Source organism: Acetivibrio cellulolyticus CD2, from assembly GCF_000179595.2.
Classification (GTDB): Bacteria; Bacillota; Clostridia; order Acetivibrionales; family Acetivibrionaceae; genus Acetivibrio; species Acetivibrio cellulolyticus.
The window spans coordinates 272,470-330,140 of sequence record NZ_JH556659.1; the positions used below are offsets into that span (position 1 = coordinate 272,470).

Annotated in this window: 45 protein-coding genes, 1 tRNA gene and 1 riboswitch (1 of these 47 running past the window's edge); of the genes, 32 read left to right on the plus strand and 14 right to left on the minus strand. The window is 35.3% G+C overall.

All coding sequences use genetic code 11. The features are described 5' to 3' along the window. The 6 genes from ACECE_RS29740 to ACECE_RS28470 all read left to right on the plus strand — a co-directional run. Window positions 1–810, plus strand: partial view of an AMP-binding protein gene (locus ACECE_RS29740; protein WP_010250906.1) — the 3' end only. The gene continues 2,073 nt to the left of window position 1, outside the view; 810 of the gene's 2,883 nt are visible here — the last part of the coding sequence; the start codon falls outside the window, past its left edge; it ends in the stop codon at window positions 808–810. Between the two features lie 37 nt (window positions 811–847). Beyond that, entirely contained in the window at window positions 848–1,945 is a 1,098-nt protein-coding gene (locus ACECE_RS0221250) for a 3-dehydroquinate synthase II (RefSeq protein ID WP_010250907.1), read from the plus strand. 1 nt (window position 1,946) lies between these two features. Further along, entirely contained in the window at window positions 1,947–2,714 is a 768-nt protein-coding gene (locus tag ACECE_RS0221255) for an arylamine N-acetyltransferase family protein (protein WP_010250908.1), read from the plus strand. 106 nt (window positions 2,715–2,820) lie between these two features. Further along, window positions 2,821–4,026: a macrolide family glycosyltransferase gene (locus tag ACECE_RS0221260; protein WP_010250909.1), complete on the plus strand. Its 1,206-nt coding sequence runs from the start codon at window positions 2,821–2,823 to the stop codon at window positions 4,024–4,026. Between the two features lie 18 nt (window positions 4,027–4,044). Further along, complete coding sequence (locus tag ACECE_RS0221265; RefSeq protein WP_010250910.1) at window positions 4,045–6,702, plus strand: pdpb; 2,658 nt, start codon at window positions 4,045–4,047, stop codon at window positions 6,700–6,702. 112 nt (window positions 6,703–6,814) lie between these two features. After that, window positions 6,815–10,576 (plus strand): non-ribosomal peptide synthetase, encoded by a 3,762-nt coding sequence (locus tag ACECE_RS28470; RefSeq protein ID WP_162862614.1) that lies wholly within the window; start codon window positions 6,815–6,817, stop codon window positions 10,574–10,576. A 126-nt stretch (window positions 10,577–10,702) separates the two neighbouring features. Here ACECE_RS28470 and ACECE_RS0221275 read toward each other — a convergent pair whose 3' ends face one another. The 3 genes from ACECE_RS0221275 to ACECE_RS0221285 all read right to left on the minus strand — a co-directional run bounded on the left by ACECE_RS0221275 (window position 10,703) and on the right by ACECE_RS0221285 (window position 16,053). Next, window positions 10,703–13,495, minus strand: coding sequence for a stalk domain-containing protein (locus ACECE_RS0221275; protein ID WP_010250912.1), 2,793 nt, complete (start codon window positions 13,493–13,495; stop codon window positions 10,703–10,705). Window positions 13,496–13,568: 73 nt separating this feature from the next. Beyond that, window positions 13,569–15,125 carry a stalk domain-containing protein gene (locus ACECE_RS28475; RefSeq protein ID WP_162862615.1) on the minus strand — a complete coding sequence of 519 codons (1,557 nt, stop codon included), beginning with the start codon at window positions 15,123–15,125 and terminating at the stop codon, window positions 13,569–13,571. A 22-nt stretch (window positions 15,126–15,147) separates the two neighbouring features. Continuing rightward, window positions 15,148–16,053, minus strand: a complete 906-nt coding sequence (locus ACECE_RS0221285; RefSeq protein ID WP_205410212.1) for a hypothetical protein — start codon at window positions 16,051–16,053, stop codon at window positions 15,148–15,150. Between the two features lie 607 nt (window positions 16,054–16,660). Here ACECE_RS0221285 and ACECE_RS0221290 point away from each other — a divergent pair. After that, a complete protein-coding gene (locus ACECE_RS0221290; protein WP_010250916.1) occupies window positions 16,661–17,485 on the plus strand; it encodes a LuxR family transcriptional regulator in 825 nt (274 codons plus the stop codon). A gap of 101 nt (window positions 17,486–17,586) precedes the next feature. On the opposite strand, the gene ACECE_RS29745 is transcribed toward ACECE_RS0221290, so the two are convergent. Next, window positions 17,587–18,696 (minus strand): cellulose binding domain-containing protein, encoded by a 1,110-nt coding sequence (locus tag ACECE_RS29745; protein ID WP_010250918.1) that lies wholly within the window; start codon window positions 18,694–18,696, stop codon window positions 17,587–17,589. Window positions 18,697–18,973: 277 nt separating this feature from the next. Between ACECE_RS29745 and ACECE_RS0221300 the strand changes: the two genes are divergently transcribed. The 3 genes from ACECE_RS0221300 to ACECE_RS0221310 all read left to right on the plus strand — a co-directional run bounded on the left by ACECE_RS0221300 (window position 18,974) and on the right by ACECE_RS0221310 (window position 26,063). Beyond that, a complete protein-coding gene (locus ACECE_RS0221300; RefSeq protein ID WP_010250920.1) occupies window positions 18,974–24,151 on the plus strand; it encodes a protein kinase domain-containing protein in 5,178 nt (1,725 codons plus the stop codon). A gap of 67 nt (window positions 24,152–24,218) precedes the next feature. Then, on the plus strand, window positions 24,219–24,866 hold the full coding sequence (locus ACECE_RS0221305; protein WP_010250922.1) for a response regulator: 648 nt from the start codon (window positions 24,219–24,221) through the stop codon (window positions 24,864–24,866). Between the two features lie 585 nt (window positions 24,867–25,451). Then, complete coding sequence (locus tag ACECE_RS0221310) at window positions 25,452–26,063, plus strand: ANTAR domain-containing response regulator (RefSeq protein WP_010250923.1); 612 nt, start codon at window positions 25,452–25,454, stop codon at window positions 26,061–26,063. Between the two features lie 59 nt (window positions 26,064–26,122). Here ACECE_RS0221310 and ACECE_RS0221315 read toward each other — a convergent pair whose 3' ends face one another. Beyond that, a complete protein-coding gene (locus ACECE_RS0221315; protein ID WP_205410213.1) occupies window positions 26,123–27,376 on the minus strand; it encodes an ammonium transporter in 1,254 nt (417 codons plus the stop codon). A 524-nt stretch (window positions 27,377–27,900) separates the two neighbouring features. On the opposite strand from ACECE_RS0221315, the gene ACECE_RS0221320 reads away from it, so the two are divergent. Genes ACECE_RS0221320 through ACECE_RS0221330 form a run of 3 tightly spaced genes read left to right on the plus strand, consistent with a single transcriptional unit; the run spans window position 27,901 to window position 32,034 of the window. After that, window positions 27,901–28,416: a MarR family winged helix-turn-helix transcriptional regulator gene (locus ACECE_RS0221320; RefSeq protein WP_010250926.1), complete on the plus strand. Its 516-nt coding sequence runs from the start codon at window positions 27,901–27,903 to the stop codon at window positions 28,414–28,416. Next, the gene (locus ACECE_RS0221325; RefSeq protein ID WP_010250928.1) at window positions 28,406–30,139 is read left to right on the plus strand and encodes an ABC transporter ATP-binding protein; all 1,734 of its coding nucleotides are present in this window, start codon (window positions 28,406–28,408) and stop codon (window positions 30,137–30,139) included. The genes ACECE_RS0221320 and ACECE_RS0221325 overlap by 11 nt, the downstream gene beginning before the upstream one ends. Beyond that, window positions 30,139–32,034, plus strand: coding sequence for an ABC transporter ATP-binding protein (locus tag ACECE_RS0221330; RefSeq protein WP_010250930.1), 1,896 nt, complete (start codon window positions 30,139–30,141; stop codon window positions 32,032–32,034). Before ACECE_RS0221325 ends, ACECE_RS0221330 begins: the two co-directional genes overlap by 1 nt. A 64-nt stretch (window positions 32,035–32,098) precedes the next feature. On the opposite strand, the gene gltX is transcribed toward ACECE_RS0221330, so the two are convergent. Beyond that, window positions 32,099–33,739, minus strand: a complete 1,641-nt coding sequence (gene gltX / locus ACECE_RS0221335; RefSeq protein ID WP_010250932.1) for a glutamate--tRNA ligase — start codon at window positions 33,737–33,739, stop codon at window positions 32,099–32,101. Window positions 33,740–33,819: 80 nt separating this feature from the next. Further along, window positions 33,820–33,894: transfer RNA gene (locus ACECE_RS0221340), tRNA-Glu, on the minus strand. Between the two features lie 230 nt (window positions 33,895–34,124). On the opposite strand from ACECE_RS0221340, the gene ACECE_RS0221345 reads away from it, so the two are divergent. The 8 genes from ACECE_RS0221345 to ACECE_RS0221380 all read left to right on the plus strand — a co-directional run bounded on the left by ACECE_RS0221345 (window position 34,125) and on the right by ACECE_RS0221380 (window position 42,365). Then, window positions 34,125–34,832, plus strand: a complete 708-nt coding sequence (locus ACECE_RS0221345; protein WP_010250934.1) for an MBL fold metallo-hydrolase — start codon at window positions 34,125–34,127, stop codon at window positions 34,830–34,832. A 32-nt stretch (window positions 34,833–34,864) separates the two neighbouring features. Further along, window positions 34,865–35,065: a hypothetical protein gene (locus tag ACECE_RS0221350; protein ID WP_010250936.1), complete on the plus strand. Its 201-nt coding sequence runs from the start codon at window positions 34,865–34,867 to the stop codon at window positions 35,063–35,065. 427 nt (window positions 35,066–35,492) lie between these two features. Beyond that, window positions 35,493–36,275, plus strand: a complete 783-nt coding sequence (locus tag ACECE_RS0221355; RefSeq protein WP_010250938.1) for a DUF975 family protein — start codon at window positions 35,493–35,495, stop codon at window positions 36,273–36,275. A 508-nt stretch (window positions 36,276–36,783) separates the two neighbouring features. Beyond that, window positions 36,784–37,839 (plus strand): ribosome small subunit-dependent GTPase A, encoded by a 1,056-nt coding sequence (gene rsgA, locus ACECE_RS0221360; protein WP_040428907.1) that lies wholly within the window; start codon window positions 36,784–36,786, stop codon window positions 37,837–37,839. Window positions 37,840–38,060: 221 nt separating this feature from the next. Then, window positions 38,061–39,215 (plus strand): GNAT family N-acetyltransferase, encoded by a 1,155-nt coding sequence (locus ACECE_RS29750; protein ID WP_010250943.1) that lies wholly within the window; start codon window positions 38,061–38,063, stop codon window positions 39,213–39,215. 119 nt (window positions 39,216–39,334) lie between these two features. Beyond that, complete coding sequence (locus tag ACECE_RS0221370) at window positions 39,335–40,543, plus strand: aspartate aminotransferase family protein (protein WP_010250944.1); 1,209 nt, start codon at window positions 39,335–39,337, stop codon at window positions 40,541–40,543. Between the two features lie 23 nt (window positions 40,544–40,566). Further along, window positions 40,567–41,445, plus strand: a complete 879-nt coding sequence (dapA, locus tag ACECE_RS0221375; protein WP_010250947.1) for a 4-hydroxy-tetrahydrodipicolinate synthase — start codon at window positions 40,567–40,569, stop codon at window positions 41,443–41,445. 89 nt (window positions 41,446–41,534) lie between these two features. Next, window positions 41,535–42,365 (plus strand): aminotransferase class IV, encoded by an 831-nt coding sequence (locus tag ACECE_RS0221380; protein ID WP_010250950.1) that lies wholly within the window; start codon window positions 41,535–41,537, stop codon window positions 42,363–42,365. Window positions 42,366–42,493: 128 nt separating this feature from the next. On the opposite strand, the gene ACECE_RS29755 is transcribed toward ACECE_RS0221380, so the two are convergent. Beyond that, window positions 42,494–43,963 (minus strand): metallophosphoesterase family protein, encoded by a 1,470-nt coding sequence (locus ACECE_RS29755; protein ID WP_010250952.1) that lies wholly within the window; start codon window positions 43,961–43,963, stop codon window positions 42,494–42,496. A gap of 242 nt (window positions 43,964–44,205) precedes the next feature. Between ACECE_RS29755 and ACECE_RS0221390 the strand changes: the two genes are divergently transcribed. The 4 genes from ACECE_RS0221390 (at window position 44,206) to ACECE_RS0221405 (ending at window position 48,290) form a co-directional block, all read left to right on the plus strand. Beyond that, complete coding sequence (locus tag ACECE_RS0221390) at window positions 44,206–45,333, plus strand: AI-2E family transporter (RefSeq protein WP_010250953.1); 1,128 nt, start codon at window positions 44,206–44,208, stop codon at window positions 45,331–45,333. Window positions 45,334–45,765: 432 nt separating this feature from the next. Then, on the plus strand, window positions 45,766–46,725 hold the full coding sequence (locus ACECE_RS0221395; protein ID WP_010250955.1) for a hypothetical protein: 960 nt from the start codon (window positions 45,766–45,768) through the stop codon (window positions 46,723–46,725). 59 nt (window positions 46,726–46,784) lie between these two features. Further along, entirely contained in the window at window positions 46,785–47,360 is a 576-nt protein-coding gene (locus ACECE_RS0221400; protein ID WP_010250957.1) for a hypothetical protein, read from the plus strand. Between the two features lie 36 nt (window positions 47,361–47,396). Then, window positions 47,397–48,290: a DUF350 domain-containing protein gene (locus tag ACECE_RS0221405; RefSeq protein WP_010250959.1), complete on the plus strand. Its 894-nt coding sequence runs from the start codon at window positions 47,397–47,399 to the stop codon at window positions 48,288–48,290. 218 nt (window positions 48,291–48,508) lie between these two features. On the opposite strand, the gene ACECE_RS0221410 is transcribed toward ACECE_RS0221405, so the two are convergent. From ACECE_RS0221410 to ACECE_RS0221435, 5 genes are all read right to left on the minus strand, one after another. Then, window positions 48,509–48,925 carry a hypothetical protein gene (locus tag ACECE_RS0221410; protein ID WP_010250961.1) on the minus strand — a complete coding sequence of 139 codons (417 nt, stop codon included), beginning with the start codon at window positions 48,923–48,925 and terminating at the stop codon, window positions 48,509–48,511. Between the two features lie 93 nt (window positions 48,926–49,018). Beyond that, the gene (locus ACECE_RS0221420; RefSeq protein WP_010250963.1) at window positions 49,019–49,579 is read right to left on the minus strand and encodes a GNAT family N-acetyltransferase; all 561 of its coding nucleotides are present in this window, start codon (window positions 49,577–49,579) and stop codon (window positions 49,019–49,021) included. A gap of 107 nt (window positions 49,580–49,686) precedes the next feature. Beyond that, window positions 49,687–49,995, minus strand: a complete 309-nt coding sequence (locus tag ACECE_RS0221425) for an NIPSNAP family protein (RefSeq protein WP_235715992.1) — start codon at window positions 49,993–49,995, stop codon at window positions 49,687–49,689. Window positions 49,996–50,031: 36 nt separating this feature from the next. Beyond that, a complete protein-coding gene (locus ACECE_RS0221430) occupies window positions 50,032–50,268 on the minus strand; it encodes a hypothetical protein (protein WP_010250968.1) in 237 nt (78 codons plus the stop codon). 143 nt (window positions 50,269–50,411) lie between these two features. Continuing rightward, entirely contained in the window at window positions 50,412–50,963 is a 552-nt protein-coding gene (locus ACECE_RS0221435; RefSeq protein WP_010250970.1) for a hypothetical protein, read from the minus strand. A 245-nt stretch (window positions 50,964–51,208) separates the two neighbouring features. On the opposite strand from ACECE_RS0221435, the gene ACECE_RS0221440 reads away from it, so the two are divergent. From ACECE_RS0221440 to thiD, 4 genes are all read left to right on the plus strand, one after another. After that, window positions 51,209–51,823, plus strand: a complete 615-nt coding sequence (locus ACECE_RS0221440; RefSeq protein WP_010250972.1) for a hypothetical protein — start codon at window positions 51,209–51,211, stop codon at window positions 51,821–51,823. A 64-nt stretch (window positions 51,824–51,887) separates the two neighbouring features. Further along, a riboswitch (TPP riboswitch) is annotated at window positions 51,888–51,994 on the plus strand. A 192-nt stretch (window positions 51,995–52,186) separates the two neighbouring features. Continuing rightward, window positions 52,187–53,011, plus strand: a complete 825-nt coding sequence (gene thiM, locus ACECE_RS0221445) for a hydroxyethylthiazole kinase (RefSeq protein WP_010250974.1) — start codon at window positions 52,187–52,189, stop codon at window positions 53,009–53,011. After that, complete coding sequence (gene thiE, locus ACECE_RS0221450; protein ID WP_010250976.1) at window positions 52,998–53,666, plus strand: thiamine phosphate synthase; 669 nt, start codon at window positions 52,998–53,000, stop codon at window positions 53,664–53,666. The genes thiM and thiE overlap by 14 nt, the downstream gene beginning before the upstream one ends. Window positions 53,667–53,683: 17 nt before the next feature. Continuing rightward, on the plus strand, window positions 53,684–54,466 hold the full coding sequence (thiD, locus tag ACECE_RS0221455; protein WP_010250978.1) for a bifunctional hydroxymethylpyrimidine kinase/phosphomethylpyrimidine kinase: 783 nt from the start codon (window positions 53,684–53,686) through the stop codon (window positions 54,464–54,466). A gap of 210 nt (window positions 54,467–54,676) precedes the next feature. On the opposite strand, the gene ACECE_RS28495 is transcribed toward thiD, so the two are convergent. Then, window positions 54,677–55,441 (minus strand): ParB/RepB/Spo0J family partition protein, encoded by a 765-nt coding sequence (locus tag ACECE_RS28495; RefSeq protein ID WP_010250980.1) that lies wholly within the window; start codon window positions 55,439–55,441, stop codon window positions 54,677–54,679. Between the two features lie 601 nt (window positions 55,442–56,042). On the opposite strand from ACECE_RS28495, the gene ACECE_RS0221465 reads away from it, so the two are divergent. Genes ACECE_RS0221465 through ACECE_RS28500 form a run of 3 tightly spaced genes read left to right on the plus strand, consistent with a single transcriptional unit; the run spans window position 56,043 to window position 57,424 of the window. Beyond that, complete coding sequence (locus ACECE_RS0221465) at window positions 56,043–56,315, plus strand: hypothetical protein (protein ID WP_010250982.1); 273 nt, start codon at window positions 56,043–56,045, stop codon at window positions 56,313–56,315. Window positions 56,316–56,358: 43 nt separating this feature from the next. Continuing rightward, on the plus strand, window positions 56,359–56,883 hold the full coding sequence (locus ACECE_RS0221470) for a hypothetical protein (protein WP_010250984.1): 525 nt from the start codon (window positions 56,359–56,361) through the stop codon (window positions 56,881–56,883). 58 nt (window positions 56,884–56,941) lie between these two features. Continuing rightward, entirely contained in the window at window positions 56,942–57,424 is a 483-nt protein-coding gene (locus ACECE_RS28500; RefSeq protein ID WP_010250985.1) for an NUDIX domain-containing protein, read from the plus strand. Window positions 57,425–57,671: the final 247 nt, after the last annotated feature.

A 57,671-nucleotide genomic window follows, 5' to 3' on the forward strand; every position in this document is an offset into this window, starting at 1 on the left:
GTAGAAAAGATACTTGACAATATCGGTATCAAGAGCCTGTCTTCAAGTGATGACAGTAATCTGTGTGACAGAATAAACACTGCTATTTCAAACGGAAGACCTGTGGTGTTATGGATTGACTGCTTTTACTCGCCGGTTAGAGTCGATGCTTACAACAAGAGTCACTTTGAGCATTGTATCCTTATATACGGCTATGATAATACAAAAAGGGTATATAGTGTAATCGAACACAGGCATAGGGATAACCTTTCATATGAGAAAAAACTCATTCCATATCAGGACATTATAAACTGCTGCAAAGGATATGTTAACGATTTTTACGGAAAAAAGGTGGATATGCCTGTGTATTCTGAGTATTACAGCGTTTGCACCACTCCCGGAAGAATTGAAAATCCGGATGAATTAAAAACATATAAGCATATCTTCAATGCAAATATGATTAACAGGAAAGACGGCATCTTTAAAGGTATTTATAGCATGAAAGACTACTGTAAAGACTTTGAAAACATTACCGGCAGTGAAGAAATGTTGGAAAAACATGCAGAGAGTATTTTCAGCGGTATTAACAATGTAATCAATATTAAGCAGGTGGAAAGATACAGGCTTGATAAGTTGTATGGAGAAACGTTTGAAGGTATCGGGATGCTGGATGAAATCCTTGCCGATTGGAGCGAGGTAAGAAAGATGACCGCAAAGTATGTTTATTCTTCGGTTTATAAAAAAGAAAGTTTTTCATATGCGGTAGAAAAGCTAAAAGAGATATACGAAAAGGAGCATCAATATAATGAGGTGCTTTTTTTATATCTCTAAATTCATCAAAAATTAATTAAAATTCGGAGGAATCGAAATGAGTAAAAAATTAGTATGGTTTGATGCTAGAAATTTGAAAGATGAAGAAAAAGTTTTGCCCCTGGTTTACAATCTCCGTTTTGAGAATTTATTGGTTTCGCACGATATGCTTGAGAGAATTAAGGCGCCTCATAAAATGAAACTTATAGTTGAGGTATATAGCGAGGCGGATATTGAAGAACTTCCAAAGGAAGTTGTTGTTTTATCAAGAAACAAGGGTATTCTTAGGGAAGCTAAGGCAAAAGGGTATAAAACAGCGCTGCACCAGAACATCAATGACGGGGAGGATATGAACACGGCCTGGGTGGATGGAGGCTGCCAGGATTACCTTGTAGTTGAGTTTAAAGATTCCACAAATATTCCTCTGGAATTGCTGATTGCACGTTTGCAGCAAACCGATACGGTAATTTTAAAAGCTGTTAATAGTGTACAGGAAGCTGAGATTGCCTTCGGGGTAATGGAGGTTGGAAGCGACGGTGTTCTGTTTAGAAGCGAAGATCTAGAACAAATTCTGGAGGTAAACAATTTTATGTCAAAAGAGGAAAAAGGTAAACTCGAACTGGTTAAAGGCAAAGTTGTAGATATTCAGCATATAGGAATGGGATATAGATCCTGTATAGATACTACAAATCTCATGAAGGAAAACGAAGGCATGCTGATAGGATCAACATCTGAAGGTGGTATTCTGGTTAGTTCTGAGACACATTTCCTTCCGTATATGGAACTGAGACCTTTCAGGGTTAATGCAGGTGCAGTTCATTCATATGTTTGGGCTCCCGAAGGTATGACTGCTTACCTTACAGAGCTTAAGGCAGGAAGCAGGCTGCTGTGCGTCGATACTGAAGGCAATACCAGGGAAGTATCTGTAGGTAGAGTAAAAACAGAACTGAGACCACTTTTGAAGATTGAAGTTGAAGCTGAAGGTGTAAACATCAATGTTATAGTCCAGGATGACTGGCATATACGCATACTCGGAGGAAACGGTGAGCCGTGCAATGCTTCTACACTCAAGCCTGGTGATGAGTTATTGACATATATTTGTCCTGGTGGACGCCATGTAGGAATTAAAATAGACGAAAGGTTGAAGGAAAAATAATATGGGTGGCAATGAACTAAACCTGGAGGCCTATCTGGATAGGATAAATTACAACGGCAAAACAGATGTTTCATTTGATACGCTTCAAGGACTCCATATCTGCCATGCAATTAACGTACCCTTTGAAAATCTGGATATTATCCGCGGCAAGGAAATATTAATTGATAAAGATTCGATATATAGAAAAATCGTTTTAAATAATCGGGGAGGATGCTGTTCAGAATTAAACATTCTGTTTGAGTTTTTGCTTAAAAGTATTGGATTTAAGGTCCGCCATCTTATGGGAAGGCCTATTACCGATAACAACTCGATTAATGCAAGGATTCACCAGTTGCTTCTTGTTGAAGCTGAGGGGCGTAAATGGTTGGCTGATGTTGGATTTGGAGGCAGTGGGCTTATAGCACCGCTGCCTTTTGAAGAGGGCATAGTTGAAAAACAGTTTACTGAGTGCTTCAGATTAATTAGTGATGAAACACATGGGTATATACTGCAGCATAAGCGTTTGGACGAATACCGCAGCCTATATTCTTTTACACTGGATGAAAGCTATCCTTCAGACCATATGGTGGCAAATTATTTTTGTTCCAAATCTCCATACACGATTTTTACAAGGAAAAAATTCTGTACTAGAGCTACAAAAAGTGGACGTATAACTTTGACGGGCAAGGAACTGAAAATAAGGAACAATGGAGAAAGCACAAGCGCAATAATAGATGATGAGATGGAATACGACAGGGTTCTGAAGGATTATTTCAATTTGGTAATCTAGTGATTTGTGAAATGTTTACATTAGCTAAAGATTTTACGAATCTAAATTCAAACCTTTTATAATGTTAAAAAACTAAATAAGCAGCAAAAAAAGGGGGATATTTGAAATGTCAAAAGTACTTTTTATGAATATGCCGGCTCACGGACATATTAATCCAACATTAGGGTTGGTCGAAGAATTGATTGGAAGAGGTGAGGAGGTTACTTACCTGACTGGAGAGGAATTTAGAGAAAAAATTGAAAAAACCGGGGCTAAGTTTAAAAGCTTTAGGTTTTATCTTGATGATAAAGATGAGGACACAGATACTTCAGCAAGTGAAGTGCCTTATGAAGTTAAAGAAGCGGTAAAAATGCTCGAACGTGTTGTGAAAACCTGTCAGAGTGTATTTGAAGTGGTATTTAGCGGTGAAGAAAAGTATGATTATGTTATTTATGATTCTATGTTCATTATAGGTGCAGAAATTGGAAAAGCTTTAAATGTACCTACAATTTGTTCACATACTACATTGGTAAATGCGTTTGAAGCCCCATCCAATCCGGAGGGGTTGGAATGCTTTATGGGAGAATTCGAGCATGTATTAAACAGCATAAAGGAAATGGAAGAAACTTATGGCATAAGATTCCCGGATGTTATTTCCGGTTATCCTGTAGCTGAAGGTATGCTCAATCTGGTATATACCTCCAGATATTTTCACCCTGTTGTTAAAGGGATTGATGACAGCTACAAATTTATAGGTATATCAGTAGCGGATAGAAAAGAAAAAATGGCCTTTCCTTTTGAAAAAATCGCAGATAAAAAAGTCATTTATATATCGTTAGGAACAATATTCAATGACAGTATAGAGTTTTATGAATCATGCTTTGAAGCCTTTAAGGATATGGATGTGAAGGTTGTTATGTCCATAGGTAACAGGATTGATATCGGCGCTTTTAAATCTATTCCGGATAACTTTATTGTACTTCCCTATGTTCCGCAGCTTGAAGTATTAAAACAGACGGATATTTTTATCACGCATGGAGGACCAAACAGTGTAAATGAAGCCCTCTACAATAATGTTCCGATGATTTTGGTTCCGCAGTATGCTGACCAGTTTGCTGTTGCATACAGGGTAGAGGAACTAGGTGCAGGAATTAATATCGAGAAGGATAAGGTTAATGCTAATTTACTGAAGGAAGCTGTAACCAGAGTTTTGTCGGACAAGAGCTTTAAAGTAAACAGTGAGAAAATTGGTGATTCGCTAAAGGATGCAGGGGGAGTCAGCATAGGTGCCGATGAGATATTGGAGTTTGTAAGCAGTTGCTGTGAAGAATAGCGAAAGGAGTAGGTCATAATGACTGAATTATTTGATTATTTAAGAGATTTAACCGGACGATCTGTCTTACCTGTTGAGTTTTTAGGAGACAAAGCTTGTGTACTAAATAGATGGCTTGTAAAAAGTGAATTGGCAGATGATTTTACAGATGACGCCATTGAACCGCACCTGGTTCCAGAAGGCGATTTGCTTATGCCTCATGAATTCGGAGGAAGTTCCAAGGAAAAACCCGAGAGTAACTGGAGGTATTATATTTCCGGTGAGCTGTATGCTTTTTACAAGTATAATGCCCACCATAAGCTGTTTTCCAATGATAAAAACAAGTATCTGTACTTTGTGAACAGTGTTTACTGCACAAAGGAACAGGATATTGTCGTACACCTTCACACATTGCAGCCAACTCCTATAAGAATATGGATTAATGGTAATCTGGTATTTTCAAGCAATCCTTACTATGTTATAGAGAAAGCCTTTTTTATGTATCATTTCAACGAAGGTCAGAACACAATTCTTGTAGAAAGGTTATCCTGGTCAAAAGATAAAATGCCTCCTATGGGGTTGGATACTTTTGCGATAGATTTGAAACCATATAGTCTTGTGTTGGATGAGGAATTTAATAACGGGTTTTTAGATGATAAGTTTTCTTGGGATATTTATAATACATATCGTATTGTTCCTTATAGAACGGTATTTGATAAAGATCAGGATATAAGTCTTGTAGTATTGCCAAAGTATTTTAAGGAAGGAAATGAAGAAGAAATACAAGTAAGTGTAATCAATTCAAAAGGCGAAGTGGTTTCATCTTGCAATACTTCAACTTCAAAGAAAATAAATTTAAGTCTGGACAGCGATGTCAAAGGTGCTTTGCTAGTTACGGTTCAGGGAATCAACGAAAGCGAAAGCTCTGTGATTTATATTTACCGCGGGAACTTTGAGGAAGAAACCAGCAGGTTGGTGAGGCTTGCAGAAGAGAGAGGCGATTTAAGCGAAGACATTATAAATACATTAAAGGGATTGAGAGCAATACCTGATGTTGGAACCAACCTTATCAAAGGCTATGTTGAGTTTATAAACGACATAATGTTTGAGCAGATATTGCAAAAATATTATGAGTTTGAGAAGTTCCTTTATTTACCTGAAGGTAAGGACAAGAAGCAAATATTTGACGTGTTTGATTCAAGTGTCATGATGTTTAAAGATTTGGGTATTGACGAAACTTTTATACCTTACAGCATTTATTTGCCTAAAGGATATTCCCCAAAAAAGGATTATCCGCTAATGGTATATCTGATGTTTGGTTATGGCGGTTCAACCTATGACGATCCGCCCATATTTATAAACCAGGGCGATTTCAGCGATGCAATAGCACTATGTATTAGTGCAAGGGGTACGCTGAACAATGACTATATTCATGAAGTAAACGTTGTGAAAATTATAAGTGAAGTTGCGGAAAGGTTTAATGTAGGCAGGAAAAATATATTTGTAACAGGAATTTGCAATGGTGCCATCAGAAGCATAAATCTTGCAATGAGATTTCCGGATTTGTTCTCTGCAGTTGGATCCTTTGGAGGTACTGCCAGATTGGAACTTAAAAATCCTGATTATGAGTATATTAAAAACCTTGATAATACCATGCTGTACTCATTCTGCAACGTCGACGACTTCACCTTCAACAGTGCAAGAATTTTATATTCTTTAAAGCATTTTAAGAATTATAAGAACTGGATTTTTCACGATCTGGCGCATAATGAGTATCAGGACTTGCTTAGTTCCGAAAAGCTGATGAAAGAGGTAATTAAAGAAAAGAGAATCAGCTATCCAAAGAGCATACGTTATAAGACTTATGAGCCAATATACAACAAAGCATATTGGGTCAGGATTGAATATATGGAAGACTTAAGCAGGATAGCTTCTATAGAAGCTCAAATTAAGGATGAAAACACAATAGATATTAAAACCGATAACATAAGATCCTTTAGCATTCTGATAGACAGGGAAGCTATGGAACTTGGCAGAGACATTCGATTGCATGTAGACGGTATGGATTTAAAGCTCTGTATAGATAAATTTTCAAAGCATATTATCGTGAAAGAGGATGGAAAACTGAAGTGTGATGCCATTACGCTTTCGGAAGATAGTTTTGCAAAGGAATATGATCATATCGGTGCAGATGAAAATCTAATGGGTATTAAGCAGCTTTACTTTAAAAAGTGTACAATTGTGAAGCCTGATACGTTTAAGGACAGTAAAAATGCTTTAGCCAAGAAGTTGCCGGCAATTTTGCAAAGTCCGATTAAGGAGAAGAACTTGAACTATACATACAATATGGTTTGTGAAAGTGAAGCTGACAGGAATTTGTTAAGTCAGGGAAACTTCATATATGTTGTGGATTTGAACAAGGCATATACAGAATTTGAGGCTCTATGGAGTGACATAGAACTTGAATTCGATAAAAACCATATAAATTATAGGAAGAACAAATTTACAGGAGATTACTTTGCTGTAGTAAAATGTAAAAACCCATATAACAATAGCAATCATGCTTTATTTGTCATTTATAACAGTGACAAGGCAGGGGACGAATTAGTCAGCTTTTTAAATACTTTCGATATCAACTCACTGTTCTATAGTGAAGCAATTGTATATAACAACGGAAATTACTATTCTTACAGATAATGTAGGATAAAAACTATTAAAGTTTGCAGAAAAACTAACGCTTTGAGCCTGTCGTGTGTATCTCTGTTTTAATCTAAGATGCGACAGGCTTGAATTTTAGATGGGGTGTGAAATGATGAAAGAAAAAGAAAAGAAAAGCACTGTCCTGTTAGAAAAAGGGATAGAAGAAGCTAAAAAATACTGGCTTGAAAAACTATCTGCGGAAATGTGCAGCGCAAGCCTTTCGTTTGATTTTATGAGATCTCAGGAATACGAAAAAGCGAAATGCGAAATAAGCTTTGATAGAAGCACCGTGGATAAACTATTGGAAATTATCGGAGATAGTGAACTGGATTTATATATTTCGCTGTTATCGGTATATAAGGTTTTGCTTTTCAAATATACAGGCCAGGAGGATATAACTGTTGCATCACCTGTGTTTGGTGCGGATTGTAAAACTAACCGGGTTATACCTGTAAGGGACGCTATTGATGACGAAATTTCTTTTAAAGAATTGGTCAACAAGGTTGCAAAGTCAGTAACTGAGGCATATGAAAATCAATGCTATCCAATTGCCGAATTAGTTAAGATGCTTGGCATGGCAGAGAATAAAAACTCATTCGCCAATACGGTTTTGATATTTGAGAACATTCACGAAAGAGAACTTTGCATTGAGGAGGAAGCTTTACAGGCTGTTTTTGTTTCATTCAGAAAAGAAGGAAAAAAACTCTCAGGAAACATTACCTATAACTCAAAAGTTTACAGTGAGGACACAATAAAGAGATTATCCAATAGGTATTCCCATGTATTGAGCCAGGTTTTAAAGGACATGAACATAAAAATTGCTGATATCGAGCTGATTACGAAGGATGAGAGAAAACAAATCCTGACGGAATTTAATAAAACAACCACTCAGTTTCCATGGGACAAAACAATATGTGAGTTGTTTGAGGAGCAGGCGGAAAAAGTTCCTGAAAATACTGCCCTGATATTTGGGAATAAAGCTATGACCTATAGGGAACTCAACACAAGGTCTAACCAGCTTGCCAGGTTGTTGCGGGAAAAGATAGGTGGAATTTCATCAAATCCCGTAATAGGGATTATGATGGAACGTTCCATGGAAATGCTTATAGGTATATTGGGCATATTAAAGGCTGGTGGAGCATACTTGCCGATAGATCCCGGACACCCCACGGACAGGATACGACATATGCTTGAGGATAGTAAAGCTGCCTTATTGTTGACAGAAGAGAAGCTTTTTGAAAACTGGAAGAGTTTAGACATCCAGGTGATCAATATTAAAGATGAACTGTTATACAATGGTGACGGTTCAAACCTTCCAAAGCTTAATAAATCTACAGACCTTGCCTACGTAATGTATACGTCAGGTTCAACTGGAAAGCCAAAAGGTAATCTTATTACTCATTACAATATCAGCAGAGTGGTGAGGAATACTAACTATATCGATATTAGCAGCAAGGATACCTTGCTTCAGCTTTCAAACTATGCTTTTGATGGCTCGGTATTTGATATTTACGGCGCGTTGTTAAACGGTGCGAAGTTGGTTCTTGTAAACAAGGAAACCATACTTGATATGCCTTCGCTTTCTGAGCTTATAAAAAATCAGGGGATAACGGTATTCTTTCTAACAACTGCATTGTTTAATACGTTAGTAGATATAAATATAGGCTGTTTTGAGAATATAAGAAAAGTATTGTTTGGCGGAGAAAGAGTTTCAATTCCACATGTGAGAAAAGCTTTAGAATACATGGGTCCGGGCAGGATAATTCATGTCTATGGTCCAACCGAGAGTACAGTTTACGCAACATATCATTTTGTAGACAAAATTGATATAAATGCTGTGACGATACCTATAGGCAAGCCGCTTTCAAATACTCAGGTATATATCGTAGGGAAAAATAACCGTTTACAGCCCATAGGAGTTCCCGGAGAACTGTGTATTTCCGGTCAGGGATTGGCAGGAGGGTATTTGAATAATCCGGAGTTAACAAAAGAGAAGTTTGTATCAAACCCGTTCGAAAAAGAATTGTCGGATTTAAACCCTGATTTTCCATCGGATGTTATGTACAGAACCGGAGATCTTGCTAGATGGCTTCCTGACGGAAATATAGAGTTTTTAGGGAGAATTGACTACCAGGTGAAAATAAGAGGATTTCGAATAGAACTTGAAGAGATTGAAAATCAGCTTATGGCACATGAGGCAGTAAAGGAAACTGTAGTAATTGACAGGATAGCAGAAGATGGCACTAAATATTTATGCGCTTATTTTGCAAGTGACAAAAAACTCGCACCAACACAGCTGATGGAACATCTGTCCCAAACCTTGCCGGACTATATGATACCTTCTTATTTTGTACAAATGGATAATCTCCCTCTTACATTAAACGGAAAGGTAAACAGAAAAGCTTTGCCGGAGCCGGACAGACGTATGAATGAAGATAATGATTACAGTTCTCCTGCTAATGATACTGAAAAGAAGCTGGCAGAGGTGTGGCAGCAGGTTCTTGGAGTTGATAAAGTAAGTACAACAGGCAGATTTCTTGAGATGGGTGGAGACTCCATAAAAGCTATAAAAATAGCAGCAGAAGCTGCTAAATTGGGTATAAACATAAAAGTCAGCGATATATTTAAGTTCAGAACCATATCCAAAATAGCAGATAGCGTTAAAAACACAGGAGTGCATGAAAAGACGCTTAATGATGAAGCAATGGGGAAAACTGACTCATGTAAGCTTTTAGAAGTCAATTCCGGAAAGAAATGTGGAAGTAAAAACCGGGATATAAGGATACTGCCAATAAATCTGCAAACCGACGTTACAACATACCTTCACAGGTCATTGCCGTTATGTGCCGTCTTAAGTGATGAGAAAAACTACCCTTGGTTTTACAGACATTTTATACAGGTCTTTTCAACTACCCATACATACGGCACAATAAGGCTGGAATATCTTGAAAAGATGAACTTTTACTCGGAAATATATGATGAGGTCTGTTATGGATATAAAGACTTGGAAGCTGTAGAAGATATTATAAAGTTCATAGTTGATAAAATAGACTCAGGACACTATATAATCATTAATGTAGATGAGTACTATCTGCGTCAGAAAAACAGATATATGAAGGAACACTTTGTACACCAGCAGCTTGTCTATGGGTATGACAATGTTCAAAGAAAAATTATGGCAGTGGGTTTTGACAGTGAACGGATATTTACGGATATTGAATTTGATTATAATGATTTCGCAGAGTCCTATGAAAAGGGAAAAGTGAATTGCAATGAATTCATTACATGGGTTAATGAAAGAGCAATACAAACACTTACACCAAAGGACATAAGGGGAGAGTACGATTTTGGTCCGGGGTATTTCGGAGAACAGTTGAACAAATATCTAAATTCTTCAAATGCCAATGATGAAACTGTATATGATTTTGCATCTACAGAGGACCTCAAGAAATGTGATCCCGTCAGGTTTGGCATTGATTATCACGATGCCTTGATACAGCACATTCAAAATGTGCTAAACGGAAACTTTACTGTATATTACAACTGTTTCCACCTGCTTTATGAACATAAAAAGGGGATAATTGACAGACTGCAATATATATGCAAAACATGCAACGACACTGAAGAACTTGAAGTACTTATTGAGGAATATTCCAAGATATTAGCCAAGGCAAATGCAATCAGGCTTAAGGCTTTTGAAATGGACTGCGAAGCTGAAAATACCGAAGAGCATGTTAACCCGATGCAAACATTGCCCTACGAATATATCAAGCCCATAATGGAGAATTTTATTGATGAGATACGATTGATAAAAAGTGAGGAGAATTTGGTGCTTAAACGGGCTGTAAGTTTTCTTTCAGCTATGCATTAATAAGTTAAAGCATTCTTATAATTATTTATAGCGGAATTCTTTGTAGTATTTACCAAACGTATAGATCACTATTTAATGTAGTGAAAATATACGTTTGGTGAATTTCATCTTTCTCGTATTACTTCTCTAGCTATCATTTTTCAAGATTTCAATACATTTACTGATTTTCTCTTGTTCTGCTGGATTTACTTCGAACTTTAAGGCTATATTCAAGCATTCTAACGCCTTTTGCTGGTTTTCATTTTTATCCTTTATCTTAGACAAGTCCATATATGAAATTCCCATATAGTGTTGAGTTTGCGCATATTGGAAAGGAAACTCTGTTTCTATTCCTACATTAATAGCCTCCTGAAATGAATTAATAGATTTTAACAGGTTATTTTCTTTATCATATAGATTTGATAACTTATACAACATCAAGCCTAAATTAATCTGAATTGTAGCATAATCTAAAGGATAATCTTCAACAGTTAAAACATTTAAAGCCTCTTCATACATTCTTTCGGATTTTTCGAATGTGTCTTTATTGCTATGTAGCTCAGCAAGGTCGCGTAAACAGCTTCCTTGAGTTACCAGGACTTTGGCATAATCATAGGGATATTCTGATGAATTATAAACCTTTAATGCTTCTTCACAGGATTTAAGAGCTAGTAGAAGATTTTCGTCTTTACTTTGCGAATTTGACAAATAAACATATAATTCTCCTAACGCATATTGAGAATATGCATAGTCTAAAGGGAGATCCTCAAGGGTATATACTTTTAAAGTTTCTTTGTATGAGTTTATTGCCTTTAGCAAGTATTCCTTGTTGTCAGCTTTCACTTCAGCTAATGAATAGTATGTCGAACCTAGATTAAAATATACCATAGCATAACCCGTAGGGTATTCTTTCAGAGTATATACTTTGAGAGCTAGCTCAAAACATTGGAAGGCTTTTTCGAGAATTTTCTCATCACCTGTATAATTTCCAAGATCCATATAATCCAGTCCAAGATTGTTTTGAATAATTGCATAATTATAGGGTTGATCTTCAAAGGAAGCGACTTTTAATGCTTCATTAAAGTGATAAATAGATTTAGAGATGTCTTCCTGCTTACCTCTTATTGCAGAGAGCTTTCTATATGAAATCCCAAGACTGTTATTGATTTCACCAAATTTTATAGGATAGCTTTTATATGTGTATACATTCAATATTTCAGAATAGATCTCAATAGACTTTAAAAGGTTTTCTTCTGAATTGCTGATATTTGACATTTTCCTGTAACATATTGCTAATAAATATTTGGTTTGAGCGTTATCTAATGGATATTTATTATATGTGTATATTTTTAAAGCTCCTTCATAAGCTTGGATAGCTTCTAAAAGATTTTTACCGGTATCATTAATAGCTGACAAATCACTGAAATTAAGGCCTAGTTGTACTTGAGTATACGCATATTCAAGTGGAAAACTCTCAATATTATAAACCTTTAAAGATTCTTGGCAGTATTCTGTTGACTTAGAAATGTTATTCCAGGAGTCCTTTAACTCTGCTAACGATCTATAAGAACAACAAAGCCTCAAGTTAACTGCCGCATAATAATATGGATACTTTGAGTACTGGAAGAAATCTAAAGAGTTTTTGTATAAATGTATGGATTTTAAAAGGTTTTCCTCACGTTCTGTAACTAAAGATAACTTTCCGTAGCATGAACCAATATTAAGTTGTATAGTAGTGTAACAAAAAGGATATTCTTCTGAGTTATAGGCTTTCAGAGCTTCATTGAAGGAATCCAAGCCCCTTAATATATTGGCTTTTGCATCAGATATACTGCCCAAATCCGTATAAATACCTCCTAAAGTATTACGAACCGATGCATATTGTTCAGGATAATCATTAATTGTATAAACTTTTAATGCCTCATTGCAAAATTTAATGCCTTTTTCAAGATAGGCTTGCATGTTTTCCACACTAGAAAGAGTTAAACAAGCTTGTCCAAGAATTTTTTGAACTTCGGCATATTCTAGTGGATATTTATCAATTGAATAGATTGTTAAGGCGTTTTCACAGGCTGTAAAGGCCATAGATATATTGCTTTGGACATCTCTAATATATGAAAAATTCAAATATGTATTTCCTAACCCTTTCTGCGCTGAAGCGTAAATATTTTCATATTTATCGGGTGAACAGACCTTTAGAGCATCTTTATAAACTGTAAGCGCTTTTATGAGGTTTTCCTCTTTGTTTAGTATAGTAGACATTTTTATATATGTGTTTCCGATGTTAACTTTTACCATAGCATATTCTTTGGGATTTTTTATACTTGAAATACTTTTAAGAATTTTCTCATAGCTATTTATTGCACCGGTAAAATTGTTGGCATCAAATAATTTTTTTGCGTCATTAATTTTATCGTTGATTTCGTTAAGCCTATACCTTTCAGTTATACATACAATATTTGCTTGTCCTACAACAACAGTGTTTCCGTTTCCTTCAAATGATATATTTATACTGGTATCAGTTGAAAGGTAAAGAATATTCTCTTTGTCATTCCAATTGGACTTAATACCAAATGCTTTATATAAGGCATCTTCAGGTATAAATAATCTGCTGTTAATAATAACAACTGAATTTTTAAGTATAGTCATATCCTGATTAACATACATATTTTTACTATCTGTCTTAAATGAGATTACTTTGGCATCTTTAGTAACTGTAACTGTCTTTGATGTGTTATCCCAATTTACTAAGAAGCCGAGAAGGTCCGAAAGTTCCCTTGCAGGCATATATAATTTACCGTCAATCTGCCTTGGAGTTAAGTTGAAACTTATGGGATAACCATTTATACTCACACTAGCTATTTCCTTGTCAGCCCAAACTGTTATCCGACAAAGTGAAGCTGCCATCAGTATGATGAGTAGTGCTATTAATTTTTTCATGATATTCATTCCCCTCTTATATTTTGTCTATGCATCTAAAGGTTCTACATAATAACTAAAATAGTAGTGTAAGTTATATTTTCAGCAGTCCTAAATTAATATAGCTTTTCAACAAAAGTGATAGAATTGTTAGTGTATGGTGGTATGCGGGGTAATCGTCCTTGGTAAAGACTTTTAAAGCTTCATCATACGAGTTTAAAGCATTTGAAAGATATTTTGTCTGCCTTTTATTGCATGCCATATGTACATAGGCATTTCCAAGGTCATAATTTATTGTGGCATAATTGACAGGGTACTTTTCTAGTGTATAGACGGATAGGCTTTCATTATACCTGAAAACTATATTCTCTATCTGTATACGGGCGTCTTCGGTAAAGAGCATTATCTGGTCGATTTCACCAAGACATTGTTGAACTCTTGCGTATCCCTTGGGATAACTTTCTATTGTCCACACATCCAGGGATTTTTCGTAGGCATTGATAGAGCTTGTATAAATTTCTTTTGTATGGGATATAGAATATAAAATTCTATATATGTCTCCCAATTTTTGCTGAATAACAGCCCATTGTAAAGGAGTATCTTTTAGATTATGAAGTTTCAAATAGTCTGTATATATTACTTCTGCATTAGAGAGGCTCACTTTGGACAATTCTTGCTGTCCTGATTTTGCATATACGGAACCTAAATTATACTGCAGTGATGCATATTCCAGCAGATGAGTTTCGGGCCAGTTATTGTTTGCAGCTGTTTGATAATACCTGATAGCTGTTTGCAAATCTTTACGTTTACCTGTAACCTTCCATAAAATTTGATAAGCATTACCAAGGTTGTTATAAGTAATATTGGCCTTGGTTTCTTGTAGTTCTGGCAAATAGTATTTTAGCGCTTTTTCATATGAATCTATGGCATGATTAATATTATTAAGTGTATCTTTATTCTCTGCATTAAGAGTATACGCATTGCCAATATTGTTCATTATTTGGGCATAAATATCAGGATTATCCTCTTTAGACAGGTCATTCAGGATTTCTTTATATTTTGTAAGTGCATCACTATAAAGATTGCTCGCAAGAAGGCTATCTGCATAGTCCAACATGTCGTAAATAGTGTCAATTCCATAGGGCTCGACGATATTTACAAGCATACCGTTCCCGGCTACTACGATATTTCCGTTCCCGTTTACGGCAATATCACAGTCAATATTATTTGACACTATTATCAAATTGTCTTTTTTATTCCAGCGTATTCTTGTACCAAAATGATTAACTAATATTTTACTCTGTATATATATTGCTCCGTTAATAATAACGGGAGGGCTGTCAAGAATTATTGGTTCATTGTTTATGCTGGCAACAGTGCTGTTAATTTTAAAAACGGTTTTATCTTCACCTTTAACACATGTAACTGTCATATTTGTACAATCCCATACAAGTTCCCAGCCAAGAGCCTCTAATAGTGGGCGTACAGGTACGTATGGAATGTTGCCTATTTTTTTTGTTGGAAGGGTAAAAGGTTCTATTTTATCAACTGTTATTTTGATGTCTTTAGCACGTGTAATACATGGAAATAAAGTCCCCATAAATAATTGCAGCACCAAAATTGCAGACAAATATATCATTATTTTTTTCAAGATTTCCACAGCTCCCCTGGGCCTAATCATTTTCTTTAATAATTGTTGAGTTTCCAACAGCTAAATCATTGTCATTTCCTTCGAAGTTTATATTATAATTATTGATTACTCCAGTATTGGTTGAACTAGTATTTGAATTATTATTATCTATTACCTTATTATAGGTAGTAGTGTTTTTGTCCTCTGGCTTTTCGGAACTTAAAGATTCCTTAGCCTTTTGAGCTGGTGATGGGGTGGGAGCTGGGGTAAGTATTGGTGTTTGGGTTCGGATATTGCTATCATCAGCAAAAGTTTCAGATTTTAGGACTGGAGTTTTATTTGATTTGCTCATATCTGCATCGTTGGGAGCAAATGTTTTGGATTCTGCAGGAGTTGGGGTGGCTGCAGTTGTAACTGCAACCGTAGGGATTACTCCTTCATTGGAATTTGGACCTTTACCTTTATTATTATCTGATGCCTGAGCTATTAAAAATCCTGAAATAGATACTAAAACAATTATGCCAATTGTCATTCTGTTAAGCATATATTTACTGATTTTATTTAAATCACCTTGCTTTGCGCTGAAGCTGATATCAATATCTTTTTTAGCATTACCCGTAAACTTTTTGTTATCTTTTTCTTTTTGCTTTAGCATTAGTAAATCAAATTGAACTACACCAGTATAATTGCCGATAACATCTTCTGCATTATCATGAAGAGATTTTGCGTAAGTTTCTAAATCCACAGCTGTATTATTTTTATACTGTTGTGTTTTGTTGTCGCAAGGTTTAAGCTCGTTGTTTTCACCAATAATGTACCCATAGTCAATTGATAAGGCACTCAATGTTTCTGTGAGAAAATCTTCAAAATTCTCTTTTTCGAGTATAACTTCAAGTATATCTTTTTTTAATGGAGAAGCCTTAAGAATTTTTATAATTTCATCCTTCATTACAATACGCTGTACACCAGTCGACTCACTAACGGCAAATTCAACAATCTTTCGTAAATCTTCAATTTTGGGAACAACAGTATTATTCTTCCACCTGGAAATAATAGATATGTCTTTCCGTAAGTAACAATCAGCGAAAAACTGAGCACTTTTTGTTGTTGTTTTAAAAATAACATTTAAAATACTTTCAAAATTTAAAGCATTACTTTCCATAATTAACATCCCCCAAGATAAGTAAAACTAATTATATATAAGCGAAATCTTCACTCTAGCTATAAAAAAGCCAGATAAAATAGCTGATTTATAAAGCGACATAATTATTGTCACATAATATCATATTTTGGTAATTATATCAATAATTATGCAGAAATTGTGCATTTGTTTTTCATGAAATAGTCAAGTATTACGCACACAAAGTACTTTAATGCTGTGTTAGAATTTTCAGCAAGATAATTGTATCACGTAACAGAATTAATTTATGAAGCGTGTGGGGCTTCGAACTGATGAAGTGCATTTTTAGCATTATAAAAGAATAGAAATCAGCGTTGTTAAAAAACACTTTAACATTGAGGTAAGTGGCTTATTAGTTTAAAGGGGGAGATAAAGGGTGACAAATGACATACAGCTATATCAAAGCTTATTAACATCATGGGAAGTATGCAGCGAGAAAGGTATTTCAAGAGATTTAGAAAAGCCATTGATAAAACTTTCTGCTGACGAACTTAAAACAACCGTGAAAAAAAACGAATTTATAAATAGGTTTAATGACTTTATGTATAGACATTTAGATACTATAAAGAATGTAAGAGGTGAGTACTGCTTCACTCTGGTTGATTCGCAAGGTTATCTGATTGGTCAAAAGAAAAAGCCGGGTTCAGCTTTATGCTGGTCTCAATATAGTATGTTTTTTGAACAGGGAGTTTCGTTTTCTGATGAAAGTATCGGAACAAACGCTATTTCATTGGCTAAGTTGATTAAAAGGCCTGTATACATATATCCGGCTTTTCATTATAGCAATAAGCTGAAAAGTTTGTATGAGTATTGCATACCGGTTATACATAAAAGCAAAATCTACTGCTATATATCCGTAATAAGCCTTTCCAATCCCATATCGAATGCTCTGGTAGGTCTGTTGGAATTGCTGGCAATAAATATTTACAGTGAAAGCTCACAAATCAGCTATTCTGATTGTGAGGAGCTAAACCTCTCTCATAAGCTGACAGAAAAGCAAATTGCAATTATAAGTATGATAGCACAAGGATTCTCAGATGAACAAATAGCACAAGAATTAAGCCTGTCTTTAGCCACAATAAAATACCACAATCAACTCATCTTTAAAAAGTTAAATGCTAACAGTAGGGTTGATGCAGTTGTTAAAGCGTTAATGCTAAATGAACTGTCATTTTACGATTTATATAGTCAACATGGATAATATAGAGGGCTGTAAAAAACTATAGAGCCAAATAAAAACTGGCAAATGCAGAGGATTAAGCATTTGCCAGTTTTTTTATGTTACCCGACTTTGGCGTTTATTTATTGTGGCTCTATGCCATATGCAAGTGTGTTTGAGTAGTATGCTGTAATATGATTATATTCAACATAAGTATACGCTGAAGAGTTGAAAGAATAATCATTTGTTTGAGTGAAGTTGCTCCAATCACTATTTGTGATCCTTAAGACTATTTCTGTGCTGGCACCGGGAGCAAGAGTTCCAGCTGTCCCTGTAAAGGATACTTCACAATACTTGTCTGCATTAGTTTTGTTATTTGAAAAGAATGCTCCGTTAATATTTGAACTTCCAGCAGTAGCCCAGTCACAATTGAATACAGGAGTTGATGATACATCTTGAGTAAAATGATAGCGAAGCTTAATTTGACTTAAGTCTAATGTGCCTGTTCCTGTATTTGTAACTCTAAATCTTTCGTAAATTGTATTGCTTGATTGCGTTGTATTAGTATTGTACGATTCTACTTTAAAGCTTGGTATAACCGGAGTTGCTGATGGGGTTGCAGTTGGCGTTGCAGTTGCAGTTTCTGTAGGTGTAGCGGTACTGGTGGTTGTTGGTGTGGTAGTAGGAGTAGCTTCACCTTCTACATTAAACTCATAACGGAATATACGGTCGGAAGGAGCAAAAAATCCGCCTGTGCTGTCGTAAAACATCCAGTTTGCTGTGGAACCAGCAGGAAATCCATCAACAGGATAAGGCAGTTCTGAATTGTTCCAGTTCCATGCATATGACCAGCTTGAAGCATCGTAATCTGGTTGGGAATAAGTGCTTGGCCAACCATCGCAGGTAGCTTTCCAATTTGATCCTGATACATGATGGACACCATCTACTTCAAGATCTGCAATAATACCTGCTTTGTTTTTGTTGGTTGAGCATATGTTACCTATTGAATGATGAACAATAACTAATGCATTTTTTCCGGGTTGAAGAGTTAAATCAAATGTGCTGGCAACCACATCGGGAATATATGAATTTATATAGTTACCGTTTAGATAAATGTTGCAGCTATTAGCCAGATTTCCTGATACAATAAGTTTACCGGTAGTTGATGCAAATACCGATGGTATAGAAAACGAACAAACTGACAAAACAATTGCTAATGAGACAATAAAGCTGATTAATTTTGACTTACGCATAAAATTTCCCCCTGTTTTGTATTATTTTAGAAAAATACTACCATCTAAATACCTTAAAGTATAGATAACATGTGTAACTAAAACCATGTAAAATGTAATGTATTTTAAATGATACATGTCATTTGAGACACATTACACTTTGCAAAAGAATTAATGCATTTGCACTTAAATAATGACATATGACATTTTTACAACGCATTCTATAATAGTTATAATTATATAAGTTATGATATTGGAGATTACATGAATAATTGTCTCAAGTTAAAGGAGCATCAGAATGGAAAGCGGCAAAATTCTAGACAGCAGGCTTAAGATATTGGAAAAGCTCGGTGAAGGCGGAATGGGTATAGTATACTCAGCTGTAGATTTGTTTGAAAATAAGCCTGTTGCTGTAAAAGTTTTAAAATCGCAGAAGACTTCTCAATACATAGAAGATATTATACGTTTCAAAAAAGAACTTGAAATATTAAGCAGGCTGAGCCATGATAACATAATTAAATTATTTGGAACCGGAGAATATGAAAACAATTGTTATATGGTAATGGAAAAGCTGGTTGGTTATAATTTATCGTCACTTCTTGCGGAAAATTATCATTTTTCTCTGAGTGAATCAATTGACATAATAAAGCAAATTACGATGGCTCTTGAATACGTTCACAGTCATGGCATACTACACAGGGATGTAAAGCCAGGAAATGTATTTATTTCTCAAAAGGAAGATAAGAACAACGTAAAGCTTTTGGATTTCGGGATTTCTCATATAATGGAGCTGAATTCGATTACATCAGAGAATGAGGTTGTTGGAACATTTGGCTATATATCCCCTGAAGCGTCAGGAATTCTAAATAACGTGGTTGATGAAAGAAGCGATTTATATTCTGTCGGGATTATTTTTTATCAGCTTGTTACAGGCCAGATGCCTTTTAAGGGTAAAAATACAAGAATGCTCCTTCATAACCAGGTTGCGTATATGCCTATAAGACCCATGCTTATCAATCCTTCAATTCCGGAAACGGTTGATGAAATTATCATGAAGCTTATTAATAAAGATTCAGATTTACGCTATCAGAGTGCAAAAGGGCTTGTTTTTGATCTTGAAAGATTTGAGGCAGGGGAAAAAAACTTTCCTATTGGCAGTATGGACCAAAAAGTCAAACTTACATATCAGACTAAACTAATCGGGAGGGAGCCCGAGTTTGGTAGGCTTAAAGAACTGTATGAAAGAGCCTGCTGTGGCAAGGGAGCCTTTGTCTTAATTTCAGGAGAGGCTGGTGTTGGCAAGACAAAGCTTGTAGAGGCCTTCAAAAGTTATGCTTACAGTAATGGGGGCCTGGTTATAAGGGGAAGAAGTTTGAACCAGTCAAATAAGGTACCTTATGAGCTTTTTAAGGATGCTACTGATGAGTTAGTTGCTATTTTGGAAACATGGGATAAAGAAAATATGGCAGCCTTGCAGGAAAAAATTAAAAAGAAACTTGGAAGCCTGCTTGAAATACTTGAAAAGCTAAATCCAAGAATTAAAAAAATTGTCGGTACTGAAAAGAGGCTTCAGTCAATTGAACCTGAACGGGAGAATCAAAGGTTTTTAAATGCTATCTCGGACTTTTTATGCAATATAGGGAATACCGGGGAGCCACTGGTTTTACTTCTTGAAGACCTGCATTGGTCAGAAGATGGAAGTATGCTTATTTTGGAGGAAATTTCAAAGAAAATTGAAGTTTCCAATATTTTAATTGTTGGAACCTATAGGAGTAGTGAAATTAATTCAGAGCATAGAATAAACAAAATAAGAAAAAAGTTTTTTAATGGATCTGACTATTTTGCGGAAATAAAACTGTCAGTCCTTGATCTTTTTTCAATAAACAAGCTGGTTAAAGATGTACTTTATGAAAATGAAGAGGACTCAAAAGCACTGGCTGAGTTTATTTATAAAAAATCGGGAGGAAATCCGCTGTTTGCCATACACTTGCTTCGGGATATGGTAGAAAGCAAGTCGATAGTATGGGAGGAAAACAAGTGGCATGAGGATTGGAATAAGGTTAAGGGGTTTTATATCTCTGATAATATTATCGATATCATATTAAAAAGGGCTGGACAGCTTAATTATAAGCAATTAAAGTTGATTTCCACTGCATCTGTAATAGGAAGGGAGTTTGATCTTGAGATTCTTTATTTCCTGTTGGATTTAAGCAAAGAAGAGGCAATAAACCTTGTGGATGAGATTATTGAACTCAACCTTTTGGAAAGAGGGACTGAAAAAGGCAGAATTTCCTTTACTCATGACAGAATAAGAGATGCTTTCTATGAAAAAATAAGTGATTCTGAAAAAGTAAAGATTCATCACAAAATAGCTGAAATTCTTGAAAAAGAAAGCAAAAAAAGTGATGCCTATATTTTTGATTTGGCGCACCACTATATTGAAGGTCAGGACACGGATAAGGCACTAAAATACATTTTACCTGCAGCAAATTTAGCTTGTGAGACTTTTGCTTATGATACTGCAATTCATTTTTATAATATAGCTCTCAGTTTACTGGAAGAGGAAGGTATGTTAGGCAGTGATGAGTGGTGTTCGGCATGTCAAAACCTTTCTGAAGTTTATATAATCATAGGTAAATGCCAGCCTGCAATAGAGGTTCTGGAAAAAGTACTTCCATTAGTTACCGATAAAGTATTAAAAGCTGGAATACTAAGAAAACTTGGAATTGCGCAATACAAAATTGATAATTGGGACAAGGCTGAAGAACTGATTTATAGTGGTTTGGAAATACTAGGTGAAAGGGTTCCATCCAATCAGGCAGTTTTTGGTGGAAGCCTTGTAAAAGAGTTTTTAATGCACTTTGTACTGTTAAGATCTGCAAAGAAGAATTTATATAAAAACAACTTAACTGACAAGAATTATATTGATGGAGGTTTTGGCAATAAATCTTTATGTAATGAGGAAAAAATCCAGAAAGCTGAAAATCCGAATTTGTACAAAGAAATAATTTCACTTTATAAAATACTGTTTCATATATTTATATTTAAGAGAGTTGACTTAAAATACTTTTATTTGTTTTTAAGAAACCTTAATATTTCAATATTGAATCCTCCCGGAATTATTGAACTTGGTGAGACGCTGTCAGAATATTCAATTATGTTAAGCATAATTCATCAGAATAGAAGGTCTGAAAAATACTTTAAACTGGCATCGGAAGTTTTTTATTCTTTAAATGATGAGTGGAAGTACTTCTGGAATATGAGGAATCAAGGCTTTTTATACTCATGGATGGGAAAAAGAAAGCAAAGTCTTGACTATTTTGAAGAAGCAAGGGCGTTTTTTGAAAAGATTGGTGACTACTGGGAACTGGCTTTTATTTACGATGGGTTAGCAGAAAACTATTATTACACTTCTGAATACAAAAAAAGTCTTGAAGCGGCTTATAAAAATTTGAAAATAAAGCAGCAAGTCAACGAAATTTATGGTATATGCAATGCCAAAACTGAGATTGCTATTGTTTATATTGATACCGGAGATTTTGTCAAGGCTGAGGCGTTGTTGAATGAAGTGTTGAAAGTAACCAGAGAAAATAAAATATGGTTTATAAACTGTATTGCTCTTTTCCAATACGGATATCTTGAAGCTGAAAGAAGTCAATATGATATAGCTGCAGATTTTCTTTATGAGGCTATAGAAATAAACGAGAAGAATACTTTTTTAAAGGACTATACTGTCCAGGTTTATTCAAAGCTTGCAGAGGTATTGATGAGGAAATACATTTCTGATGGAAATGTTAAGAATATATCATGGGACAGAAAAGTGAAAAATGAAATAGCAAGGGCAGTAGCCAAATCCTTAAGGTTTTCAAAGTCATGGCCTAACCAATATGGGGTTGCCCTGGGGGTTGCAGCACTTTATAAGGGGCTTCTTGGGAAATGGAATTCTTCAGAAAGATTATTTGAAAAAAGTCTAAAGTCACTTAAAAATACTGGACGTAAATTTGAAGAAGGTAAAGCATTAATGGATTTTGCAATTATATTAGCAAATCAGAATAGATTAGTAGATTCAAGACGTTATTTTGAAAAGGCATATTCTATATTCAAATCTATAGGAGCCAACAATTATTCACAAAAGTGTGCCCGTATTATTGGCTATAACAGGCCAGACAATGAGGAAAAACACACATCCCAGAAGGATAGACTTTCATGGGATAGACGCATGGATACAGTTTTGACCACAAGCAGGCATTTGAGTTCAATCCTTGATATCGACATGCTTTTGGAAAAAATACTTGACTGCACTATTGAACTTGTAGGTGCGCAAAGAGGATTATTGTTTATATATTCCCAGAATGAAAGCAAGAATTTAGAAATTAAGGCTTTGCGTAATTTTTCTGAGAATGAAGTAAAAAACAGGCAATTTGAAATAAGCCAAAGTATTTTAAAAAAGATTGAAAGCGAAAAGTCACCTGTAATTATTTCGGATGCAATATCGGATGAGAGTTACAAAAATCAATACAGCATTATTCAGAGCAGTATCAGATCAGTATTGTGTGCTCCCGTTATTACTCGTGGTGAGATGATTGGACTTATTTACCTTGATAATAATCTGGTCAGTGGCCTTTTTACAGACGATGATATAAAGGTGCTTGACATTATATCCAATCAGGCGGGGGTTTCCATTGAAAATGCCAGGCTTTATAACAAGTTGAAAGCATATTCGGAGGAAATTGAAATGTCCAGAAACCAGATTTCTTTATGGAGCAAGGAGCTTGAGACAAGAGTTGAAGAGAGAACCTGTCAGCTCCAGAAGGTTAATGATGATTTGGCACAGATGAATATCCAGCTTAGGGAGTATGCCCAGACTGTAGAAGAACTTTCGATAATAAAAGAAAGAAACAGGATGGCAAAGGATGTACATGACACGGTGGGGCACTCAATGACATCGCTTTTGACTCTTTTGGAGGTTTGTAAGGTATCCTGCGGCAAGGATGTTGGAAAGACCGTCGAAAAGCTGGATGAGGCATCGGATATTGCTCGTACGAGCCTTGAGAAAATCCGACGGTCTATTTCGGGGCTTTTGCCGGAGGAGCTTGAAGAAAGGGATATAGTTTCGGCTGTTGAAAGCATGATCGAAAGCTTTAAACATACCGGAATAGAGTTTAATTTTTCTGTAGACCAGCCCGATATAAAAGTTTCACAAAAGTACTCTTCAATAATATTCAGAGCATGTCAGGAATCCATTACAAATGCACTGCGCCATGGAAATCCTACAGAAGTAGACATTGTATTAAAACTTATCAATGATAAGATAAAGCTATTTATAGTAGATAACGGAAAGGGATGCGCGGAGATTGAAGAAGGAATAGGCCTTAGAAGCATGAAGCAAAGGGTTGAATCGGTGGATGGCATTTTAAGGTACGGTTCAGATGGAAATCAGGGATTTCATATAAATATAGAAATACCTTTGAAGTAATTTCTGTTATAATAAAGGGACATTCCTTGCAGGAATTGATATTTTATTATGAGTTGGGGTTGATGTAATGATTAAAGTAATTATTGCAGATGATCAGGAGATAATTAGAGAAGGAATCAAGTATTTGATAGAACAGGACCCTGAAATAGAAGTTCTGGGGGTGGCAGGAAACGGTAGTGAGGCTTTGGAACTTTGCGAAACCATAAAGCCCGATGTTGTCCTTATGGATATTGTTATGCCTGAAGTTAGCGGAGTTGAAAGCACTTTGCTTATAAAAGAAAAGTATCCGGATATTAAGGTCATTATTTTGACTACCTTCAACCATGATGAAAACATTTCGAAGGCATTGGAAAACGGTGCAGACGGTTACATTTTAAAAGATATAAAGCCTAAAGAGCTTATATTGGCTGTTAAAAGTGCTGCTTCAGGACTTAGAGTTTTACATAAGGATGCTTTCCCAAGCATTGTAAAAAAGGTAAGTGACCAGAGGAAAATGTCCTTAATCCAGAAGGACGAATTGACCAACCTTCTAACGCCAAGGGAAATAGAAATTATCAATCTGGTTGTAGATGGAAAGGATAACAGAGATATTGCTAACAGTCTTTTTATATCTGAAGGTACAGTCAGAAATACAATTTCGTTAATCCTAAAAAAGCTGAATTTAAGAGATAGAATACAGTTGGCTGTATACGCAGTCAAAAATGACATTGGTTAAATAGGGAGTGAAGCGAAGTACTGATTAAATTAAAAGAGCTATGTTTTATATTTATTACCATGGAATAGTAAATTTGAAATTTTTTGCTTTTTATTTATATATTTAAATTTTGCAAGTTTAAGTTTAAAATGTTGCAGAATTTTTTATAAAAACTATTGAATGCAAAATGCACAAATGCTATAATATGCACCATAGGTTAATTTGTTTTTCAAAAAGTTATACAGTTTTATAGGATATTGGATAAATGGCTGTATAGGCAATGATGTATATATTAAAGCCAAGAGGCGTACTCGATGAAGAGTTGAATGTTCTTCATTGTACGCTTTTTTTATAACTTTTTTACAAATTTGTCTATGATGGTTCTTCAAGGTTATTGCTGGAATAATTATATAAGCAATGGTGTATAGTGAAAGCTTAAAGACGAGCGAAGTGAAGAGTAGAAATATTCTTCTTTGGTCGTTTTTTTTATAAATTTTTACTAGTTGGGTTTAAATATTTGCAAGATAAATGCAATATACTAAATTATAAATTGCATTTTAAGAGTAATTATTTTATAGGTGATTAGAGATTGAGGGAGGTTTTTTGATGTTATTGAGTGAGGGAGGTGTGATTATGGAATCTGCAAGGATACTGGTCGCTATGGAGAACGATAGTTTAATAAACAAGTTCAGGACTATATTGCTAGAAGGTGGGTATGAAGTAATTGATCAAGCTAAAGAGGAAAATGAATGTTTAGGTAAAATCAGATCTCTTAAACCGGATATTACTATTTTAGACTACAAGTTAATTTCTATAGACGGGTCTGAGTTTGCAAAAGTAGTGTCTCAAAACAAACTATGCGATGTGATTCTTGTATCGGATATGCTAAACTGTGAGGAAAAAAGTTCTATTGATTATATTAAAGCTGAATATGATTTTGTAGTTATTACAAAGCCTTTGAAAAGGGACAGCTTTATCAATACTATAAATTTGGTAATAAAAAACAGAAAGAAGATAATGCAGCTCGAAACAGAGATTGAAGAGCTAAAAAAGACTTTGGATATGAGAAAAGATATTGAAAGAGCAAAAGGCCTTTTGATGAAACATCTAAAACTTACAGAGGATGAGGCATTCAGAAGGATTCAAAAGCAGAGCATGGACAAGGAAATTTCAATGAAGGAAATTGCAAAAGCAATAATTCTGACATATGACTTGTAAGAACACTAATAAAAACCTCGGGGAGTGCACCTCGAGGTTTTATTTATTATGGAGAAGTATTAAACAATTTTTTTACTCAGTTCATTTAATTGAAAATATAAGTAGTCTAATTTTTTCTGGTTATCTGTTTCAATGCTTTCTTCTTCCGGATAAGCGCTTGTGTGGTGAATTGCTTCATCACATCCTAAAAGTTCTTGTTCTTTAGTAATACGAATACCCATAGTTTTATCCAACACTTTGTAAACTAATAAACCGCTTATTCCTGCAAATAAAATTGCTGCCAATGTTCCTATTAATTGAGATACAAAACTTACATTACCTGTACCTCCAAGTAACCTGGATCCAAATATACCTGCTGCTATACCTCCCCAGGAGCCTACTACACCATGAAGCGGCCAGACACCCAGTACATCATCGATCTTTAAAAATTCTGTTTCAAAAGTGAACATCTTAATAAATATTAAGGAGCCAATACCACCTACTACTAATGCACCTAAGGGATGGAACAAATCCGACCCGGAGCATACAGCAATCAAGCCTGCAAGTGCGCCATTATAGATAGCAGTTGGATCATTTTTTGATATAACAAGAGCTGCTAATACACCGCCAACCATAGCAAAAAGTGAGTTGATTGCAACCAGAGATGAGATGTTCGCAAAGTTTTGTGCACTCATAACATTAAAGCCAAACCAACCAATAGCCAATATCCAGCTGCCTAATCCAAGGACAGGGATATTGCTTACAGGAATAGAGACTGATTTGTTTTTATTGTATCTGCCTATTCTAGGGCCGAGGATTATTATTGCAGGCAAAGCGAGCCAGCCACCGATGGAGTGTACAACTATTGAACCAGCATAATCGTGAAGTGTATTTCCTCCAAGGTACGTAATAAAATCCTGGAACCATGCATTCTGTCCCCATACCATTGATTCGAAGAGGGGATATATGATACCTGCGAAGATACCTCCGGCAATTACCTGTGGCCAAAACTTAGCTCTTTCAGCTATACCGCCTGATATAATTGCTGGAATTGCCGCAGCAAAAGTTAACAAAAAGAAAAAATGCATTAAATCAAATCCAGGGATAGAGGTTTGACCGATAAAACCCATTGAAGCAATCTTATCTGCAGACTTAAAAAAACTGATACCATAAGCAATAGGAAATCCTATAATAAAGTAAGCTAAAGTTGATACAGACCAATCTGTAAGGATCTTGACTAAAGCGTTTGCCTGATTTTTCTTACGAACTGATCCTACTTCAAGAAATGCAAAGCCAGCATGCATTGCAAAAATCATAACAGCACCTAAAAACATAAATAGGATATTGCTGCTTGTTAAAATGTTATCCAGGTTATTCATTTTAATAATTCCCTTCCATAAGTTCATTAATAGTTAATAGCAAAAAATACAAAACCCCTCGATTCTATTGGTACCTAATAGAATTGAGAGGCTTCATTGCCTTGCTATTGATATGCGCATTTCATACCAATAAAAAACGCCTTTGAGTAGTTTTACCCAAAAGCGTCATAGCACATTAGTTGAACATCATTGTTTACAATTAATTAATGCAATTTTACCATACCTAAAAATAAAATGCAATATGGAAAATATTAAGAAAATGTTCTTAAATTTGCAGCTGCCTATATATTTTACTATATTGCAGCGCAGAAATTTGTTGATGCATATTTAAAGTGGGTTTATAATAAATATATAGTAAATCGATTAATTATTAATCGGTTATTAATTTGGCCTATTTAGAATTAAGTGAAGAGGTAAAAAATCAGGGACTTGAAGTTCTGGGGTTTTTATCAGCTGATTAATTGAAAAGGGGGAGAGAGATGGCAGTATCCTTTTTTGAAATAATACAAAGAATGAATAAGCTAAATATTCTTCATCGTATTAATATTTTCAAGCAGGCAGCAAAAAACGGGCTATATCTCGGACAGCTGCCGATATTAGAATATGTTGAAAGGCATGATGAATGTACACAGCGTGAGGTTGCCGACTACATGCAGGTTTCGCCTCCGTCAATTGCTACTTCTGTAAAGCGTATGCAAAAAGCCGGACTGCTTGTAAAAGCTGCAGATAAAAGTGATTTACGCTATAACCGCCTTACGGTTACTGAAAAAGGCAGGGAGATTTCACGTGAGTGCCGTAAGGATTTTGACAAAATAGATGCACAATTATTTTCAGGATTTAATGAGCAGGAATGTGAACAGCTTCGAGGCTATTTTGAAAGAATGATTGCGAACATGTCCGCAGGTGAATTTGCAAACAAAACTTTTTTTTCACTCGTTGCAGAAGAAAAAAAGCTGTTCGATCAGCAAAACAAGGAGGGGCAAAATGGAGATTAAAAAACTGATACCTTATTTATCAAAGTATAAATTATTTGCAATTCTATGCCCACTGGCCATTATTTGTGAAGCTCTGTTAGAGGTAAGGATTCCGCTGCTTATGGCAAAAATAGTAGATGAAGGTATTCCGTCAAAGAATATTTCTCTTGTAATGCAAACAGGCGGACTTATGGTACTTATGGCAGTTCTAGGGCTTATATTTGGTGCACTCGCTGCAAAATTTGCTGCAATTGCAGGAATGGGGCTCGGAAGCGAAATCCGTAAGGGACTTTTTGACAAGATTCAGGAATTCTCTTTTTCCAATACTGACAAATTCAGTACTGCGTCATTGGTTACCCGTTTGACCACTGATGTAAACAATATACAGAATGTATTTATGATGATAATCCGTACTTTGGTGCGTGCACCTGTTATGATGATCAGTGCAACCATTATGGCATTTACCATAAACAAAAGCCTTGTTGCTGTATTTCTAATAGCAATTCCCTTTTTGGCAACGGTTTTAATACTCATTGCTGTTGCGGCATACCCACGCTTTGGTAAATTACTGAAAAAGTACGATGTTATAAATGCTTCTGTGCAGGAAAATTTGGTTGCCATTCGTGTAGTAAAAGCTTTTGTACGTTCAAAATATGAAAAGATGAAATTTAAAATTGCTAATGACGAAATGATGAACGCTGCGATAAATGCTGAAAAAGTTGTTATATTGAATATGCCGTTCATGCAAATTACAATGTACGCATGTATTGTCTCTATTTTATGGTTTGGCGGAAATATGGTTATTGGCGGAACAATGATGAAGGGACAATTAATAAGCTTTATCAGTTATGTCACACAAATATTGGTTTCGCTTATGATGATTTCAATGGTGTTTATTACAATGTTAATTTCCCGTGCTTCATTAAGCCGTGTTGTTGAGGTAATTGACGAGCCTTTAGATATTACAGATACAAACGTAAGTGAAGATCACAAAGTTAAATATGGTTCCATTGATTTTGAAAACGTTTCTTTCAAATACAATCCTAATGTACAAGACAATATATTGGAAGGTATTAATGTCCATATTGAATCGGGTCAGACTATCGGCATTATTGGAGGTACAGGTTCGTCCAAATCTACACTGGTACAGCTTATACCTAGATTGTATGATGTAACAGAAGGCAGAGTTCTTGTTGGGGGAGTAGATGTACGAAATTATAAGCTCGATGAGCTTAGAAATTCCGTTGCCATGGTACTTCAAAAAAATGTACTGTTCTCTGGCACAATTAAAGAAAATTTGAAGTGGGGTAACCATGATGCGACCGATGAACAAATTATAGACGCATGTAAGGCAGCTCAAGCACATGACTTTATTATGAGTTTCCCCAATGGATATGAAACTGACCTTGGGCAAGGCGGTGTAAATGTCTCAGGTGGTCAAAAGCAGCGTATCTGTATTGCCAGAGCATTGCTGAAAAATCCCAAAATTTTAATATTGGATGACAGTACAAGTGCAGTAGATACGGCAACTGATACCAAAATTCGAGAAGCACTCCGTAAACACCGTAAAGACATTACCACCATTATTATTGCACAGAGAATCACTTCAGTAAAAGATGCAGATAAAATAATAATGTTGGATGATGGAAGAGTTGATGCTATAGGTACTCATGACGAATTGCTTGAAAATAACCAAATTTATCAGGAAATTTACTATTCGCAACAGAAAGGGGTGATTGCATAATGCCAGGACCAGGAGGAAAGCCTCATAATTTTCAAAAACCAAAAAGTGTTGGCAAAACGCTAAAGCGTATTTTTGGATATATGCTCGAAAAAAAATGGATGTTGATTCTTGTAGCATTCTTTGTAATTATCAGTGCGGGTGCCGGTGTAGTAGGTACTTACTTTTTGAAGCCAATAATCAATGATTGTATTATACCGCTTATTGGTAAAAGCCCACAGGATGCTGATTTTGGACCATTTATCCAGATGATTTTGATTATATGTGCTGTATATCTTGTCGGAGCATTGTCTTCATATTTGTACAGCCGTATAATGATTAAAATTTCCCATGGTACGCTTAATGCCATTCGTAAAGATCTGTTCGAAAGTATGCAGGATTTGCCTATTAAATATTTTGACACACATACCCATGGGGAGCTTATGAGCCGTTACACCAACGATGTTGATACACTGCGTGAGGCGATCAGTAATGGTGTTACACAGCTTATAACATCTGCTATTACTGTTGCAGGTACGTTTATAATGATGCTTGTCTTAAGTCCGATATTGACACTGCTGATTATTGTCATGCTGTTTGTGATGTTTGCAATTATAAAGACAATTGGCGGGAAAAGTGCTGCAAACTTTAAAAAACAGCAAAAAGCAGTAGGTGAGATAAATGGCTACATTGAGGAAATGATTGAGGGGCAAAAGGTAGTAAAGGTTTTCTGTCATGAGGATGAGTCAAAAATTAAATTTGCCCAATTGAATGAAAATATGCGTCAGGCTGCGACCAATGCAAATACGTACGCAAGTGTCATTATGCCGATTATGGGTAATATTTCATATTTCAATTATGCACTTACTGCAGCTATCGGTGCTATGATGGTTATTGCCGGACGTATGGATATTGGTACAATAGCATCATTCTTGCAATATACACGTTCCTTCTCACAGCCTATTACTCAAATCAGCCAGCAGTTCAACAGTATTCTTGCAGCACTTGCCGGGGCAGAGCGTATTTTTGAAATCATCGATGAGAAGCCTGAACAGGATGAAGGATATGTTACTCTGGTAAATGTAATTAAAAATAAGGACGGTACTTTAACTGAAACGGAAGAACTTACTGGGCTGTGGGCGTGGAAACACCCTCACCATGATGGTTCATTAACCTATACCGAACTGACCGGAGATGTCCGTTTTGAGGATGTTAATTTCGGATATGACGAGAAAAAATTAGTTTTACGTAACGTTTCTCTATTTGCCAAACCTGGGCAGAAGATTGCCTTTGTTGGTTCCACAGGTGCAGGAAAAACGACTATAACCAACCTGATTAACCGTTTTTATGATGTGCCGGACGGAAAAATACGCTATGACGGGATCAACATCAATAAAATTAAAAAGGATGATTTACGACGTTCACTTGCAATGGTATTGCAGGATACTCATCTGTTTACCGGTACGGTACGTGAAAACATCCGTTATGGAAGGCTTGATGCGACTGATGACGAAGTAATTGCAGCTGCAAACCTAGCCAATGCTCATAGCTTTATCCGACATTTGCCGCAAGGTTATGATACAATGCTGGTTTCGGATGGTTCCAATCTAAGCCAGGGGCAGCGCCAGTTAATTGCGATTGCGCGTGCAGCAATAGCCAATCCTCCGGTACTGATATTGGATGAAGCCACAAGTTCTATTGATACTAGAACTGAGGCCCTTATTGAAAAAGGTATGGATGAACTGATGAAGGGCCGTACTGTATTTGTCATTGCTCATCGTCTCTCTACAGTTCGAAACGCCAACGCAATTATGGTTCTGGAAAACGGTGAAGTGATAGAACGCGGCAATCATGATGAACTGATTGCACAACGCGGTAAATACTATCAGCTATATACCGGGCAGTTCGAGTTGTCATGATGAAAAAACCGCCAATCAAGGAGTGTTCCATGATTGGCGGTTTTTATATATTTCTTGAAATCCATTATATCAAACTTTGAACTCTTTCTCTTACCTTTGTCTCACCCATAATTTGTTGAAGCTCCCAAATATCAGGTGAAGTGCTACGTCCGACAAGGGCAATCCTAATGACGGTACTCACATCACCTACATGACCCTTATACATTTCGGGATTCTTCTTATAGTCCTTTGGTTTTGCTGCATATCCGTTTGCTGTAGCTATTTCTGTTATTTTTCCAAACCATTGAGTTTGGTCATCACTGTGATCATAAGTTTCAAGGTATGCTTTCAATATCTTTTTAGCCTCTGAATCATCAATGTTTTCAGGGTAATCATCAACGACTTTAAAATAATTGTCAAAGAAATAGCTGATAAATTCAAATATCTGCTCACAATAAACTAAGTCTTTACGAGGCTTATCGGAATTTCTCCCAACAGATAACAATTTTATTACATCTTCTTTTTGGTCAACTAACAGATTGACGATTTCTTGCTTATAATCCTTAGCCCATTTAAGCAGGAAATCATAAATTTCTTCTACCGGAATTTTAACTAAAACATTTTTACTTATATCATTGAGCTTATTTAAATCAAATAAAGCACCTGAGTTGCTCATTTTGTCCAAAGTGAATTTAAAGTCATATATGCTGTTGTCCGGGTTCGCAAGTCTCCACTCTTCAAAGTTGGAATTTAAAATTGTCAAAAGATATTCCCTGACTGTTGCAGGATGATATCCTAATTTCATATAAAACTCCAATCCCAATTCAGGATCTTTTCTCTTCGAAAGCTTTCTCTTTACTCCTTCATCTATCTTCATTAAGTGAGCTGTATGGCAATATACCGGCAGTTCCCATCCTAATGTTTTAAACAGCTCATAGTGTATAGGCAAGGTTGAAAGCCATTCTTCGCCTCTTACTACGTGGGTAACCTTCATCAAGTGATCATCAACCACGTGCGCAAAATGGTAGGTAGGTATTCCATTAGCTTTCAAAATAACTACATCCTGATTGTTTTCAGGTATTGAAAGGCGGCCTCTGATGGCATCATCTATCTCGAAGTTTTTTTCAGGATCACCCATTGATTTAAATCTGAGAACAAAACTTTCGTTATTGTCTAAATGCTTTTGTATTTCTTCTAAGGATGTATCTCTATACTTAGCCCATTTACCATAGTAACCTGTATTTACCTTCTCAGCCTCCTGCTGTTTCCTTATTTCTTCCAATTCTTCTTCGGAACAGAAGCAAGGATAAGCTCTGCCAGTCTCAATCAAATATTTTGCAACAGTCTGATATATTTCTCCACGATTGCTTTGATAATATGGTCCATAGTTTCCAATTTCTCTATCAACGCTTGCGCCTTCGTCAAACTTTAAACCAAAGTACTCCAGGGAGGAAATAATGAGTTCTACGGCTCCCTCTACTTTTCGTTTTTCGTCAGTATCTTCTATACGGAGCATAAATACCCCGTTGCTTTGATGTGCTAAACGTTCATCAACAAAGGCTCCGTAAAGATTGCCCAGATGGATAAATCCCGTAGGGCTTGGAGCTAGTCTGGTGACTTTTGCACCTTCACTTAAGTTTCTATTTGGAAATACAGTTTCTTCATAATAAGATATTGGCTTTGTGATATTTGGAAAAAGTAAATCAGCTAATTTCTTGTAATCCATAATCGTACCTCATTTCATGATAATTAAAATTAAAGACGGTTTGCTTTGTCAATTTAAACAAAAAACCGTCTGTTCCTTTTTGGTAACCCATAGGGGAATCGAACCCCTGTTTCCACCGTGAGAGGGTGGCGTCTTAGCCGCTTGACCAATGGATCATATTTACATTTGCTTATTATACACCTATCGGAAAGATTTATCAATAAAATTTTGAAAAAGTGAGAACCTCTTGTTACCATAGTTGCGTGATGTGAAAATAGTGTTTTTTAGTTTTTTAGAAATACAGAAGGGATAAGAAATATTCTGACTAGCATATAATGTAAAAAAATGATAAAGTATTATTGGTTGGAACTGTTGGAAGATAAGGAAAATTGAGGAGGTAAGTATTGTGAGAAAATGGGTTACAAAAAACCAATATACTATATATCAACTTTTAAAAGGAGGCTCAAGCGTTTTTGCAGTATCCAACGGAAATAGCCTGCTAATTGTTGATACCAGCTTAAAACCTGGTTGGAAGGAATTATGCAGAAATATTGACAGTTTGACTGCAAACAATGAGAAGGTAACTGCACTTATAATAACTCATGCCCATAATGACCATACTGAAAATGCAGCAGACTTAAAAGAAAAATACAAGTTAAAGCTGATTGCTCATAAAAATGAAGCAAAGTACATTACATCAGGAGACAGCTCTATTCCAGAAGGAACAAATGCTTTGACAAGATTTATTGCCAATTCATTCATGAAAACGGAAAGTGGAAAATTGCGGATGAAATATAAACCTGCTGTAGTTGATATAGAGGTCGAGGACAAATATGATTTGAGTTCTTTTGGGTTCAATGCCTATATTATTCATACACCGGGTCATACCTATGGTTCAATGAGTATAATTGTCGACAATGAAATTGCATTAGTTGGGGATGCAATGTCAGGTCTTTTTAATTCCATATGTCCACCATTTGCACTGGACACCAAGCTAATGGCTGAGAGCTGGAAACGGCTGCTGGACACCGGATGCTCAGTATATCTCCCATCCCATGGTACAGAAGATAGCAGAGAATTTGTTTCAAAGCAGTATGAAAAATATAGCTTGTAAAGAGTTGTTTGAGTATTTGTGTTTCGTTTTATATGGATTATAAAATTAAATATAAAAGAAAACCTATGATAAATAATATACAGGATAGTTTTGAAAATAGATTTGCCAGCCGGGTTATATCTTCTGATTTGTGGAAAATAGAAAAACCCAGCGATGATAATCCCAAAAAGCATGCTAGCATTGACAATACAAAAGGTATCGGAGAAATAAAAGTAGAATGTATATTTTCGTAATAGTGCGATCCCCCAGAATTAAGTGCTACAAATATTCCTGCTAGCATTCCGATAATAGATGTTATAATTATTTTTTTCATAACTTTAAATTGCCTCCTTCAAGATTAAAAATAAGAATACTACTTTATATTGATATGCAAAAAATAAATTGTTGTGTTCCTGGAGTTGGTGTCAAGTGAATTTATGCTTTACATAAAACCAGATCTTTTATTGTTGGGGTTGGTAATTTATAATTTGATATTTAACAGATATAAGTAATTTGACGATATAGTTTTATATATGTTTTAATAAAGAGGAGTAGACTAGAAACGTTTTTTATGAGGAAAAGCATGATTTCATATGATATTAAACACCAAGATTATTTGTATCTTCAGGTAAAGATAAATTAATATCATAAGGTTAAAAACAAAAAATAGGGAGGTCCCATATGTGGTCAAGAGCAGAACTTAAAGAGAAAGCAAAAGCAGTATTGAAAACAAATTATTGGGAAGCACTTTTAGTTAGTATAGTTATTGCATTAGCTGGCGGAAGCAATAGCGGAGGAGGCGGTGGAGGAAGCGGCGGAAGCGGAAGTACTAGTGATTATTCAGGCACCAATTCATCCCTTTTTTCAGGCGACGGTATTTTTTCAAATTGGGGAGTCATACTGCTCATTGTTTTGGTAGTAGTGGTTCTGTTAATTTTAGCTTTTCGAGTATTTGTGGGATATTCTTTAGAGGTTGGTGGAAGAAGGTATTTTATAAAATCAGCTCAATATGAGGACAACAAAAAATGCTTCAGATTTGCATTTCAGGGAGAAACTTATTTAGGAATAGTATCAACAATGTTTCGTAGGGCTGTGCAAAATTTTCTATGGTATTTGGCACTGATTGTACCTGGGATTATTAAAAGATATGCTTATAGAATGGTTCCTTATATTCTAGCCGATAACCCAAATATAGGGAGTAAAAGAGCAATTGAACTGAGCATTGAAATGACTAACGGACATAAAATGAATATGTTTGTTTTGGACTTGTCTTTTATTGGATGGTATTTATTAGGGTTGCTAGCTTGTTGTGTGGGTATGGTGTTTGTATTGCCATATGAAAATGCTACTAATGCTGAGCTATATTTAGTACTTCGAAAAAATGCTCTTGATACAGGTATGTGCAGGTATGATGAATTGATGTTAAATTATCAGCGCCCGGATGATGGGATTGGTTTGCTATAATTCAATCTAGCGTAAATAATAAAATCTTGTTATAGTACAGTATTTACACTGAAAGCCTTATAAGATGTAAAACAAGGGGCACTGCGTTCTGTAGTGTCCCTTGTTATAATATGTTGACGATATTTGGAATTGATTGTATAATTAAATTAATGCAGTATTATGCAATTATAAAGCGAAAGGAGTTGTTTTGATGTCTGTAAAAAATGTTGAGGTGGTTTTTAACTAATTTAATATTGGCACAGGTTCGCGTGTATACCTAAAACAGGTTTTATTTGTGTTACCTATGCAGCTTCTTTCGAGCAACCTGAATCGTGTATTTATCAAATAGCACACGCAAATTGGTAGCGTGTTTTTTTATTGCTTTTAAACAAAGTGAGGAGACGCATCTCTGTAAATGGGAGGTCTCTTTTAAACCCGCAGGTGGTCGTTATCTGCGGGATTTTTATATGCTTTAATATGAGATTTTGAACCAATGAACAGAAAAAATTATAAAGGAAGGATTTATATAATGAGTATAAATAGTTACGGATGGGATGAATATTTTGAACATGAATGGAAGCAAATATGCGCTGAGAGAATGTTTCGGGGAAGGATAGTGGCAGACTACGGTCAAATGCTGCGGGTGGCTTCCGAAGAGGGAGATATTCTTGTAAGCAGATCAGTAAGGAAGGCAGATAAAGATATGCAAATTGCGGTGGGTGATTGGGTTGCATTGGAGTATGTGGCAGAAAACCAATTACCATGCATACGAAGTGTTTTTAATAGAAAAACAAAGTTTTCAAGGGCAGCGGCAGGAATTGAAGTAAAAGAGCAGGTTGTTGCAGCAAATGCTGATACAGTGTTTCTTATTCAGTCACTCAATAGGGATTTCAACATGAAGAGGCTGGAAAGGTATATGATTGCAGCGTGGGAAAGTGGTGCGCTACCGGTAGTTGTATTGACAAAGGCAGATTGCTGTGACGATGTGGCTGATAAAGTGGCAATTGTGTATAATACTGTACCGGGAGTGGATGTTTACGCTATAAGCAGCATAACGGGAGAAGGTATCGAAGGCATAAGAAAATACCTTGCACCTGGGAAAACTGTAACTTTACTTGGATCTTCCGGTGTTGGTAAATCGACATTAATTAATACTTTGGCCGGTAAGGAACTTTTCAAAACCCAGGAAATCCGTGAGGATGACAGTCGAGGAAGACATACAACTACCCATAGAGAACTTTTACTTTTACCTGGGGGAGGATTGATTATGGATACACCTGGAATGAGAGCTTTATCTCTATGGGAAGCAGATACTGGCATGGAGATTATGTTTGGTGATGTTGAGGAACTGGTAGAACTATGCCGTTTCCATGACTGCAAACATGAGAATGAACCAGGGTGTGCTGTAAGAGAAGCCCTTAGCACAGGAAAACTGGAAATGGGAAGGTGGGAAAGATGGCTGAAATTACAAAAGGAACTGGCTCATATTGAAGCCAAGAAAGAAGGTAAGCTAAGACTTCAGGAGAAGCAATGGGGCAAACAGATAGCGAAGCTTCAGAAGCAGCTTGGAAAGCATAAGGGGTAAGGAAAGGACTTAAAGTTGCAGCAGAAACGATTATGTTGTAATTGTATTGACAAGTTGGAAAAGATATGAAAAAATTGTTTAAAAGTGAGTATGCATAAGAGCTAAATTGCTTGAGCTGCATAGAGGCTTTCAAACCTTACACGATGGGATATATGCCCACGGAGTCACGTATATATGATTCTGTGGGCTATTTATTTAGTTAAGGAAGAGGAGGAGAGTATATGTATAACTTATCAGAACGGTTAAAAACGGAATTAACAAAAATGGGGGCTTCACTTGTTGGTTTTGCTGACCTGAGGGATTTGCCTGAAAATCAAAGAGATGGTTTTAATTATGGTATTTCCATTGCAGTTGCTTTAGATCCGGCAATAATAAATGGATTGGGAAATGGTCCTACAAAAGAATACTATGATGAATATAAAAGAATAAACAGTTTGCTTGACAGTTTGGATATAAAAGCTGGAGAGATAATCAAGGATGGTGGGTTTAATGCTTTACCGAAGACCAGGGCAAATGTCAGCATTGAGTATAAGGATCACTCTACAATCCTTCCGCATAAAACTGTTGCTACGAGAGCTGGCATTGGGTGGATAGGTAAGAGTGCGCTGCTGGTTACAGAAAAATACGGATCTGCTGTCAGGATTTCATCAGTATTAACCGATGCTCCGTTAGAAGTTGATAAACCAGTCAACCAATCAAATTGCGGAACATGTGACAATTGTGTCAGGAATTGTCCGGCAGGTGCACTTTCGGGGGATTTATGGTTTGCAGGTAAGGAGCGTGAAACATTTTACAATTATAAAGCCTGCAGAAATAAAGCTATTGAAAGAACCTGGAGGATTTCACCGGGAGAAACACATTGCGGCCTGTGCATTCTTGTATGTCCGAAAACAAAGAATTACATTTCGTCTTCTGGGATAAAATATAGTTTTCCCTCAGTTGATATTGCTGTAAATGGAGACCTTGAGGAAATACTGGTACTTCAAAAGCTTGCATATCAGGAAAATGCAAGCAGGTATAATGATTATGAAATCTCTCCGCTTATGCAGACACTTAAAGATTTGCAGGAAGAGGCAAAATCAAAGATAATTTTGAAGGTTGTCCAGGACAGAAGAATTGTTGGGTCTGTGAGGGCTTTTGAAAAGGATGGTACCTGTTATATTGGCAAATTGATCGTACATCCTGATTATCAGAACAGAGGTATAGGTAAAAAGCTTGTTGGTGCTATTGAAAAGTGTTTTGGGGGAGTAAGGTATGAGCTTTTTACGGGGCATTTGGACGAAAAGAACCTCTCATTTTATTCAAAGTTGGGCTATAAAACGTATAAGACTGAATGTGTCAGCGACGAATTGAAGTTAATTTATTTAGAGAAGTAGGGCGTTTATCAGATAGTTGAATAGTGCGATATAAAGAAAATATAGTGGTACTTTTTATATTATACATATGCTATAATATTAAAATATAATTTAACGTAGAAGGGGTGCTAATAACTAAAATGCAAAATATTGATAATACAGAATATATTGAATTGTTAAAAAAAGCAGAAAAATCTGTAATGTATGTAACTAACAGGCCGGAAATAATTTTTACAAAAGGGGAAGGTTCATACTTATGGGATAGTAATGGAAATAAATATTTAGATATGATAGCAGGTTGGGCGGTATGTTGTTTAGGACATTCCTCTCCTGTAATGGTTGAAGCTATGACACAGCAGGCAAAAGTGCTTATAAACCCTAGCCCGGCATTCTATAACAAGCCTGCGATTGAGTTTGCAAGCTTGCTTACGGAAATTTCATGTATGGATAAAGTTTTCTTTATTAATTCTGGTGCTGAGGCAAATGAGGGTGCTATCAAACTTGCAAGAAAGTATGGCCAAAAATATCTTAATGGTGCATATGAAATAATAACTACCTGGAATAGTTTTCATGGAAGAACGTTAGCTATGATGGCAGCTTCAGGGAAAAAGAAATGGGAAAATCTTTTTGAGCCAAAACCAAAGGGATTTAAAAGAGTAAACTACAATGATATTGAAGATCTTAAGCAAGCTATTTCCAAAGACACTTGTGCTTTTATGCTCGAACTTGTACAAGGAGAAGGTGGTGTAGTAGCAGCTGACAAAACATACATAAAACAAGTTAGAGAACTTTGTGATAAAAATAATATTTTGCTTATTGTAGATGAGGTACAAACCGGATTGGGTAGGCTAGGGCATATGTTTGCATATGAGAGCTATGGTATCGAACCGGACATAATGACTCTTGCAAAAGGAATTGGAGGAGGATTTCCGCTCTCAGCAACGTTAGCTAAGGACAAGGTATGCTGTTTTGAAGCTGGAGATCAAGGCGGTACATATTGTTCCACACCATTAGCAACTGCAGTAGGGAAAGCAGTAGTTGATGAAATTATTAAGTCAGACCTGTGTAATAATGCAAAATTAGTGGGAGAATATTTCATAGGACAACTAAATAAGTTAAAAGAAAAGTATAGCTTTATAAAAGAGATTAGAGGAAGCGGATTGCTGCTTGCAATCGGGTTACATAAAGAAGTTGCTAACCAAATAAAAGATGAATGTATGAATAAATTCCTATTAGTGAATGCTCCAAATGATAGCACTATTAGATTTATGCCTCCTTTAAATATATCTAATACTGAAGTTGATGAAACAATAAGTATTTTAGATGAAATTTGCAGCCATATTTCTTAAAATCGCTTTGAAAGAGGTGTAAAATGAAATTAGAAGGTGTGTATGTTGCTGTTGTTACTCCATTTGAAAATGGTAAAATAGCAGAGAAAACATATGAAGAATATTTAGAGAAATTAATACAGTCAGGAATTGCTGGAATTGTTGTTTGCGGAAGTACCGGGGAATCTTCTATGATTACAATGGAAGAGCATACTAGTCTTTTTAGGCTTTCCAAGGAAATTGTAAATAACAGAATACAAGTTATTGCAAATGCAGGAGCTAATTCAACTGATGAAGCTGTTTACTTAACGAAAGAAGCTGAAAAGACTGGGGTTGATGCAGTACTGTCTGTAGTTCCTTATTATGTAAAACCTACTCAAGAAGGTATATTCCTGCATTATAAGGCTATTCATGATGAAACTGACAATATTCCGTTAATTATATATAATGTGCCAGGTAGGACAGCAGTTGATATTAAAGTTGAAACTGTAGTTAGGTTATCTTCGTTAGAAAGATATATTGGTATTAAGGAATCTTCTTCTGATATGGAAAAGGTAAGTAATTTGGTAGCGCAAACAAAACCAAACTTCAGCGTTTTATCAGGTAATGACGGTACATTTTTGCCATTGCTGGCAGTTGGTGGGCACGGCATAATATCTGTTATTGGGAATATAATGCCAAAAGAACTGGTTGCGCTATACAATAGCGTGAAGAAGGGCGATTTGAATACAGCTATTGAAATCAATACAAAAATGTTGCCTCTTTTCCAAGCTCTTTCCTTTGAAGCAAATCCAATACCTGTGAAATATGCTTTGTATAAGATGGGACAGGTTTCTAGCGAATTAAAGCTGCCACTTACTATGTTAAGCGAGACATATCAGAAAAAGATGGATCAGGTATTAAAAGATTTGTCATTGATATAATAAATTTAAGGAATAGCTGAAGTTATGGCTTTGACAGAAAAAGGGCAAGAAATTGAAATGAATATAAATATCATATAGGTGATGATAAAATGGTTATATCCGATAATGCAAGCGGTTATTGTATAGTTAATGGTGAAATTAAAGCAGTAGATGAACTGAAATTATTAAATAGCGATAAAATGGTATATGAAGTTGTTAGGGTTATAAGTAGTGTACCTCTTTTCCTTGAAGACCACTTTAAAAGGTTGGAAAATTCTCTAAATTTAATAGGAACTGAGTGCTCATGTGATATAAAAACTATAAGAGAATGTATAACAAAACTGACTTTTGTAGAACAAGCTAATAATTTTAATGTGAAGCTTATTATATCAGTTTTAGATTCCATACAGACGCTTGTAGTATATACCAGTAAGTCTTACTATCCAACAAATGAAGAGTATTCAAAAGGAGTATTGGTTAATCTGCTTAACTTGGAAAGAGAAACTCCTAATATTAAAAAAATAAACTACAATTACACCAATACTATACGTGAGAAAATCTCTGAGACAAAAGCTTTTGAGCTTTTATTAGTGAATTCAAGTAATCAAATTCTTGAAGGCAGTAAGTCAAATGTATTTTTTGTTCAAGATAAAAAAGTATTAACAGCTCCAAATAATCTCGTTTTAGTAGGAATAACCAGATGCTTTGTTGTGGATATATGTCATAGAATGGGATTTGAATTGAGTGAGACTTGTTTAACTGTCAATGATCTTTCAAGTATTGATGCTGTATTTTTAACAGGCACTTCTATAAAAGTACTGCCGGTAAAAAGCGTTGACAATTATTATTATGAGTCATCTACCAATTCTATAGTAAATTCTATTCAGCATGAATACGATAATATTATCAATCAATATATTCAAGATAATTGTATCAAGTAAGGATTGATTGGCAAATTCGAGTATAATTGGATTTTTTGGGATAGAGTTTCATTGCTTTTACAAACCCCAAAAATTATGGTGTCTTAAATGTAGACACTATAGTTTTTGGGGTTTAATTTTAGCTGAGATTAGTTAAACTCAAGGACTGTATTGTTGTCCTCTTCACCTGTATCGGTATATGCTGAATTCAAAAGGAAGCCTAAAGATTGGGTCATAGGATCTGATGAACCAAGCATACCTTGGGAAATTGCACTTACTATAGGGTTTGCTTCTTCATCTCCTTCATACTGTTGAACCCTTGCCTCAATCAATAGATCATTAATAGTCATAGGTGTTAATGAAGGTGCGGGCTGAATGTTTAAAGTGTTCACAGCTGCCGCATAAGCTTGTTCTTGTGTCACAGAAGGATTCATTTGCCTTATAAGAGATGAAAGCATGGAGGGTATCGAGGCTTTTAATCCTGTTCTAAGAAAATTGCATGAATATTCCTCAAAAGGGACTCCATCAGTGTCATAGTCAATACTTTTTATGGTTTTTGATTCTACAGTCAGGTTATTTTTTGTGAGATCAACAATACGATACGGGCATGGATAAGAGACAAGTGAGCCTGTTTCAATATCATATATTTTGTTGCCTGCAGACGTTGTTTTGCTTGTAATGTCCTGTGCATGATAATGTCCTGTAAATACAGCTTCCATACCTAAGTCAGCTAATTCTTCAGAAACATTCTCCCCATTGTCTATAACGAAATCTTTAAAATATTGTTTTTGCCCATCGAAATGCTCAAGTAAACCATGATGCATAAATCCTATTACTGTTTTTCCATTAGCTTTTGCTTCTGATACTTGCTGCTTTATCCAATTATATGTGCTGTCGCTAAACTTACCACCTGTTTCAGGTGCACTTTTACCTGCATTTTCATTATGTTTTGTCGAATCCATTGCAATAATCCTCAAGCCTCGTTCTGGCTCAACAACATAGGACAAAGAGTTTGGATCCTTTGAAATAGCTTCTGCATAGCCAAAATCTTTATATATTTTCTTAAATTGTTCCTGAGATATATTTTTTACCGCTATTGTTTTATCACCTGAATATGAACTTGATGAAGGATTGTTTATATCATGATTGCCTGGAACTACAAATACTTTCTTACCAGCTTTCTCGAGCTTTTTTAACAGTTTTGAAAACTGCTGATGGGAAAGCTTTTCTCCATCCTTTGTTAAATCTCCACTTATAAGTACTATCTTGGCATCACTTTCCTTTATTTCATCAATAGCAGATTTTGAAATGGCACTACTTTCTGCAAGAAGTTTTGTATCCTGTGCCAGGTAGGCATCAAATGCAGCTCCTGATGTGCCGAGTTCTGGTGCGTAGTAATGTGTATCCGAAAGTACTGCGATTTTTGCGTTTTCAAATTTGTGTGGTTTTTTACAGCTTTGTGAAAATTGAATTTCCATTCCTGAATCGGAAATTGAAGCTGCGCTTACACCTCCAGTATTAAAATTACTAAAAGGTATAAAGCCACCAATTAGCGCAGATACAATAAACGTAGATATTACCTTTTTAGAAATACTGGTTTCCTTATTAAAAATTCCCATAGTTATGCCCCCCTGGCTTATAATGTAATTTTACGCATAATTGTACCATTTTAAAGAATTTGCAACAATAGATATTTAATTAAGAATTTATTAATTTTGGTTCTAAAATAAGGAAGTGCTATAATTCCTTTTCGTTGGAGTAGAATGTGATTGTCACTATTTTATTTTTGTATGAATAAGGTTGGATACTATGATATAATATTGCAGAATATTAAGATTGTAAATGAAAGGAATTCTATATTATGAATGATGCGAACAATTTAACGCAAAAATCAATTGTAAAAACAATTATTTTAATTGGCGTAGTACTATTAATAATTCTGAATTTTGCCGGGGTCATTAATATAGTAAGAAACATATATGGAGTTGTTTTCCCTTTGTTGCTTGGCGGTGGAATTGCCTACGTTCTTAACTTATTAGTAGTGCTATATGAAAAAATATATTTTCCTAAGAGCAAAAATAAAGTAATTATTAGCAGTCGCAGGGGAATAAGTATACTTCTATCAATTTTAACAATTGGAGTATTTCTGTTATTTTTCCTGATTATACTTATTCCACAGGTTAATCAATTTATTGATTTGCTTATAGAAAGATTCCCTGCCATATATGAAAGCGTAGTTGCATGGGCGAATCAATATGCTGATCAGCTTCCGGTATTACAAGAGAAGTTAAATGGACTTAATATGGATGGTAAGACAGCTCTGGAGAAAGGTTCAAAAATACTGGGCAGCTGGGCTGGGGGAACGGTTTCCTTAGTGGGGACGATATTTGGCAAGATTATGAGTTTTATATTGGCTTTATTTTTTTCCATCTATATTCTTTTTAGTAAGGAAGACCTTAAATATAAGTTTGAGAAATTGATAAATACATTTATGAGGGCAGATAGAAGGAAAAAATTATATAATGTTTTACGGACGGCGAATGAATCGTTTTCAAGCTATATTGTAGGTCAGTGCAAAGAGGCTGTTATCATCGGTGTATTGTGTACTCTTGGGATGGTGATATTTGGTTTTCCATATGCAACCGTGATTGGGCCAGTTATTGGAATGACTGCATTGATTCCAATGGTTGGTGCGTATATTGGCGCAGCTATAGGCTTTTTGTTAATCGTAACTGATGACCCAATAAAGGCTTTATTGTTTATTTTATTCATTGTTATTCTTCAACAGGTTGAAGGAAACTTAATTTACCCAAAAGTTGTTGGCGAAAGTGTAGGGCTTCCGGGGATATGGGTATTTGCTGCAATTACTGTTGGGGGCGGATTGCTTGGAATTTCCGGTATATTGTTTGGTGTACCGATTTTTGCTACAATTTACAAGCTGGTGAGCCAATCTGTAAATGAAAGACAGAAAGCAAGGAGAGAGGGGTAAAGGCTTTGTAGCTCTATAAGGTTTCAAAAATATTGATAGGGTTATTAAGTCTGTTTATAACTTTAAGGCCTCCGACGATTAAGCAGGTCAAATGAATATGATAAAGGATGAGTATCCGCTGCCGCAAACTGCTATTTATGGTGTGCATACCATGAAATTTATAGAGAAGGAATGTTTTATTTGAAATATCGCTCAAATAAAACATTCCTTTTTTAGTTTTATAAAGCTTATTGTGCGAAATAAAGAGAACAAGTGAGATATTTGAACGTAATTTGGCATAACTACACTTGGGAATTGTAGATTGACAATATCAAACAGACATCTTGCTTTCTATTTCTAGCATATATATATATAATATAGATTATCGCTCTACAATACACATAGTATTTGTCGATTATATCAATTTAAATATTAGAAACGGGGGGTAAATGTGTGAATAAAAAGATTTTGGCTATTTTACTTGTTGTAGTTTTTGTAGTGTCAAATGTTGGAGTCTTTTATGCGAAGGGGTATAGGAGTTCGGGGAGATCCAGGAGCTCTTCAAAAAGTTCTTCTGTGTCTAGAAGCATAGGAGGGTATTCGGGATCATCTCAGTCAAAAAAAAGCTCTCAAGGATCTACAACAAAGAGCAGAAGTATTCCAGGGAAGTCGACAACCAGCAATGGGTATTCAGGCAGTTCCAAGCAAAGTACATCGGGGTATGCAGGAACTTCAAAAAGTAAGACTTCAACTTCAGACAGCATAAAAAAATCCAAGATGGAGAGTGCTTTTAAAAACGCAGACTCTAAAAGAAGTTATACCACTTACAAACAAAACCTGAACGGCGAACAGAAAAAAGTTTATGATTCGTCCATGAAAAAAAGCTTTAATAATGTAAATAGAATGGATTTTGATTATGCAATGAATACTAGAACCCAAAGAATTAATACTTTTGGAGCAAGACCAGTTATTATCAATGTAAACAGGGGGATTTTTGGAGGTTCGTTATCATACGGTTCAGCTTATGTAGGGATATGGGATCTATGGTTTCTTATGAGGGCTTCTGATATGTTCTGGTTTCACCATTGGCATGAAATAAGTCCTTACAGGAATTATTTTGATGAGGTCAAATATGCTCAAATGGAGGCTAGAGTGGCAGCGTTAGAGGCACAGGGAAATGTAAGGAATACTGATTACATTGATCCAGATGTTGATCCAGATCTCCAATTTTCTAAAGAATATCAGCAACAAAACTTGAACAATGTTTATAGTTCAAAAGATACTTCAGAGTCTTCTAATAACCCAGTTGCTTTGATAATTATTCTTGGTGGTGCGGCAGTACTGCTGATAATAATTGTCAAAAGAGTCTCAAGACCAAAAAACAGAGCAGCCTTTAGCAGCAGGATCTATTAATGAATATAAAAAAACATGTGATTTCTATTAAAACTATGCAACCGGGAGGGGTTGGTTAGATGTTTGATTTATCAGATCGAAGTAAAAAGGTGTTCAATCCACTTAATGTTAATGCAAATTCAATTATTGAGTTTAGTGCAGGTCCCTTATCTAATAATGGCATTTACAGGTTTAAAAAGATAGTAGAATTTAGTATCAATGAAAGTAAATATTCCAGATATCTGCTATATTCAAAGGTAGATGACGATGAGTATGTAATGGAGGTACATACAGGAAATAACAACTGTATTGAAACATACATCTATTACTTAAGTGATACGGTACCTTTTTCAGAGGAATTTTTGGAAGTAGTTGGGCAAAAATTCCTTACCACACCTGATGGCTTTGAGTTTGAGAGAACTATAATGCCATATAAAGAAGAAAGAATTGATGGTGCACAAGCAAAGGTTAAGATATATGATATTGAAACGGATAGGACTGAAAAACAACTTGTGGTAAACTTGTGGGATTACCAAAGAGATGCTGAGGGAATTACTGAATACCTGAACATTGAGATGTCTGAGGAAACAGGTTTATTTAAAATATTTGTTGGTGAGGGGATTGAAGATATATTTTACAAGATATATCAATCATAAAATTTTAAATTCTATTATTCATAGGAGGTTTAGAAAATGGATTTCAATTCAATTCTAAAATTTGTGTGGCAGGATGCATTATTTAGTTTTATTATTATAGCTATAAGCTTTTGTTTAGGATGGGTTCTTTATGACAAGGTAATTCTCCGTAAAATAAAATTAAGTGAAGCATTATTTGATAAAGATAATTTTGCAGCTTGGGTGGAGTTCATCGGGGCCTTTATCTTCCCAGCTCTTTACCTTGCTGCTAAAGCAGTTTCCGGTTCGGTAAGTGATAACATCTGGATAGATCTTTTAGTGAGCGGTGTTTATGCTGTTTCATATGTTGTTATGTTTGCAGTACTTCGCTTATTATCAGGAAAGATTGTAAAATTTATTGGTACGGAAGACAGCCATGGCAAGGTTGAGCTAAACAATGAAATTTATGTTCAGAAGAATGTTGCTGCATCATTGTTTTCCGTTGCTTTGTCAGTTATATTTGCAAACATAGTAACTTTTCTCGATGTACTACCGCAATATTTCCCCATATCAGTACTAAAAATGCTTGGAATATTTGTTCTTACAACACTGGCAATCATAGTTTATTTTGTAATTTTAAGAAGAAGAACTACGCTTTTTAAAGAGTTATTTGTGGATAACAATATCGCTGCCGGTATTCATTTTGTTGGATTTGTATTTGCAATACAGACTATTTTGTGTAATATTTTTACCTATGGTGATGAATTCGATTTTACACTTGCTTTAGTTATGAGCCTTGCTGCTTTAACCTTATTTGGAATAATATCATTCGTTCTAAAATCAATTTTTTGTAAGATAGTTAAAATTGGCCTTTATAAGGAGATATTCGAAGAAAACAATAAAGGTGCAGCATTAGGACAAATAGCATTATATATAGGTGTTGCGAATATCATTGTTAATTTCTTAAAATGATGTGATTTCCAATGGTGGGAATGATTCCTATTGTAATAAGCAGAAATATGTGGAGTTTAGTAAGAAAAACAAATATCTGAGGCTGTGAGGAGTGTTTTCTAATTTATTCCTCACAGTCCTATGAAGTCAATACTACTAATGACAAATCTCAACTTTCTGCTTCATATCTTTGTTAAGGGTTATTTTATCATATTTAAAACTAAATATTCAAAGCTATTCTACCTATGTTTATTATAGATCTCAAAGGCATAATTCCCTATATCTCTTGAAGAATTTGGGTTAGCGAGTATTTCTTCTATAATCTTTAATAAATCATATTCTTTATATTTCTTTTGCCCTGTGTTCAAAATTCTGTTTAGCATAGTAAGTGTAAATTTTGTTGGTTTTCTTCTTAATGAATTTATTAATTCTTCCTCATAACCTATAGAATCCTCAAGAGTATGAACAATAGTCCACATTGTCTCATTGTAGTTATTTGGATACCGCTCAAACACTTTATACATTGACTCAAAAGCAGGCATAGCATCATTAACATCTAACAGTTCAGCAAGTATATTATCTATTTCGATAAAGCTCCCGCCTTCAGGTGTAAATACATCTAATCTTTTTATAACCCTGTTAACTATTTTATCCATATTCAACCCCCTTCATTTAGCGCTAACTTTATATCCCAGTAACATAAAAAGCTTATCCATAAAACAATCTTCTTCCAATTTGCTCTTCTTAACTTAATCATTCAACTTTTCCTTTTTAGGATTAGATTTTCTATAATAAAAATATGTATCACTTACCATATTGGCTTGTTTATGTCCGATAGGAATTCTTTTTTCAAACAATTCAAATCCGCATTTTTCTGCCAAATTATGAGATGGTACATTTTCTTTATCAATTGTCAAAATTAAATACGGAACATCTGAATTTGTAAAACACCAGTCTACCAAAGCAGAAGTAGCTTCACTTCCATAACCTTGTTTATAATAATCATTAGAAATAAAGTAGGCAACTTCTACTTCATTTAATGAATCCTCTAATCCCATTCCTACCATACCAATCATTTTATCCGTATCTTTTAATGCAACAACATATCTCTTGTTCTCATAGATATCAGTTGAATTTTTCTGTGTTTGATGCCAATCGATATACCCGTAGTAAGATTCAGGAGAACTACCAGCTTCAGACCAATCTCTCATAAATCGCACAATGTTTTCTTGTCTAACTATCTTAAACAGGTCTTCTGCATCTCTTCTTTCAAAGTCTCTTATTATTAGTCTGTTTGTTTCTATTCTCATTATCTTAAATCCTCCAATTTTAGGTTCTTATCATATAAAATGCATAAGTGAATTAACTAAATCTTTAAAGCCTGATTTCAAAACCGGCCCAAGGATGCGCCGTCTTCCTATTCAAATACCGGTCTCATAAAACTTCTCTCATAACTTATAATACATCTTGTTTTTTCTGCATATTCAAATGCTACCTGACAATCTTTATCTGTAAGAATATTTTTACGATACTCCTCATATTTGGCAAGGTCTGGGAAACTAAATAAAGCATAAGCTATATTATTTGCTCCTTCATATGGCATGAAATATCCATGATGTACTCCACCCATTCTATTAACAATAGTTATCCATATCTTACCATATTCTTCGAATTCCTTTGATTTGTAAGGGTCTATTATATACTTTAAGTAACAAGTTACCATCATTGCACCTCTTGATTCAAATTTTGTACTAAGTAAAATTTACTTTTGACCAAACCCAAATACATTAACTACAAACCCAATTACTATTAAAGCAACACCTGTCAAAAATAAAAAAATATTTTCATTAGAACCAATAAAAATGGTTATTAATACCGCTCCTATAATAGTGATTTCTATCCCTAGGAGCATTAACTGGGTAGAAGTTTTGCCTATTTCTAGTTTACCTAGAATGACTATTGTTAAAAATGCTGCAATGATAGCAACTGCAATTTCCATGACTAAACACCTTCCCTAAAATAGATCTACTAATATTATACCGCAAAAATATACGCTCGATAGCCACTCGTACCTAAGATAAAAGGAAAAAGGTCTTCTAAATCAACATGTGAAAAACCTGTCCAAGAATTAGAGCCCCTTAATTAGAATCTATTACTAACTGTCTCAATTGAGTATATAGCATCTTTACACAAAGAGTATTCAACCTTTGACTTCATTAACTCAATAAGTGTTGGGAAACCTATATAATGCATATGAACTTTAATCTTTGTTTTATCAGTTATCAACGCCAGTTCAAGCATTGATTTACTGAAGCCCACTTTCTTTATGTCATTCCACATAATTACTTTTTGCTTTCCTGTTATACCAATATACGTTATCTTTTCTTCGTTAGCCTCAATTTTAACTCTTTTTGCAACTAAAACTAGTGGCACACTTAAGCCTAGAAATAATAAGACAAGGCCGATAACAATAAATAAATCTTGGTTTGATTTCACAGTTCCTAAACTTGCAATAATACCAATTATAGCGGTAAAAGCTATACCAATATATCCAATAATCGCATAAGCTTTGTTCATTTTTAGAATAATAGTACCTTCCTCATTGATGATTGGCTGTTTTTTAGAACTTGCTAATAAGTACTTCATCAAAACAGAAACAACTACAACAATTATCACAGTGCTAATATAATTCACTTTGACCCCTCCAACCTTTTATCAATCTTTATACAATTATACCAAAAAGACACTAATTGTAAAACCTTGTTTTTTCAAGGTTATATTATTAATTTTACTATTGAGCATTGCTACGTAACAGGGGTTTCATATTGATATACCTTATTTAGAAGTATAATAAAATAATTAAGATAATTCATTAGTTGATTATAGTATAATGTGTATATATAAACAAAAATGAACGATTAGAGAATGGGGGATTTTGAATGGGACTTCTTCGTGAAATATTTGGACCAAGCAGAAAGGAAATTTGGCAGGTGCTATCGGAGCAAATGGGCAGTGAATATATTGAGGGAGGCTTTTTTTCAGGGGATAAAGTAGTTGCACATGTAAAGGAATGGATTGTAACTATGGATACATATACAGTATCAACTGGTAAATCCAGTGTAACATATACCAGGATTAGGGCGCCCTATGTAAATAAGGACGGATTCAGATTCAAAATATACAGAAGTGGGGCGTTTAGTGAAATTGGGGCGTTCCTGGGGATGCAGGATGTTGAAGTGGGATTTGAAGAGTTTGACAGAGAGTTTGTTATAAAAGGAAATGACGAACAAAAGTTAAAAGATTTGTTTTTAAATACACAGATAAGGAGTCTTATTGAAATTCAACCAAGATTCCATCTTGAAGTAAAGGATGATGAAGGCTGGTTTGGAGCTGGTTTTCCAGATGGAGTTGATGAATTGTATTTTTTGGTTCCAGGGGTTATAAAGGATATAGATTTGCTAAAAGCTCTTTTTGAGGTGTATTCAGAGATACTGAATCAATTATGCATTATAGGCTCGGCATACGAAAGCGATCCTGGAGTCACGTTAAAATGAGGAGTTCTACTCTAATACATTTGACAACTTGTGTTAACTTGTGCTAAAATACATCAACATAATAAAAAATGGACAGGGGAGCTTGTGTAGCAGGCTGAGAGGAAGTTAGCAACTTCGACCCTTACACCTGATTTGGGTAATGCCAACGTAGGAAGTAGTACAATTGCGTATTTGCGGGAAATGCCTAATGGTGTTTCCTGCTTTTTGTTTTCCTGTTCATGAAGTAAAGGGGATGGAATTTTTGAAAGAGATTAAGTATTTGATCATGGAGTGATATGGTTTGGCGCAGCGGTATCTATTATGATTATTGCTGCTGTACTTTGTATTATTGTGAATAAATAAAACTAACTGGAGGGGAAAAGCATGTTTAATGAAATGCTTGAAAATATTAAGAAGACACATCCGCTTGTGCATTGTATAACCAATTATGTTACAGTGAACGACTGTGCCAACATTTTGATTGCCTGTGGCGGTTCTCCAATTATGTCGGACGATACGGGTGAAGTTGAAGAGATTACTTCTATTTGCGGCGGCCTGGACTTAAACATCGGAACACTTAATAAGAACACCATTCCGTCTATGTTTTTGGCTGGAAAGCGGTCAAATGCGCTGGGGCATCCTGTCATTCTTGATCCTGTAGGAGCAGGAGCATCAAATCTTCGCACTGAGACAGCGCAAAAGCTGCTGGACGAGGTGAAATTCACTGCGATCCGCGGGAATATTTCAGAAATTAAAGCGCTTTCACAGGGAAAAGGAACAACAAGGGGTGTTGATGCTGATGTTGCAGATACTGTAACAGACGAGACTCTTGAAGGTGCAGTTGCTTTTGCAAAGGCATTTTCAAAAAAGACAGGTGCAGTGATAGCAATTACAGGTGCAATTGATATTGTAGCAGATGAAAAAAATGCTTACATTATCCGAAACGGTAATTCGATGCTGGCACAAATTACTGGAAGTGGCTGCATGCTGACAGCAATGACAGGAGCATATTTGGTTGCCAATCCAGGCAGAGTACTCGAAGCAACTGCTGCAGCAGTATGTGCAATGGGACTTTGTGGTGAATTGGCTTTTGAAAGGTTGGAAAAAATCGGCGGTGGAAATTCTACATACAGAAATTATTTGATTGATGCGGTTTACAGCCTTGATGGTGAAACTTTGATGCGAGGTGCTAAATATGAAATTAAGTAAACAAGCAATGCTTTTGTATGTAGTGACAGACCGTGCATGGCTTGGTGAGCATACTCTTGCTGAACAGGTAGAAAAAGCATTAAAAGGTGGTGCAACCTTTATTCAACTACGAGAAAAGGAGTTGGATTACGATTCCTTTTTGGCTGAAGCCAAAGAAATCAAAGTGCTATGTGAACGCTATCACATTCCGTTTGTCATCAATGACAATGTAAATGTGGCAATTGCATGTAATGCTGACGGCGTACATATAGGACAAAGCGATATGGAAGCTAGGAATGTGCGTGAAATGCTGGGGGAAGGCAAAATTATCGGAGTTTCTGCACAGACTGTGGAGCAGGCAATTCTTGCTGAACAGCATGGAGCAGATTACATCGGTGTTGGGGCGGTGTTTTCTACCTCAACAAAATCTGATGCAGATGCGGTTTCTCAGGAAACACTGAAAGCAATTTGCAATTGTGTAAATATACCGGTGGTTGCAATCGGTGGAATTGGTGCACATAATATTTTGGAGCTTTCGGGAACAGGTATTGACGGGGTTGCGGTTATTTCTGCTGTTTTTGCACAACCGGATATCAGGGGAGCAGCGGAAGAACTTCTAAGGCTTTCAGAGAAAATGGTGAAATACGAAAATAAAAGCACGGCTAAGGAAAAATAAATAAGGAGATTCGAATGATGATAAAGAAAGTATTAACCATTGCTGGCTCTGACTGTAGCGGCGGAGCTGGTATTCAGGCAGATATAAAAACAATTACAGTGCATAGGATGTATGCGATGAGTGCAATCACTGCGTTGACCGCACAAAATACAACAGGCGTCTACGGAGTTTTGGAGGCAACTCCTGAATTTGTTGCTCAGCAGATTGACTGCATATTTTCAGACATTCGTCCTGATGCAGTTAAAATAGGAATGGTTTCAAACAGCCGGATTATTGAAGTTATTGCAAACAAGCTGATTGAGTATAATGCAGAAAACATTGTTGTTGACCCCGTTATGGTTGCTACAAGCGGCAGCCGCCTTCTCTGTGACGAAGCGATGGAGACACTGATTACAAAACTGCTTCCTCTCGGTACAGTTATCACACCTAATATTCCGGAGGCGGAAACACTATGTGGCTTTAAGATTCAGAACGGATCTGATATGATAAAGGCTGCAGAAAAGATTTCGAATATGGTAAGCGGTGGAATACTGATTAAAGGTGGACATTTTGAAAGTACTGCCGATGATTTACTATATATTGGCGGGAAAACTCATTGGTTTAAAGCTGAACGCGTGAACAACCCTAATGCGCATGGAACAGGATGCACATTATCATCTGCTATCGCCTGCAATCTCGCTGATGGCTATACTTTAGAGCAAAGTGTTGAAAATGCAAAAAGGTATATTACAGGTGCACTCAAGGCGGAACTGAATCTTGGGGAGGGCAGCGGACCTCTAAAGCATACATACAATATATAACTAGCATGACAAAGAAGTTTTTGAATGGTCCGTATATAAATCACATTTTAAATCTGCCGGGATCATACTGCCCGGCTTCCTTTATGCCCGAAATTACTGTTTTGAGCATTTAGCAAGAAACCCAAACTAGAAAGTGGAAATATCTGCATAAAATCCCCACAATGCAGTTTGGGATTAGATTACAAGCAAAAGTTCTGCGTGCAGAACTTTTTATCCTAAATTATACCTATTCACAAATTCATTTATCGCAGTACTTAACTGTGCAAGCTGATTTTTAAGGTTTTCTTTTTCTTCATCACTAGAAATAACAATGTTTGACTTGCTTAGTTTCCCGGTCAAACTTTTTATAAAACCAAGAGCCAGTTTATAGTTTTCCTTCCCATCTTTTTCGGCATCTTTGGGTTCTTCTGTTTCAGGCTTGTAATTTGTCAGCTTGTTATATGCGTTAATTTGGCCTTCTTCACTCCGCATTCTTGCGATTTTTACAAGTTCTCGTTTGGCTAACTCAGGGTTTGCTTTGTACCTTTCCTTGATAGTGTCGGACAGTTTGTTTATACTAAGTGTTTCACTGATGGTATTTGGGGCTTTGTTAAAAACCTCTGATAGTTTTTCATTTGAATACTTGTATTTGTCTTTTAAACGCTGGAACGCTTCTGCTTCTTCTAATGGAGTTAAATCCTGCCTTAAAATGTTTTCAACCAAGGCTACTTTATCTGCCTCGTTTCCGTCAATAACAATGGCTGGAATCTCGCTTAACTGAGCTTTTTTGGCTGCTTGATATCGTCTTTCTCCTGCTACTATTATTTTTTGACCACTTTCATTTACATAGTAGATTATGGGCTGCAATACACCATATTGTTTTATGGATTCTGCCAGCTCACTAAGTGCTGTTTCATCAAAATACTTTCTAGGCTGGTTTGGGTCAGGCTGAAACTCTGCAATTGGCGTTTTTAACTGTGAAATATCATTTGGCATGGTATCAACTCCTCGTAGTTTAATTATAAGAAGGTTATCGGATACTTTTTCCAAATAATATATACCTGATTTAAGCTAGTGTATAAGTGTTTCTGCAAATCTGCTTTAAGCCACTCACGAAGCAAAATTCTGGGCAAACCAATCCCCCATTTTTGAAGGACTGACGAAGACATTCTTAAAGAATCTACACAGTGGCTTATAAGCATCTGATATGCAACCGCAAATAGACATTACAGTGTCAAGGCACGAAGAGTATACAATAAAATCTTTATCGTATACTCTTCATGTCCCTGTTAGTAATTTAAGAGGCTTTACAATAGGGATATAGGTTATAGGTATAAGGAGTACTTGTTAGGTACGATATGTCACTTAATATTCAATTCATCTCGATAACCTTATCATCACTTTATGAAGAAAACAATTGACAACTATAGCACAAATTTAAAGACTGTAAGAAGACAATACCACTTGACAAGAAGTTATAAAATAATAAAATTGCGGTTGTCTTGAAAATATGGTATATTAACAATTGTAAAATGATATCATTTATTTGATAGTGAATTCTATTATATAAAAGGTTATTATAGAGAGGACTGGAAATATGATTGACCTTGAAAAGTTTATATCAAATGATATAAAAACCCAAGAACTAATTAGCAGTATTTTGAAACATAATAATGAAAATATTATGATGAAAATTAAAGAACTGAATAATTATTTATTTAAAGAGCTGTGCCTTAAAGAGTATTTGGATGAGTGTGAGCCAGAGTACTGTTCTTTTAGACTAAGCAATACATGTCCATATGTAGTAATAATTAAGTTAATGTATTCAAAATATAAGATAAATCTTATAAAGGAAACAGTTAGTAATTAATAATTAAATATTAGAGTAATATACTAAATTTAAAGGTGAAAATATGAAAAAAATTGTTATAATCATAAATGGTCGAGGCGGTGTTGGAAAGGACACCCTTTGTAGTTTCATTAGTCGATACTATAAAACTATCAATGTATCCGCAATTACTCCAATAAAACAAATGGCTTCATGTTATGGATGGAATGGAGAAAAAGACGAAAAATCAAGACGTTTTTTATCAGAACTTAAGCGTGTATTTATTGAATATAATGACCTTCCTAATCAATATTTAGTAGCAGAGTATAAAAAGTTTTTAGATGATGATAATATGATTATGTTTGTGCATATTAGGGAAAAAGACCAGATCTCAAAGTTTATTGAGAGTGTTGGTGGACACTGTATAACATTATTGGTTAGAAGCAATATATTTGGTTCAACTAATTTTATCTACAGAAATTATTCTGATGACAATGTAGAAGATTACACTTACGATTACTATTATGATAATAATAAGCCATTAGAATTGGCAGAAAAAGATTTTTTTGATTTTTTTAATATGATTTTAAATAGTGAGCATGTAATTTAACTTTTAACCCTATTATAAAGCTATAAGTTTATAAATAGTGGAATGGAGAAGTAAATTAATGAAGTTGCGAAATTTAACTGTTGTTTACATTTTTGACCAAAATAGAATTCTTATGATGCATCGATTTGCTTCAAAAGTATCAAATGTACCATACTGGACAGGAATTGGCGGTCATTTTGAGGAAAATGAACTTAACGATCCGCAAAAATGTTTATTGCGCGAATTGTTTGAGGAAACTGGTATTGAAGTTAATTCAATAGAGAAGTTAAATTTAAAATATATTGTACTAAATAATGTTGGACATGAAATCCAACAGCAGTATGTATTTTTTGCGCAACTCAAAAATAAGCACGTGAAACTAATCGATTGTACAGAGGGGCATGCAGTTTGGATTGATGCTGCTCATGTTTTTGGTTTACATATGTCTTATACTAATACTGCCATCCTTAAGCATTACTTCAATATTGGTTTAAATTCTAAAAAAATGTATGTTGGTATTTCTGAAAAAGATAGTACAAGCGTATCAATTATCCCATTATAAAATCAGGAGAAATATTGTAAAACTAGATAAAATATTGTAGAATAGTACATAGTTGTTAATCTTAATTTGAGGTTTATATATTAAAAACATATTTAAGGGTGGTTAATATTTATGTTGGTATTTCTGAAAAAGATAGTACAAGCGTATCAATTATCCTATTATAAAATTAAGAGAAATATTGTAAAACTAGATAAAATATCGTAGAATAATACATAGTTGTTAATTTTAATTTGATGTTTATATATTA

What these genes read in the sequence shown, in the direction of transcription:
- ACECE_RS29745 (WP_010250918.1), bottom strand. Translation starts at nt 18,696, where the DNA reads ATGCGTAAGTCAAAATTAATCAGCTTTATTGTCTCATTAGCAATTGTT.
- thiD (WP_010250978.1), top strand. Translation starts at nt 53,684, where the DNA reads ATGATAAAGAAAGTATTAACCATTGCTGGCTCTGACTGTAGCGGCGGA.
- ACECE_RS28470 (WP_162862614.1), top strand. Translation starts at nt 6,815, where the DNA reads ATGATGAAAGAAAAAGAAAAGAAAAGCACTGTCCTGTTAGAAAAAGGG.
- ACECE_RS0221440 (WP_010250972.1), top strand. Translation starts at nt 51,209, where the DNA reads ATGGGACTTCTTCGTGAAATATTTGGACCAAGCAGAAAGGAAATTTGG.
- ACECE_RS0221330 (WP_010250930.1), top strand. Translation starts at nt 30,139, where the DNA reads ATGCCAGGACCAGGAGGAAAGCCTCATAATTTTCAAAAACCAAAAAGT.
- ACECE_RS0221380 (WP_010250950.1), top strand. Translation starts at nt 41,535, where the DNA reads ATGGTTATATCCGATAATGCAAGCGGTTATTGTATAGTTAATGGTGAA.
- ACECE_RS0221255 (WP_010250908.1), top strand. Translation starts at nt 1,947, where the DNA reads ATGGGTGGCAATGAACTAAACCTGGAGGCCTATCTGGATAGGATAAAT.
- ACECE_RS28495 (WP_010250980.1), bottom strand. Translation starts at nt 55,441, where the DNA reads ATGCCAAATGATATTTCACAGTTAAAAACGCCAATTGCAGAGTTTCAG.
- ACECE_RS0221300 (WP_010250920.1), top strand. Translation starts at nt 18,974, where the DNA reads ATGGAAAGCGGCAAAATTCTAGACAGCAGGCTTAAGATATTGGAAAAG.
- ACECE_RS0221410 (WP_010250961.1), bottom strand. Translation starts at nt 48,925, where the DNA reads ATGGATAAAATAGTTAACAGGGTTATAAAAAGATTAGATGTATTTACA.
- ACECE_RS0221325 (WP_010250928.1), top strand. Translation starts at nt 28,406, where the DNA reads ATGGAGATTAAAAAACTGATACCTTATTTATCAAAGTATAAATTATTT.
- ACECE_RS0221310 (WP_010250923.1), top strand. Translation starts at nt 25,452, where the DNA reads ATGTTATTGAGTGAGGGAGGTGTGATTATGGAATCTGCAAGGATACTG.
- ACECE_RS0221370 (WP_010250944.1), top strand. Translation starts at nt 39,335, where the DNA reads ATGCAAAATATTGATAATACAGAATATATTGAATTGTTAAAAAAAGCA.
- ACECE_RS0221465 (WP_010250982.1), top strand. Translation starts at nt 56,043, where the DNA reads ATGATTGACCTTGAAAAGTTTATATCAAATGATATAAAAACCCAAGAA.
- ACECE_RS0221430 (WP_010250968.1), bottom strand. Translation starts at nt 50,268, where the DNA reads ATGGAAATTGCAGTTGCTATCATTGCAGCATTTTTAACAATAGTCATT.
- ACECE_RS29750 (WP_010250943.1), top strand. Translation starts at nt 38,061, where the DNA reads ATGTATAACTTATCAGAACGGTTAAAAACGGAATTAACAAAAATGGGG.
- ACECE_RS0221250 (WP_010250907.1), top strand. Translation starts at nt 848, where the DNA reads ATGAGTAAAAAATTAGTATGGTTTGATGCTAGAAATTTGAAAGATGAA.
- ACECE_RS0221470 (WP_010250984.1), top strand. Translation starts at nt 56,359, where the DNA reads ATGAAAAAAATTGTTATAATCATAAATGGTCGAGGCGGTGTTGGAAAG.
- ACECE_RS0221320 (WP_010250926.1), top strand. Translation starts at nt 27,901, where the DNA reads ATGGCAGTATCCTTTTTTGAAATAATACAAAGAATGAATAAGCTAAAT.
- rsgA (WP_040428907.1), top strand. Translation starts at nt 36,784, where the DNA reads ATGAGTATAAATAGTTACGGATGGGATGAATATTTTGAACATGAATGG.
- ACECE_RS0221405 (WP_010250959.1), top strand. Translation starts at nt 47,397, where the DNA reads ATGGATTTCAATTCAATTCTAAAATTTGTGTGGCAGGATGCATTATTT.
- ACECE_RS0221260 (WP_010250909.1), top strand. Translation starts at nt 2,821, where the DNA reads ATGTCAAAAGTACTTTTTATGAATATGCCGGCTCACGGACATATTAAT.
- ACECE_RS0221350 (WP_010250936.1), top strand. Translation starts at nt 34,865, where the DNA reads ATGGATTATAAAATTAAATATAAAAGAAAACCTATGATAAATAATATA.
- ACECE_RS0221305 (WP_010250922.1), top strand. Translation starts at nt 24,219, where the DNA reads ATGATTAAAGTAATTATTGCAGATGATCAGGAGATAATTAGAGAAGGA.
- ACECE_RS0221355 (WP_010250938.1), top strand. Translation starts at nt 35,493, where the DNA reads ATGTGGTCAAGAGCAGAACTTAAAGAGAAAGCAAAAGCAGTATTGAAA.
- thiM (WP_010250974.1), top strand. Translation starts at nt 52,187, where the DNA reads ATGTTTAATGAAATGCTTGAAAATATTAAGAAGACACATCCGCTTGTG.
- ACECE_RS28500 (WP_010250985.1), top strand. Translation starts at nt 56,942, where the DNA reads ATGAAGTTGCGAAATTTAACTGTTGTTTACATTTTTGACCAAAATAGA.
- gltX (WP_010250932.1), bottom strand. Translation starts at nt 33,739, where the DNA reads ATGGATTACAAGAAATTAGCTGATTTACTTTTTCCAAATATCACAAAG.
- ACECE_RS0221285 (WP_205410212.1), bottom strand. Translation starts at nt 16,053, where the DNA reads ATGAAGGATGAAATTATAAAAATTCTTAAGGCTTCTCCATTAAAAAAA.
- ACECE_RS0221425 (WP_235715992.1), bottom strand. Translation starts at nt 49,995, where the DNA reads ATGATGGTAACTTGTTACTTAAAGTATATAATAGACCCTTACAAATCA.
- thiE (WP_010250976.1), top strand. Translation starts at nt 52,998, where the DNA reads ATGAAATTAAGTAAACAAGCAATGCTTTTGTATGTAGTGACAGACCGT.
- ACECE_RS0221400 (WP_010250957.1), top strand. Translation starts at nt 46,785, where the DNA reads ATGTTTGATTTATCAGATCGAAGTAAAAAGGTGTTCAATCCACTTAAT.
- ACECE_RS0221420 (WP_010250963.1), bottom strand. Translation starts at nt 49,579, where the DNA reads ATGAGAATAGAAACAAACAGACTAATAATAAGAGACTTTGAAAGAAGA.
- ACECE_RS0221275 (WP_010250912.1), bottom strand. Translation starts at nt 13,495, where the DNA reads ATGAAAAAATTAATAGCACTACTCATCATACTGATGGCAGCTTCACTT.
- ACECE_RS29755 (WP_010250952.1), bottom strand. Translation starts at nt 43,963, where the DNA reads ATGGGAATTTTTAATAAGGAAACCAGTATTTCTAAAAAGGTAATATCT.
- ACECE_RS0221390 (WP_010250953.1), top strand. Translation starts at nt 44,206, where the DNA reads ATGAATGATGCGAACAATTTAACGCAAAAATCAATTGTAAAAACAATT.
- ACECE_RS0221315 (WP_205410213.1), bottom strand. Translation starts at nt 27,376, where the DNA reads ATGTTTTTAGGTGCTGTTATGATTTTTGCAATGCATGCTGGCTTTGCA.
- dapA (WP_010250947.1), top strand. Translation starts at nt 40,567, where the DNA reads ATGAAATTAGAAGGTGTGTATGTTGCTGTTGTTACTCCATTTGAAAAT.
- ACECE_RS0221265 (WP_010250910.1), top strand. Translation starts at nt 4,045, where the DNA reads ATGACTGAATTATTTGATTATTTAAGAGATTTAACCGGACGATCTGTC.